Origin of the sequence: Massiliimalia timonensis, from assembly GCF_900186585.1 — a bacterium.
Taxonomy (GTDB): Bacteria; Bacillota; Clostridia; order Oscillospirales; family Ruminococcaceae; genus Massiliimalia; species Massiliimalia timonensis.
This window is the reverse complement of the sequence record NZ_FYDD01000003.1, coordinates 634,386-690,972: the sequence shown is the minus strand read 5'-3', so window position 1 is coordinate 690,972 and position 56,587 is coordinate 634,386. Positions and strand designations below refer to the sequence as shown.

Sequence of the window (56,587 nt, the reverse complement as noted above, 5' to 3'; positions counted from 1 at the left end):
AAGCAGAAGCTGGACGACGGAGCGGAATACTTGGGCCCGTATACCAGCTCATTCTCGGTCAAACAGTCGGTAGACGAGGTGAACAAGGTGTTTTCCCTTCCCGTCTGCGGAAAAAAGTTTCCAGAGGAGTTTAAAAAGACACGTCCCTGTTTAAACTACCACATCAAAAACTGTGCCGGGATCTGTTTAGGAAAAATTTCTCCGCCGGAATATCAGCAGATCGTCAAAGAGGCGGTAGCCTACCTGAAAAACGGAAGTTCCCGTTCTGTGGAGGCGCTGCAAAAACAGATGGAGGAAGCCGCGGAAAATCTGGAATTTGAAAAGGCTGCAAAGCTACGCGACCGGCTGCTGGCGATCCAGCGGCTGGGCCAGACCCAGAAAGTCCTTTTAAATTCTGAAAAGGATCAGGATTTTGTAGCGGTGGAGCATTCTGTCAGCACCGCATGCATCGCCGTGTTGAAATTCCGGGGCGGGCGGCTGCATGATAAAGACGACTTTATGTTTTACGATGTCTTTGACACGGAAGAACTGATGCTCCAATTCCTTTCCCAGTATTACACCAAGGGGGCGGATATCCCACGCTACCTCTCCCTTGCCGTTCCCCTGCCGGATACCGAACTGTATCAGGACTATTTTTCCGAGCTTGCCGGGCACAGGGTGTCCATCAACGTCCCGCAGAAAGGCGAGCAAAAACGCCTGATCGAAATGGCGCAGAGCAATGCGCTGGAACAGCTTTCCCTGCGCTTGAACAAAAAATCCCGCGAGATCATTGCCCAGCAGGAGCTTGGCAGGCTTCTGGGGCTGCCTAAAGAGCCGGAATATATTGAAAGTTATGACATTTCCAACATCGGAAATGATTATATGGTCGGCGGCATGGTGGTATTCCAAAATGCCAAGCCACTCAAATCCGCCTATAAAAAGTTTTCCATGAAGGAAAACGTGACTCAGGACGACTATGCCTGTATGCGGGAGATGATCACCCGCCGTTTCAAAAACTATCTGGACGAAACCGTGACAGACGAGGGCTTCAAACGCTTGCCTGATTTGATCCTGCTGGACGGAGGGAGCGGCCATGTAGGCGTAGTGGTACCGCTGCTGAAAGAACTTGGGATCAACGTCCCGGTATTCGGCATGGTCAAAGACTCCAAACATAAGACGCGCGCTATCGCCTCCACCGGCGGGGAGATCCAGCTTTACAGCAACAAAACCGCTTTCAAGCTCGTTACCCAAATTCAGGATGAAGTGCACCGTTTTTCTATCACCTATCAACGGCAAAAGCACAAGCAGAATACCTTTACCATGGGTTTGACATCGGTAAAAGGGATCGGGGAGAAAAAGGCGTTTGCCCTGTTAAAGGCTTTTAAGACCCAAAAGGCCATGCGGGCAGCAACCGTAGAGGAACTAAAAACCGCTGGGAAACTGACACAGGAAAGCGCCGAAGCCCTGTATCAGCATCTTCATTCCTGAAGCTGCCGTTTTTTATCTGTCAAAACGACGAAAATGACAGGAAAATGAAGCTGTAATTTCAAAATTTTATTTGTCGTATTTTAAATAACTTTTATTTTTAAAGTTATATTTATATTTTCATTATATAATTAAGTTTTTTGTTTATTTCCAAACCTTTATAAAGCGCCGCTTTGTAAAAAATATTAGAAATGAATGAGAGACTATTGACAGTTGCAAGTTTTCCCAGTAAAATAAAAAGTACATCACTTTAATGTGAAATTACCTTGAATTGGCAAAATTAATTTTGAGGAGTGTCGAGTATGTCTTATGTAGATGAAGTCATCGCACGCGTTGTAGAAAAAAACCCTGGCGAAGCAGAATTCCATCAGGCAGTCAAAGAAGTTTTGGAATCTTTGCGAGTTGTTGTGGAAGCAAATGAAGAAAAATTTAGAAAAGAAGCTTTGCTGGAAAGACTGGTAGAACCGGAACGTCAAATCAAATTCCGGGTGCCGTGGGTAGACGATAACGGTCAGGTTCAGGTCAATACCGGATACCGGGTACAGTTCAACAGCGCTATCGGCCCATACAAAGGCGGCTTGCGTTTTCATCCGTCTGTAAACTTCAGTATTATTAAATTTTTAGGGTTTGAACAGACCTTTAAAAACTCACTGACTGGTTTACCGATCGGCGGTGGTAAAGGCGGCTCGGACTTCGACCCAAGAGGAAAATCTGACCGTGAAGTAATGGCTTTCTGCCAGAGCTTTATGACAGAGCTTTACAAACATATCGGCCCTGACGTTGACGTTCCTGCGGGCGATATCGGCGTCGGCGCAAGAGAGATCGGTTATCTTTTCGGCCAGTACAAACGGATCAAAGGCGCATATGAAAACGGCGTTTTGACCGGAAAAGGCCTTTCCTACGGCGGAAGCCTGGTTCGTCCGGAAGCTACCGGCTTTGGTGCAGTTTATTTCTGCGACGAAATGCTGAAAACCCGCGGCGATTCTATTAAGGGCAAAACCTTTGTTGTTTCCGGCTTTGGTAACGTCGCATGGGGCGCTGTGTTAAAAATCAATGAATTGGGCGGCAAAGTGCTGACCATTTCCGGACCTGACGGTTACATCTACGATGAAGACGGCATTTCTACTGAAAAAGCTGCTTACATGCTCGAAATGAGAGCTTCCGGCAGAGATAAGGTTCAGGATTATGCTGATAAGTTTGGCGTTGCATTCTATGCGGGTGAAAAACCGTGGGGCGTAAAAGCTGACGTGATCATGCCGTGCGCTACCCAGAACGAAGTTACGCTGGAAGACAGCAAAAAAATTGTTGCAAACGGCGTAAAATACTATGTTGAGGTTTCCAACATGCCGACTACCGAAGACGCTATGGAATACCTGTTGGAAAACAATGTGGTCATCTGCCCAAGCAAGGCAGTAAACGCTGGCGGCGTTGCTACCTCCGCTTTGGAAATGTCCCAGAACAGCGAACGTTTAAGCTGGTCTTTTGAAGAAGTTGACGCAAAACTGAAAGAGATCATGGTCAACATCTTCCACAATCTGGATGACGCTGCAAAACGTTACGGCTTTGAAGGAAACTACATTGTCGGCGCAAACCTTGCAGGTTTTGAAAAAGTAAAAGACGCGATGATGGCTCAGGGCATCGTCTAATCAGTGAACATAATATAAAAAAGGACGGGTGAATATTCACTCGTCCTTTTTTGTTACGCCTTGTCTGCCTTTGAAAAAAATATTGTTGGCTCGGCAGCGCCTTTTCCCTGCCCTTGTTTCATTTTAATGCTTTGCAGACCACTTTTCATGACCAGCCTGCGCAAAAACGGCCGATACATAAACGGACACTTCAACATCTTCAAAAACAGCTTCATCCGTAGGCCCATGGTACCGACCCAATATCTCCGGTTTAAATTTCCGGACCCGCTGTTCAACACGCTGCTTAAACCCTTGGCGCTGACAAGGGCGCTGCTGATCCCTTCCAAAGAACTGGGACTGACAAAGCCTGCCGCCTCCCCGATCAGAAACACATTGTCCTCGCCGCAGCAAAATTCCCACGGTGCAAAGGGTCTTAAAACCAAACATGCCTCTGTTTTCAGCGGCTTTCCAAAACGAAAACCGATCTTTTCCAGCTTTTGTTTTTGGCGTTCAAACCGTTCTTTCGCATGCTTTGCCGGAAAAGCCCCCCCATAAATAAACTGCCGGTCTTTAGAAATGGACCATGCGCAGCAGTCTGTCGTTTCCGGGTCAAAAATACAGGAGTAAAACGGATTTTGATGGGTTTCTGTGAACCATTGCTGAATCGCAAGGTATTGACGGATTTTTTTATTCGGAAAAAATGTCCGCCGCACCAGGGAATTTGCCCCGTCTGCTCCAACAAGATACTTCGCATGGATCGTATCAATATCTCCGTTTTCCGAATAAGTCACCGCGAACCCACTCTTGTCCCGTTTTATCTGTTTGCAGACAGCATGGCTATGGATCTCTACCCCGCTAGGGATCAGCGACTCCAGCCATAAATCGAATTTATGCCGGTCCAAATTTATATAACATCGCTGATAATGCTGAATCAGCCTGCTTTTTAAGTCGATGGTCTTTACCGCAAAGATCTGCGGGTCTACTAAAAGCTCTTTGGGCAAGGGCAAATCAAAGCTTGCCAGAACTTTCTGTGCCTCTGACGAGATCAATCCCCCGCACGGCTTTTGAAAACCACCCTCTTCCCCGCATTTTTTGTCAATCGCTATCACACGGTATCGGGAATCCAAAAACCTTGCTAAGATAGAACCGGCAGGCCCCAGCCCGATGATCGCTACGTCATAAAATTCCATGTCTTATCCTCCAAGCCCTGTCACCGCTGCTTTTCAGGACATTTCCCCGTGCTGATAGTAATACAGCGTTAAATCCCGGTCGAATACGGCAATGATATAATTGTGGCCATATTCTTCATAGTAGTAAGGATTGTTCCCAATATAACAGCCGCCCAGCCAGCCGGAGCCGCTGTCCGTGTCTATCAGTTGATCGTCAAGGAAAAGCCATGCGCCGTCGTTAAGCAGTGGAATATCATGGTAGATCTGTTGTTTTTCTAACTGAAACCGGGCATATTCCCCCACCGGGCCTGTCTTCCAATCTTCGTCGTTTCGCACCGCGTTTAAAAACCGGGCAGATGTCCCTTCTGGAAAATGCAGTTCAGCGTAAACGTCAACAGACTCTTCCTCTTCATACACCTGAAGCGACATCTCCCCGTATTCTGGAAAGTCTATTTGCAGGGTTTCAGCAACCCAATCCGCCTGCTCCTGATAAACCGCCTGCGGATTTGCCAACGCCCCGTCTGCGGACAGGTCCCAGGAAAATCCGGTATCATACCGTTCCTCCCAGCCGATCGTGCCAAACACCATAAACATCAGCAGGAAAAAGAATTTTAAGAAGAGATTCATTTAATAATCTACCTCCTGAAATTCCAGAATATCCCCGGGCTGACATTCCAGCACCCGGCACAGCTGTTCCAAGGTGGAAAACCGGATCGCTTTCGCTTTCCCGTTTTTTAGGATAGAAAGGTTTGCCATGGTGATCCCCACCCTTTCAGAAAGCTCGGTCATGCTCATTTTCCGTTGCGCAAGGATCACATCAAGATTTACAGTAATCATCACAACCACCTCATATCGTCAGATCCTGGTCGTGTTTTAACTCCGACGCCTTTTGCACCAGCCGTGCCGCGACTGCTGAAGCCAGAGAAGCCGCAAACCCAACTAAAATCAAAAGCACAAAGATCAAAAGCATGATAGGTCTAACCGCATTCAGCAAAAACAAAACAACGGTCCCCACAGTACACAAAACGCTTTCCACCAAAGCTATTTTGCTGATGCGGCCAAGATTTACTGCATTTTTTTCACAGAAAGAATGATCCTTTGCGATCTCCCCGCAGATCTGCCACAAAAACCAAAAAGCGGTATACAGCAAAACACCGGAGAACCACACAAAGATCAGACAAGGCCAGTAAAGATATGCTCTAGCCGGGTCCATGCGCGCAATCTCTTTTCCGAAAACTGGGAATACCCAAAGAAAAAAAACAAGCCCAATCGCCCCAACAATCAACAACAAGGTTTTTAGCCATTTTACCAATTCTGCATGTTTCACAATATCATCTCCTTTGTGTTTAGTATAGGCAGATGAATATTGTTTGTCAATATAAATTTATCGTTTTTCGATAAATTTATATTTTATCAATAAAATGTTAATATTTGCTTGTAAGCTTCCAGCAGTTTATCAAACGAACAGGCGCAGTTTGCCGGGCTGGTAGACGGCAGGCAGACACTTTCTATTTCGGTATATTTTAGACAATATTTCCGGTACAAGGCCTCTGCCTTTTTCCCAGTTGTGAATATGGCCTGGATCGGGGCGGCTTTCAGGATAATATCCAAATCGTTGGGTATCTCCTCCCGGATACTGCTGTCCGACGCGCCTTTGATCACACATTCCGCCAGCACATCCCACAAAGCGATCTGATGCCGCAGGGCAAACTCCCGCTTTTGTGGAACAGAATCAGGAAACCTGTCCTGAAACAGTGCCGCCATCACCCGCCAGAAACGGTTTTGCGGATGGCAGTAATAAAATCCCAGCTCCCGCGATTTTGGTGAGGGGATTGTCCCCAAGACCAACACCTTGGAATTTTCATCAAATACCGGCCCAAATTCATGGATTACCTTTTCCATTTTTTCATTCCTTTCTTCCGCTTTGCCTCATGACTTGTTCACAGTTTTAGTATAGCATTTTTAATCCCGCCGTGCTATACTATAGCTGACTGATTTTATTGAAAAAGAGGTTTGTACCATGTCAAAACCGATTACCGTCACCAGTAATTCCCTGCGCGTGGATTTCCTGATCACGGGGGAAAACTGTCTTACCATGCAGGGATTTGCCCCTGTTTCCCGCGGGGAGGCCCCGGTTGTCTGCGCCTCGCCCTACCTTTCTCCCATTGAAATTTACTGCACCGGGGAAATGTCAGACCATTTTCACGGTTACAAGCATTATTCGGGTGGTACCTCTGCCCGTCTGCAATACGAAAGCAGGAGAGAAACCCAAAACGGCTGGGGAAAAAAGCTGGAGTTCACCCTTTCTTCCCCCGAAGGATTAGAGGTCGTCTATCACATCCAGTTTTTTAATGAAATAAATATCGTACGCACTTGGGCAGACCTGACAAACCGCGGCACACAGGACATTTCTCTGGAATATGTTTCCTCTTTCCGCTGCCCGTGCCTTTGCACCGGCGGAAAGCTTGCCTTCCCTTACAAGACCGAAGTCTACCTGCCGCAGAACAGCTGGTGCTGTGAAGCGCAGTGGAAAAAGTTTTCGATCGAGGAATTGGGGATCAGCCGGATGCTGGTCGACGGGTATAACAGCCAGCCCGGAGTTGGGACCTCCCGCTTCCATTACGGCAGCTACGGCTCTTGGTCATCGGCGGATTATCTTCCAATGGGGATGGCCGAGGATACCGAGTGCGGGGAGATCTATTACTGGCAGATCGAAAGCTCCTGCGGCTGGGAAGCGGAATATACAACAGTGGAACGCCATCAGCTTTCCCTCACTTTAAGCGGCCCTACCGAGAACGAAGGACACTGGCACAAATCGTTAAAGCCGGGCGATACCTTCCAGACCGTGACAGCATCCTGCGGCGTGACAACAGGCTCTGTCAGCGAAGCGGCAGCAGAGCTGACCAAATACCGCCGTGCTATCCGCCGCCCCAACGAGGATGACCGGAGGCTGAATCTGGTATTCAACGATTTTATGAACTGTCTGGACGGTGATCCAACCGAAGAAAAAGAACTCCCGATGATAGACCTTGCCGCCGATCTGGGCTGTGAGTACTACTGCATTGACGCCGGCTGGTACGACAAAGGCTATTGGTGGGACCGGGTCGGGGAATGGAAAGAATCTCCAGAGCGTTTCCCCCACGGGCTGAAACACACCTTGGATTACGTCCGGAAAAAGGGGATGAAACCCGGTCTTTGGATCGAGATCGAAGTTATGGGCACCGCCTGTGAGCTTGCCTCCCAGCTTCCGGATGATTGGTTCTTCCAGCGCGGCGGAAAGCGGCATATCGACAACAAGCGTTATCTGCTGGATTTCCGGAACCCGGCTGTCAGAAATTACGCCACCTCTGTCATAGACCGGCTGATCTTGGACTACGGTGTGGAATTTTTTAAGGTAGATTACAATGTCACCACCCTGTTTGGATCGGAATATCAAAGCGATTCCTGCGGGGATGCCCTGCTGGAGCATGTCCGTGCCTTATATGGCTGGTATGCGGCTCTTTACCGGAAATATCCGTTTTTGGTGATCGAAAACTGTGGAAGCGGCGGCATGAGGATGGACTACGGAATGCTCCAGGGGCAAAGCCTGCAATCCACCAGCGACCAAACCGATTACTGCTACAACGCATATATTGCCGCAAATGCCGCCAGCGCCGTCACACCGGAACAGGCTGGAATGTGGGTATACCCATATGAAGATGAAGAGGAACACGTCCTTTTTAACATGGTCAACGGCTTGTTGCTCCGGCCTTACATCAGCGGGAAGGTATGGGCATTGTCGCAGCCTTCCCTTGACCGCCTGCGAGAAGGGATCACGCTCTATAAGCGGCTCCGTCCCGAAATCGCAAAGGGCCTGCCCTTCTTCCCTTTGGGGTTTGCGGACATCCGTGACGCGGTGCTCTCCTACGGCCTGCGCTGCGGGAAGAAGTGTTACCTCTCCGTCTTTTTCACACGGCAGCAGGATGCTGAAATCCCGCTTCCTTTTGACCGGGAGCCGGTGTCTGTCAAGGTCATTTACCCAAAAGAAGAACTGTGCGCCTATCAATACCAGAACGGGACGTTAACGGTGCATACCGCTTCTTATCCTGCCGCAAGGCTCTTTGAGTTTACGCTTTAAAGATAGTTTTCCCCGGTGTGGGGCTTTCACTTCTGAAAACGATAGATAGTGGAGAATATACTTATGAAACGAGAATTAGGGATCGCAAGATGCGGCCTTGCGTGCTGCTTGTGCTCAGAAAATATAACATGCAAAGGGTGCGGCTCAAATGAATGCCCTGATCATGACAGATGCGAAAATAAAACATGCTCCATGGAAAAGGATCTCCCTGCCTGTTATATGTGTCAGGAAGATTGTAAAAAAGAGCTGTTAAACAAAATAAAACCGTATGCTTTCACTGTATTTGTAAAAAGATATGGAGTGGCTAAATTATTAGACTGCTTAGAAGAAAATGAGAAAAAAGGGATTGCATATCATCGAAATGGCATAAATGGCGACTACGATGAATTTGACGATGTAGAACGACTGATCCATTTTATTTTGACAGGTACTCGGTAGATCCCCTCTTTTGTAAAGGGGTTTGGGCCATTCCCAAACGTTTTTACCTGTAAAACCAATCCAAATCCATCAAATAATTCCCGTCATAGTGTACGGAAAGGAAACAAATGGCAATCAATAAATTTATGAAGCTTGCTTTAAAAGCGCTTTCTTATCCTGATATTGACATCCGTAAAACATACCAGCTCCAGCGGTCTCTCCAAAACCTAGCTGCACCGAAAGTTTCACCGCATAAGCAGGATTGGCAAGACCATATCGTCGTTTCTGAAGGCAGGAAAATATTGACCCGCATCTATTTTCCGCTCCAGCAAAAAGCGGAGGGGACACTTTTATTTTTCCATGGCGGCGGCTGGGTAACTGAAAACATCGACACATATCATAAGGTGTGCACGGCGCTGGCACAGGCTACCCGGCACAGGGTCGTGTCGGTAGATTACCGCCTTGCCCCGGAAAGCCCCTTTCCCAATGGGCTCGAAGATTGTTATGCCGTTGCGCAAAGGCTTTTTTTAACGCCAAAAAGCTTTGGCTTTGCGCCTGGAAAAATCACTTTGGTCGGCGACAGCGCCGGCGGGAACCTTGCCGCGGCGGTTTCGCTAAAAGCGCGGGATGAAGGTGTTTTTTCCGTGGAACGGCAAATATTAATTTATCCGGCAACTTATTATGATCACAGCGACGCCTCCCCTTTTCCCTCGGTCAAAGAAAATGGAAGCGACTATCTGCTGACTTCACGGCGCATCTGCGAGTATATCGACCTGTATAAACGCAATGACGACGACTTGGTAGATCCATATTTTTCCCCGCTGATGGCTGAAGATCTTTCCCATCAGCCTGACACCCTGCTCATCACCGCCGAATTTGACCCTTTACGTGATGAAGGCGAGGCCTATGCTTTGAAATTACAGGAAGCGGGAAACCATGTCACTCTTTACCGGATGAAAGACGCCCTGCACGGCTTTATGAGCCTTGGGATCGGATATGTGCATGTCCGGCGTGCCCACGATTTGATCAATACATTTTTAAATAGGAGCGAACAGCATGAATCAGTCAAGCCGCTGGCTTAAGCTGGATAATGCAGGAAAGATCTTCCCTGCTACCAGCAGTAAACATGAAACAGGGGTATTCCGTTTTTCCTGCGAATTGAACGAACCTGTTCAGGAATCCGTACTGCAAACTGCGTTGGAAAAGACCCTCGTTAAATTTCCGCATTTTCTCTATATCCTAAGAAACGGGCTGTTTTGGTACTATTTGGAACCAAGTGAGCTAAAACCGACGTGCCACGAAGAAAATACCGGGGTTTGCTCCCAACTGTTTTACCGCAATCAGCGGCACCTTTTATTTGACGTCAGCTACTATCACAACCGGATCAACCTGGAAACCTATCACGCGCTTGCGGATGGCACAGGCGTTATGCTCTTCTTAAAATATCTGGTGTGCTCCTATTTGTCTATCGTACATCCCGATACTGTCCGGGCAGACCTTGCAGACGAGATCACTCCTGTATCCATTTCCTCCAGCACCGAAGACAGCTTCAAAAAGTATTACAAAAAGGTAGCGAAGAAAAAGGGGAAAAAGCCCCGCGGCGTCTATCATCTTACCGGAACCCGAACAGAGAGATATACAGTTATCGAAGGGCTGCTGCCATGCAGCAAGGTATTGGCGCTGGCAAAGTCTTATCACGCCACCCTGACCGTCTTTCTCTGCGCAGTACTTATTTTGTCTATTCATCAAGAAATGCTCCTTTACAAGGAAAAAAAGCCGATCGTGATCACTGTTCCGGTCAATCTGCGGCAGTATTTTACCTCGGATACCCTGCGCAATTTCTTTGGAAATATCCGTGTGTCTTATCAGTTTGGGCATGGGCCGGACGATTTGCAGCAGATCATCCGTTCCTTAAGCGAATCCTTTTCCCGTGAATTGACCGAAGAACACCTCAGCGGCATTATCAGCGGGTATATGGCGGTAGAACGCAATCCGGCAGTCAAAGTGATTCCCTTGTCCGTCAAAAACTTTTTTCTCAAAATAGCAAGGCGCTCATCGGATACCGGGGAAACAATAGTCGTATCCAATATCGGAAAGACCGGCCTTCCCCAGCAGATCCTGCCTTATGTGCACCATATGTCGGTATTTGCCAGCACCACAAAGCTGCAAGCATGCATCTGTACCTGCGGAGATACGTTATCGGTAGGCTTCAGCTCCAGCTTTGAAGAAACAGATATTCAACGCAACTTTTTCCGTATCCTTGCCGATATGGGGATCGAACCAGTGATCCAAAGCAACAGCGCAGCAGATTAAAGGAGGATGTTATGTTATGTTATATTGTAAACCCTGCAAAGCAAAAATAGCGGGAGTTCATGAGCATTGCCCTCTTTGCGGAGGAAATCTTTCCGGCGAGCCGGAAAAGGAACGCAGCTATCCCATCATTGCCCCCAACCCTAACCGGATCAAGCGGATCATTCAGATCCTATCCATTTCGGCTATTGCCGGGGCAATTATCTGTGTGGCTATAAATGTTTTAGTACCTGCCGGGATCTGGTGGTCCTTGTTCGCGGTGCTTGGTTTGGCCTGTGGATGGCTTTGGGCTGTGGTTGGAATTTTAAAAAAGGCGAAGCTCTTGAATAACATCGTCTGGCAATGTGTGCTGATCTCTGCACTGGCTTTTTTGTGGGATGCCGTTACAGGATGGCACGGATGGTCTGCAGAGTTTGTATTCCCCTGCGTCTGTACCGGAGCGATGCTGGCGGTCATTATCCTTGCGACCGTGTTCCGCATGCCTGATAAGGAATACCTGATCCTTTTGATCGTATGCGCCGTGATCGGGATCATCCCATTGATTTTCTTATTTACCGGTATCTTAACGGTGATTCTTCCCTCGGTGATCTGCGTGGCCGTCAGCCTGATCATCATTTCAATTCAGTTGATTTTTAACTGGAAAGCCCTGTACCGGGAGGTTTCAAAAAAACTGCATCTATAGCGAAACAGCCGGGACCGCAAATGGTCCCGGCTATTTCGTTATTTTCTCCTGTTCAAGCATAGAAAAACAAACGGTCGTCATCAACTGTTCCTAGAAACAAAGCGCTCCTGAAAGCTTTTCCCCGTCAAGTAATATCCTGCAACAAAAACATATTTTAAGGGAATTTTAAGGATTTATGCCGCTTTTCTTGAAATTTCCATGCTAAACTATGAAATAAGAAAAAAGGATAGCCACATAATAAGGGGGATACTGATATGAAGATTCAAGAACGGATCATTGTGACCACAAGCTTACTGATCGTTTGCGGTTCCATGTTTTTTTCATGGTTTGGCGGTTCACGGGGAGTACAGGAGCTATCCGGTACCATCGTACTGCTTCATCCTGTCACGATCAGCTGTATCCTTGCCATTTTGATTGGGGTTTGGGCAGGCGGACCTAAGTATAGCTTTTTGCTGACCAACTTGGGATTTCTGGGAATTATCATGATGGAAGTGTTCTATTTCTTAGATTGGCATATCGGAACGATCAGCGGACGTTTCAGCATTACCGAAAGCTTCCAAATGGCATATCCTGAATTTTATGTTGGGCTAACGCTTACTACTGCGGCATACTTTTGCAATTTAATGATCCAAAAGCCGCGCAGCGCTTCATTCTTGTTCCGGCTGGACCGTGTATAAGTTCACATTTCTATATAAAGGAGAATTTTTTGATGTCCAAACAATCCTCCCTTTTGGGGCAAAAAAACTATTTTCAAAAACCCTTGGGCTTTTATACCTTGTTTTGGGTCTTTATGATCGGCTGCTTTTTAGGGGTGATTTTAGAAATCGCTTGGTTTTATATTACCCATCATTATTATGAAAACCGTTCCGGTTTGGTTTATGGCCCCTTTAACCTAGTCTACGGATTGGGGGTATTGGGAATGACAGCCTGCCTGTACTGGATCTCCAAAAAAAGCCTGATCCTTTTGTTTGCCGGAAGCTGTATTGTTGGATCTGTTTTTGAATTTTTATGTAGCTGGTTTCAGGAAACAATGTTCGGGACCGTTTCCTGGGATTACCGTGAGATCTCTTGGAACCTTGGCGGACGGATCCACCTGTCGCTGTCCCTGATATGGGGGCTTTTAGGGATTTTCTGGATGAAGGTGCTGTTTCCCCTCTGCCACAGCCTGCTGCAAAAGCTTCCGGAGATACTGGTCCGTCCCCTGACTGTGGGGATGATCGTGTTTATGATCATAAATATCGCTGTTTCAGCGGCGGCAATGTCACGGATGTCGGAGCGCCACCACGGAATCGCACCGGAAAATACTATAGAAGAATGGGTCGATTCCCATTTTCCAGACGAGCGAATGGAAAAAATCTTTACCAATGTTTTATTCGTCGAAGGAGAAGAACGGATCCCTCTGCAATCCATCACAAAATAGTTTTTATAAAAAGCTTCCCTTTATGGGAAGCTTTTTTACTTTACAAGAAACTTTAGAAAAATGACGAAATATTTCACAAAAATACCGGGAAAACAGCATGAAATTTCCCTCAAAATTAAATTCAAAAAGGTATTGCAGGTTAAGTAGGTGTGTGCTATGATAAAATTCGCATAAAGATGCTAGAAAAAAATAGAAAGGACAGTGCCCCATGACCAAGGATATGACCGTTGGGTCCCCATTTAAGCTGCTGTTAAAATTTTCTATTCCACTTATTTTCGGAAATATATTCCAGCAGTTTTATTCCACGGTAGACGCCATCATCGTAGGCCGTTTTCTGGGCAAGGAATCTCTGGCGGCAGTTGGTTCTACCGGCTCGATCTGCTTTTTGATTATCGGCTTTTGCTTGGGGCTGTGCAGTGGGTTCGCAATCCCTGTAGCACAATCGTTCGGTGCAAAGAATTTCGAGGATATGCGCCGCTACATTGGAAACACAGTCTGGCTTTCTATCGGCGCGTCTGTTTTATTTACCCTTGTTACCGTGGTGTTTTGCCGCGGGATCCTGCTGATCATGAGCACACCGGAAGATATTATAGAAGAAGCATATATTTACATCGTCATTATTTTTGCCGGGATCCCCGCGACCTTTTTATATAACATTATGGCAAGCCTTCTGCGTGCATTGGGCGACAGCCGTACTCCGGTAATTTTTCTGGTACTGGCTTCGGTCATCAATATCGCACTGGACCTGTTTTTGATCGTCGTGATCCCTATGGGGGTGGCTGGTGCAGCGATTGCGACCATAACCTCCCAGCTAGTTTCAGGGATTGCCTGTTTTATCTTTGTAGTCAAAAAGTTCCATATCCTGCACATCACCAAACAAGATCTGAAGATCCGGCCGGACATCATCAGGGACCTGTTGGGGATGGGGATTCCCATGGGGCTTCAGTCCTCTATTACAGCGCTTGGGGCGATCGTGCTCCAAGCTTCAGTCAACACATTAGGGTCTATCGCAGTCGCGGCTGTCACCGCCGCAAGTAGGCTGTCCGGCTTTTTCTCCACGGCGTTTGATGCGATCGGTATCGCAATGTCTACTTACGGCGGACAGAATATCGGCGCCCGCAAGGTGGAGCGCTTAAACCCCGGATTAAGAGCCGGCATGATCATCGGGAGCGTATACGCAGTTATTTCTCTGGTGGTGATTATCTTCTTTGGAAAGCCGATGACCACCCTGTTTGTAGAAGCGTCTGAGACCGAGATCATCGCAAAATCATATGAATACCTTGTTATCAGTGCGTTTTTCTTTATCCCGTTGGCAGCGGTGAACATTTTCCGCCTGCTGATCCAAGGGATCGGATACAGCAAAATGGCAATCTGTGCAGGGATCTGCGAAATGGTAGCGCGCGGCTTTATCGGCGTATTTCTGGTACCGGCGTTTGGATTTACAGCGGCATGCTACTCCAGCCCAATCGCTTGGGTCCTGGCAGATATGTTCCTTGTTCCCGCCTACTGTTATATCCGGCGGTACATATCCCAATGGGGTGTTAGATAGATGATGGAAACATAAAAAAATCCCCCGGAAAGAAGATTCTTTCCGGGGGATTTTTTATTTACTTATCCAAGGCAGACAGCGTTTTGAAGTCCTCTTTCAAATCGCAGTACAGTTTTTTGTATAGTTCATAATAGCCCATGTAAGCGTCGTGGTTTTCCTTAATTGGTTCCTGTGTTTTATTTTTCTTGATCAGCTTGTCACAGGCTTCCTCTACAGAAGGATACAGCCCGGCGCCAACGCCTGCCAGAATCGCCACGCCCAACGCAGGGCCTTCGTCAGCCTGAATGGTGCTGACCGGGATCCCGTACATATCAGCCAGCATTTGACGCCACAACGGGCTTCTTCCGCCGCCGCCGCAGGCCATCATATCATTGATGTTAACGCCCATATCACGGAACACGTCAACGCACTCCAACTGGGAATAAACAACGCCCTCCAGGACCGCACGGATCATATTGGAACGGTCGTGCATCGCAGACAGCCCAAAGAACACACCGCGGCAATCCGGGTCCGGATGCGGGGAGCGTTCGCCCATAAGATACGGCAGGTACAAAAGTCCACCGGCACCTGGTTTTACCTGTTCTGCCAATTTATCCATGATGATATACGGGTCGACGCCCTGTTTTTGTGCTTCCTCCACTTCCTGTTTGCAACAGGTGTCACGCAGCCATTTTAAGGACAGCCCAGCCCCTTGGGTACAGCTCATCACAGTCCACTTACCCGGGACAGAGGCGCAAAGGGTATGTACCCGCCCCTTCGGGTCGATCGAAACCTTATCAGAAACCGCGTATACTACCCCGGAAGTACCGATCGTAGTGAACGCTTTCCCTTCCCGGACGATCCCAGTACCGACAGCCGCAGCCGCATTGTCGCCTGCGCCGCCTACCACTACCGTACCCTCAGCTAGGCCGGTCAATTCAGCAGCCTTCGCATGGACTGTCCCGGTAACGTCTGGAGATTCATAGATTTTCGCAAGGAGAGATTTATCAATATGGAACGCTTCTAAAATCTCATCCGACCAGCAGCGGTTCGGAATATCCATCAGCTGCATTCCGGCGGCATCAGAAACTTCGGTCGCAAATTCGCCGGTCAGCATGTAGCGGACATAATCCTTCGGCAAAAGGATATGAGCGCATTTTTCATAAATTTCCGGTTCATTGTTCTGAACCCATAAAATTTTTGCGGCGGTAAATCCAGTCAGCGCCGGATTTGCGGTGATCTCGATCAGACGCTTTTCCCCAACCACACGGTTCATCTGCTCCACTTCTTTGGCAGTCCTCTGGTCGCACCAGATAATAGATCTTCTTAATACGTTTCCATCCTTGTCCAGCATGACCAGACCGTGCATCTGGCCGGAAATCCCAAGCCCTGCAATTTCTTTCGGGTCAACACCGCTTTCTGTCACAACATATTTGATCCCGTCCTTCGAGGCATTCCACCAGTCCAGCGGATCCTGTTCCGCCCAGCCGTTCTGCGGCTGGTAAAGCGGATATTCGATCGTTTTGGAGCAAACCGCGGTCCCATTTTCGTCAAACAGCACTGTCTTGGTTCCAGAGGTGCCAAGGTCGATTCCCAGTAAATACTTCATGGTCTTTCCTTCTTTCTGATGATTTTATAGTTTTTACCAATACTTTTCGTGATACTTTTATGAAACACTCTTTATAAGTATGATACAACGGACCAGCGGCCCTTGTCAATACCTGAAAACCGGTTTATCAAAGTCCACAAAAGAAAACTGCACGATTTCAAACAAAGCCTATCGGTCAAATCTGTTTAATAAACCGTTCTACAAATTGCAGCCCGGCGCCTACCGCCGTTGCTTCCAAACGGTAAGAACAGGCGCGTAAGTAACCCCCGTCGCGTTCAAAGGTGTTTTTCTGCGCCGCCGCTTCCACTACCTCTGCCAAAAAATCTTCGGCGTACGACCCCACATATCCACCCAAGATCACACTGCAGTCAAAGATCATCCGCAGGTTATTCACGGTAAGCACCAGCGCCTTTACATACTGGTCCCACACTTCCCGGCAGTGCTCGTCCCCGGCTTTCAGTTTATCAAAAAACAAGGCCACGCTTCCGTCTGCACATTCAGCCAGCCTTTGCGCCGAAAGATATGCGTCCGCGCACCCGCGCTGCCCACAATAACAAAGCTCTCCTTCCGGTACGATGGTCATGTGCCCAAACTCGGCACTGCGGCGGTCGTCACCGCCATACACCTTCCCGTCGATCAGGATCGCTCCCCCAACGGTAAAGTTTAAAGAAAGATAAGCTACGTTCCCGATCTGGGAATGGTTCCATGTTTCGGCAAAGCCCGCCGCGTTCGCATCGTTATACAAAAAGCAGGGGTAGGGCAAGGCCTGCTCAAAATCCGATAAGCGGCAGCTTGTTTCCCCTAAAGCCGGAGAGTAACTCATAGTCTGGTGATCCTGCGACACGATTGCCGGCACCGCAATCCCCACTCCCAATATCTGGGATGAGGATACCCCCGCACAGCCGATCACCTGCTCCACCAACTGCCCTAGCCGGTGAAAATAGGCCTCGGTTTTAGAAAAAGCACAGCGGATCCGCTTGTGGCTGAGTACGGTCCCCTTTAAATCTACCACAACTGCCGAAATATGGTTTTTAGTCAGATCCACCCCGATCGCGGCCCGTGCCCGAAACCGGCAGGAATAGGCGGCCGCTTTCCTTCCCCCGGTCGATTCCAGCATCCCCGCTTCTTCTACCAGTTCCTGCTCCATTAAATCCTTGAGATTTTGGGTTACAGTGGGCAGGCTCATATGCAAAGCATGGGCGATCTCCTGCTTGGACACCTGTTCCTTTCGGGAAATGTATTGATAAATCCGGTTGCGGTTTGCCCGGCGCACTTCCAAATTATTTACCGTTACCTGCGGCACGGTTTTTCCCTCCTCTCCAACAATCATGCTTCACAGTCCACCACGCAGCCCTGGTTTCCCAGCAATTCAGAGCCCTGCATCGGGCAGGGATTCCCGTGATCCTGATAGCAGCCCGCCAACTCTAAAAATACCTCTAATTCTTCTGTGAGATGTTTATTTTTATGAATGGCAGTACAAAACCTTCGTTTCCAGACACAGTCCTCTATCTTAACAACACACAGCTCGCCGCTTCTCAGCTCGTCCGCCACCAGCCGTGCCGAAAGCACCGAAAGCCCATGGTTGTGCAGCAGCGCCTGTTTGATGCTCCCCAAATTACTGCATTCCCAGCAAACGTGGACTGGCACTCCCTCCGCCTTCATTTTGCTTTCAAACAGCTCGCGGGTGCCGCTTCCCTCCTCTCGCAGGATAAACTGCTCCTCCGCTAGTTCTCTGAGCGAAACATGCCGTCTGTCTGCAAATGGGTGGAAACGGCTGCACACCAGCACCATGCAGTCGTCAATGACAGGCTTGGTGAGTATCTCTGTGCTTTTTATTTCTCCCTCCACTACCGCCACATCGAGCTGGTTCTGCAAAAGCTGGTTTTCGATCACACGGGTATTATCCACCCTGATGAATGTACGGATATTAGGAAACTCCTGCTTTAGCTGATCGGCCAGTTCACTGATGATGCAGTTTCCCACCGTAACGCTGGCGCCGATCCGTAGCTGCTTTTCTTCAGCCGCCTGCGCCATGATTTGATCCAGCCGGTCAAAAGAAGCAACGATATGCTGGGCATACCCTTTTAAGCGTTCTCCCGCTTCGGTCAGGTACAATGTTTTGGGATAACGTTCAAATAGTTTTACCCCATAATGTTTTTCCATCTCGGAAATGGTCTGGCTGACGGTTGGCTGGGATAGAAAAAGCTTTCCGGCTGCCACGCTCATATTTTTTTCTTCTGCAACCACTAAAAATACCTTCAAGTGTTTGATCGTCATGAAACTCCCCCATTTCCACTATTGGTTTTTCCAATACCTTTCATTCAATAATACTATTTTCTTCTTATTCTTGCAAGTGTTATAATAGTGTACGGAAAACAACGTTAATTTTTTGGAGGGTAAACTGATATGGCATGTACGTTAAAACCAGAGGAGATCAAATCAGTCAAAGCAATGGGCTTTTTGAATAACAAGGGGACGAACCGTTTTAACGGCAGGATCATTACCGTAAACGGAAAGATCACCGCCGAGCAAACTGCCTGTATTGCAAAAGCGGCGGAAAAATTCGGAAGCGGCGATGTCGCTTTTACTTCCCGCCTTACCGTGGAAGTTCCGGGAATCTCTTATGAAGACATTCCGGCTTTTCAGGAATTTATCGCGCAAGCCGGCCTAGTCACCGGCGGGACAGGCGCAAAGGTGCGCCCGGTCGTTTCCTGCAAAGGTACCACCTGCCAATACGGGCTCCAGGATACCTTTGCCTTGTCCGAAGAGATTCATCACCGGTTTTATGAAGGCTATCACCATGTATCCCTTCCGCACAAATTTAAGATCGCGGTGGGCGGCTGTCCGAATAACTGTGTAAAACCGGACCTGAACGACCTTGGGATCATTGGCCAGAGGATTCCGAATTTCCAGCAGGAATCCTGCAAGGGTTGTAAAAAATGTAAAATGGAAGAGGTATGTCCCGTTCATGCCGCAAAAGTGGTTGACGGTGTGCTGAAAATCGACAAATCCATCTGCAATAACTGCGGCCGGTGTATCGGGAACTGTTATTTCCACTGCAACGATGAGGGCATCTCCGGCTATAAAATTTATTTAGGCGGAAGATGGGGCAAGCAGGTGGCTCAGGGCCGGGCAATGAGCCAGATCTTCACCTCTAAGGAAGAAGTGCTGGACATTGTAGAAAAAGCAATTCTCCTGTTCCGGGAGCAAGGAAAACCGGGCGAACGTTTTTCAAACACGATTGAACGTTTGGGCTTTGAGCAGGTAGAAGCACAGCTTTTGGGCAATGAACTTCTTTGCCGTAAGCAGGAGATCTTATCCTCCAACTAACGTTTTGGAAGGCCGACACAGAACCCGAAAGGATACCGCTTTCGGGTTCTGTTATTTTTTGCCCGCGCCACTTAACGGGAGGGGAAAAATGTGGTATACTAAATTTTAAGAATAATTTCAACGGAATGAGGCTCGAAGATGAATATTTTAATGGCAGGGATCGACTTTCATAAAGCAGATGTGGCACAGCGGGAACCGTTTTCCCTTACTGCGGCTGCCCTTGCCCGCACCCTGCGTCAGATCCGCTGGCAGCCCGGCGTTGACGAGTGCCTGCTGATCTCTACCTGTAACCGCACCGAGCTGTGGGTCTGCGGAAATCAGACGGACGGTACGGCGCTTTCCCCGGTCAAACTATTGTGCGAAGCAAGAGGGCTTGACGAAACAGGATACCTTCCCTACTTTACCGTCCGTCAGGGAATGGATGCGGTCCGCTATCTCTGCGAGCTGGCCAGTGGGATACATTCCCAGATTTTTGGCGACGACCAGATCATCTCCCAAGTCAAAAACGCCCTTCATATCGCCCGGGAAGAGCACTGTGCCGGTACTGTGTTGGAGGTATTGTTCCGCACGGCGGTCACGGCTGCCAAAAAGGTAAAATCCTCTGTTTTATGTTCCGCAGTAGACCGTTCCGTTGCGGCGGCTGTCCTGCGTCTTTTACAGGAACAGCATATTTCTGTAGCCGGAAAGCCCTGCCTGGTGATCGGAAATGGCGAGATCGGGCGGCTCACAGCCGCTAACCTAGAACAGGCAGGCGGAAAAGTGACCATGACGCTGCGGCAGTACAAACACAGGGACACCGTGATCCCCGCCGGATGCAGTGTGATCCCTTATGAAGATCGGTATAAAAGATTAGGTGATTTTCAGATCGTGGTCAGCGCCACCACAAGCCCGCACCATACCCTGGTCGCAGAGCAGGTAAGGTCTGTTTTAAAGCAGGAAACCGTGTTTTTAGATCTTGCTCTCCCACGGGATATTGAACCGGAAGTCCGAACCCTTCCCCTTGCCGCCCTGTTTGATATGGACTGCTTTTCCAGCCTGACCCAGCAAGCGGAAGAACGCCAGCTTGCGGCTGTGCGCGCTGTGCTAACAGAATTTGAGGAAGAATTTGAAACGTGGTATTCCTTCCGGCAATATATCCCGGCTGTTCAGCAGATTTCCAAGCTGTCCGGAAAAGAAACTGCCGCGCGGCTGAAAAAAGAGCTTCGTTCCTATCCTTTGTCTGATTCCGAACAGGAGGTACTGCTCCGGAAAATACAGAATACCTCCGCGAAGGTAGTTTCCAATATTTTGTTTGGTTTGCGGGAGGAGTTGGGAGAAAACGCTTTAGAAGAATCATTCCGGGCACTTTCAGACAGCGCCAAACGCCTTCAAAAATAAACCTTTAGGAAGAAAGAGGTCACACCTATGCCAAAACGCACCATTCGGGTAGGCAGCCGGGACAGCCGGCTTGCTGTGGAGCAGACCATGCTCCTGCTCCGGGAAATCGAAAAAGCCCACCCCGAGCTTTCTATAGAACTGATTACCATGAAAACCACCGGCGATGTTATTTTAGACCGGCGCTTAGACCAGATCGGCGGAAAAGGGCTGTTTGTCAAAGAACTGGACGCCGCCTTGGCTGACGGCAGGATCGACCTGTCTATACATAGCCTAAAAGACCTGCCCATGGAAGAAACCCCTGATTACCCGCTTGTCGCGTATTCCCGCCGCGGCGATTCCCGCGATGTGCTGGTATTCCCGGAAAACGGCTCCGGCTCCGTGGAAAAGGTAGGTACGTCCAGCCTGAGGCGAATCCTACAGCTTCAAAAGCTTTTCCCTGACGCCAAGCATGAAATGGTACGCGGAAATGTTCTCACCAGGCTCAAAAAGCTGGATCACGGAGAGTATACCTCCCTGATCTTAGCCGCCAGCGGCTTAAATCGCCTAGGGCTGGGACAGCGGATCAGCCGGTATTTTTCCCCGGCTGAAATGATCCCCGCCGCCGGGCAGGGCGTGCTGGCAGTACAGGGACGGCGCGGAGAAGACTACAGCTTTTTAGATTGCGTCCACTCCCCTGTTTCGAAACTGACCTCTTTGGCTGAGCGGAGTTTTGTGCGCGCCTTGGACGGTGGCTGTTCCTCCCCGGTAGCGGCTTATGCCGAAGTGCACGGCGAAGAACTTGCCCTGACTGGTCTTTATTACCACGAAGAAGGCGGCGCGGTCACGACAGGCGCCCTGACAGGCGTTGTTTCGCAGGCAGAACAGCTGGGCGAGAAGCTGGCAAACAAACTACGGCAGGAGGCTTTATGATGAGGCAAGGAAAGGTATGGCTGGTGGGCGCTGGTCCGGGCGACCCGGGGCTTTTTACGATCAAAGGAAAATATTTGATCGAGCATGCGGATGTTGTCGTTTACGACCGTCTGGTAGGAGCCGGGATATTAAGTATGATCCCCCCTGCTGTTCAAACGATCAACGTTGGCAAAAACGCCGGATGCCATCCGGTCGGTCAAGAAGAGATCAATCAGATTTTACTGCGGGAAGCCCAGCAGGGCAAGCGGGTAGTACGGCTAAAGGGCGGCGACCCGTTTATTTTCGGCCGCGGAGGGGAAGAATTGGAATTGCTGGCAAAGCATGGGGTTCCCTTTGAAGTTGTCCCGGGAATCAGCGCTGCCGCCGCAGTACCCGCCTATGCCGGGATTCCTGTTACCCACCGGGAATACTGCTCTTCCCTGCATATCATCACAGCGCACCGAAAACGGGGCGATGATTCCCTGCCCGATTTTGAAACCCTTGTCAAGCTGCACGGAACACTCGTCTTTTTCATGGGGGTGTCCTCCCTGCCTGAGATATGCGCGGGGTTGATCCGTGCCGGCATGGCGGAGCAAACCCCTGCGGCAGTCATAGAAAACGGCACCACGGCTCGGCAACGGAACATCGTGTCCGACTTAAAGCGTCTTCCAGAACGGGCAGTACAGGCGGGCGTACAAAGCCCGGCGCTGATCCTTGTAGGCGAGGTATGCGGCTTATCCTCCCAATTTTCCTGGGCGGAATTCCGCCCGCTTCACGGATGCAGGGTGCTGGTCACCCGTCCGCGTGAGCGCGTTTCCTCCCTTGCCGAAAAGCTCTCGGCATTGGGGGCGGAGGTAGTACTGCTGCCCTCTATATCCACCAAGCTTTTGCTGGAGGGCAACGAAGCCTTGTCCAATGCGATCAAAAGCCTGCCCGGATACCGTTGGGTGGTGTTCACCTCGGCAGCTGGGGCAGAGGGATTTTTCAAAGGGCTTCGCCGGTTTGGGATCGACAGCCGGAACCTCCCCTTTTTGCAGTTTGCGGCGATCGGCCCGGCTACGGCGAAAGCGGTACTGCAGTTCGGCGGGATACTCTGCGATTACCTGCCGGAGGAATATACCGGCAAGGCCTTGGGCGAAGGGCTTGCCAAGGTTTGCAGGCCGGATGAAAAGCTGCTGATCCCCCGTTCTAAGATCGGGACAGATGAACTGCTGGAACCGTTACGTCAAGCTGGGCTTTCTTTTACCGACGTTCCTATCTATGATACCTTGTCCGAGCCATTGCCCAACATTCCTGTAACCCCGCAGGATATTTTCGCGTTTACCAGCGCCTCTACCGTACGCGGGGTCACAGAGAGGCTTTCCAAAGAACAATATCAGGGCATGACCGCCCTGTGCATCGGCGAACAGACTGCCCGCGAAGCGCAGGAGCACGGCATGAAGACGATTCAGGCGGAAAAAGCCACGATCGACAGCATGATAGAGGCCCTGCTCAAGACTTATCAAAAAGAAGAAAGGAACTGATCTCATGGACCAATTACAACGCCCCCGACGTCTGCGGTATGATCCCCGGTTAAGGAATATGGTACGGGAAACCAGAATGAACAAATCTTCCCTGATCTACCCGTTGTTTGTACAGGAAGGAAACAATATTACCCAGGAAATTTCTGCTATGCCGGGGCAGTTCCGTTATAGCGTGGATACCCTTCCCTACGAGCTGGAACGGGTCGCTAAGGCAGGCGTTTCCTCAGTCATGCTCTTCGGGATCCCAGAGAAAAAGGACGAGCTTGCTTCCGGCGCATGGGCAGAGGACGGCATCGTACAAAAAGCATTGAAAATGGCAAAGCAGGAGTTTCCAAACCTTTACTATATCACCGACGTCTGCCTGTGTGAATACACCTCGCACGGACACTGCGGAATGCTTTGCGGACACGAGGTGGACAACGACGCTACCCTTCCCGTTTTGGCAAAAACAGCGCTTTCCCACGTACAGGCAGGCTCCGATATGGTCGCTCCCTCCGATATGATGGACGGCAGGGTTTCGGCGATCCGCACCCTACTGGACAAAAACGGTTTCTCCTCTATCCCGATTTTATCTTATGCAGTGAAATATTCCTCCTCCTTTTACGGCCCGTTCCGGACAGCGGCAGACTCCGCACCCAGTTTTGGGGACCGGAAAAGCTATCAAATGGATTACCATAACAAAAAGGAAGCCATCAAAGAAGCCCGGCTGGATCTGGAGGAAGGAGCCGACCTGTTAATGGTAAAGCCGGCGCTTTCCTATTTGGATGTGATCCAAACCGTAGAACAGAAATTTGATGTTCCAGTCGCCGCCTACAGCGTCAGCGGAGAATACGCCATGATCAAGGCCGCCGCCCAAAAGGGGTGGATCGATGAGGCTTCCATTGTATGTGAGACCGCTGCTTCCATTTACCGGGCAGGAGCCGATATCCTGCTCACTTACTATGCCAAGGAGCTGGCGCAGTATATGGCCGAAGGCAGGCTGGGATAAGGAGAAGATGACCATGCAGAATCATTCAGAAACATTATTTGACCGTGCCGTGCAAAAGATCCCAGGCGGGGTAAACAGCCCGGTCCGGGCATTTCAGGCTGTCGGCGGCAGGCCGCGCTTTATGTCAAAGGCGACGCAGCAGCATATCTGGGATGTGGACGGCCGGCAGTATACAGACTATGTCGGCTCATGGGGGCCGATGATCTTAGGGCATAACCATCCAGTGATCCGGCAGGCAGCCGTCTATGCCGCCCAGTCCGGGCTTAGTTTTGGCGCGGCTACCCCGGCAGAAGTGGAAATGGCAGAGCTGATCTGCGGTTTAGTTCCCTCTGTCGAAATGGTGCGCATGGTAAACTCCGGCACCGAGGCTGTAATGTCAGCGCTTCGGGTCGCCAGAGGGTTCACCGGACGGGACAAGATCATCAAATTTGAGGGGTGTTATCACGGGCATTGCGACGCCATGCTGGTAAAGGCCGGGTCGGGCGTGATGACCGCCGGCGTACCAGACAGCGCCGGCGTGCCGGAAGGCTGTGCAAAAGACACGCTGACCGCCCGCTACAACGACCTTGAAAGTGTGAAAAAGTTATTTGCAGAATTTCCCCGCCAGATCGCCGCCGTTATTATCGAACCGGTTGCGGCAAACATGGGGGTCGTCACCCCGAAAGACAACTTTTTGCAGGATCTGCGGGAACTCTGCACCAAAGAAAACGCCTTATTGATCTTCGATGAGGTGATCACCGGCTTCCGGTTAGGGCTTTCCGGCGCGCAGGGGCTGTTTGGCGTTGCCCCGGACCTGACTACCTTTGGAAAAATCGTCGGGGCGGGAATGCCGGTCGGCGCGTATGGAGGCCGGAAAGAGATCATGGAAATGGTTTCCCCGGTGGGAGCCGTCTACCAGGCTGGGACTTTAAGCGGGAACCCTGTCGCTATGGCCGCCGGCCTTGCGCAGTTAAACCTGCTTGTGGAGCATCCAGAGGTATACGATCATCTGTTTGCCCTTGGAGAGCATCTCAGGAACGGCCTGAAGCAAATGATACAGTGTCACGACCTGCCCTGCACGGTGACCGGGGTCGGTTCCCTCGCCTGCCTGTTCTTTACCAAGGAAGCTGTAACCGACTACCAAACTGCAAAATCCTCGGATACTGCGGCGTTTGGAGCCTATTTCCGCCATATGCTGGAGCACGGGATCTATTTAGCACCCTCCCAGTTTGAAGCGGTCTTTTTATCCAACGCACACACCATGAAAGATATTGATTTCCTGCTGCACACAGCAGAAGAATTTTGGGATTAAACGAAAAAAGGAACTGCAACTTGCAGTTCCTTTTTTCTGTTTGTATTCTTAATTTTTACCGTACCGTAGGGATTTATAGGCGGTCGTTCCTAACTCCAGCGCTGTGCCGAAGACGATCAGCCCTAGAAATAGGTTGGAAAACGCTTCCTCCGTGATGTAGGGCAAAAGATCCGGTATATCGCATTTTTTCCGCAGCCAAGAAAAAAATTCCGGATTCCAAAACGGGATCATTTTCAGAACCACGAAGCTTAACATGACTTGGCACAAATTCGTGACTGCATTTACTGCCAGCACTGCTCCGCAGTATCTGCCTGTGACCAGCTTCACCACCTCATCCACAAGGCCGATCATCATGCTGGCCAAGATCAACGGAAGGATCACGTTCCAATGCTCCATGTCAAAGACAGGGATCATCGTCAGTTCTTTAGAATCCGAAAACAGGTACAGGCTGAACACCTGCGGCGCAAAGGTCAAAAGCATGCAAAACAGTACAATGAAAACTAAGCCTACTACTGTGTCTGATCTGCTGATGACTGCTTTCTTTTGGAGCAGCGGCGGGAGCTGGCTGGGGTTCCAAGGACTGGACTGGGAAGGCTCAAACTTTACATGGAGCCGTTCTAATATCACAAACAACAATGTCACTGCGCCAAAAGCCGCCAGTAAGCCGGAGGGCAGATATAACAGCTCCATAGCTGCCTCCTTTGCCTGTTTGGGGTCAAGGAAAAAATTGACGACCGCTGAAAAGATTACAGATAGCCCAACACAAAGTAAAACGATCCGCAAAACCCAAAGATAGTTGTCAAAATATTCCGGGCTAACCAGATACCGCCGGTCATCCCGGTATTTTTTTGCCAGTTCTTTGGGCGGGCCAAGCTTTAGTAGTACGCTTTCCACTGTCGCTTCTTCCCCGTCGGCAGAAAGCATTTCCTGAATCATTTCCTGCAATTCCAAGGCGATCTCAGCCCGCTGCCCCTTAGGGAGCCGGCGCACGACCTCCTGAATATACCGTTCCATGTAATGCTGACCGTCCATCTATTTATCCTCCCATAACAATTCTTCCATGGTTTTTGTCATTTGTCCCCATTGCTGTTTTAACGAAGCATAAACTGTATCGCCAAATTCAGTTCGCTGATAATATTTTCGCGGTTTCGTTTCACTGGTGTCCCACCTGCTGCACAAAAGCCCCTGCTTTTCAAGCCGCCTTAATAAAGGATATAGCGTACTAGGATCGATCGCAACCCCTTTTTGATTCAGTTTCTGCACCAAAGAATAGCCATATTCCAAATCCTTCAGTTGGCTGAGGACGCTTAAAATCAGCGTTCCTCTTCGCAGCTCCAGTACCAAGGCTGAAAGCAGCTCCCGTTCTTGCGCCATGTCATCACCTCAATCACATTATACTGTATGATATACACTATTGTCAATATAAAAATAATATTAAAATAACTCCACAGAAAAATTCCCATGGAGTTATTTTGGCTTGTTCTCAGGCGCGCAGTTTAAAGGTTTTCGGCGCATATTGATAGGCTAGAACACAGGCGATGATACAGTAAAGGATACTGAACGCCGTCACGCTGACCCCAAATACCAAGGTATCCAGCCTTACATTGATAAAGAGCCAGCACACCATATAGGTCCCCCAAGTTACGATCTGGTAGGTACTGCTTTTGATCTCCGTGTTGACGTTATAGGGCTGGAGCAGGTAATAACAAATCAGGTGGTGGACAGAAAAGAAAACGCTCATGGAAAGGATAGAAATAAATAAAACCGCGTAATTCAACACGTTTTCTGTCCCGCCGGAAAAAAATAAAATCAAAGGCAGGCCTGCCGCAATCACAAAAGCCGGCAAAAGATTGATTTTCACGATCTCGCGCAGGCGGATTGCAAACAGCCTTAAAATCGTTTCGGGCTTGCGATAAAAGGAATAGGACAGCATACTGTGGTCGCAGTTCATAAACATTGCCTGGGTAATAGCCGTACCGCGGTTGATCAAGTACATAATAAAGACAAAGTACGGCAGATAGCGCAGCATCAGCCCATTGATGACTTCCGCAGCCTTGGGTTCTATCTGAACAAGAGCCAACAAGCCTGCAACCACAAAGGCAGAGATTGCAGCTACCCGTTTCGCCGCACGCCATAACAGCTTTTGATGGCGTTTCACGAACAACTCATTAAAATACTCATACCCCTTTTTCTTGCTGGTGATCGAGGCATCTTGGATGATCATCTTTCTCGTCTGCTCTTCAGTGATCTTTTTTACATCTACATTGGTGCCGTTCTTTTTGTCAGCCAGAAGGATTTGATACATCTCCCGGTACTGTTGAAACCGGAAAATATAGCGCAGGCAAAATCCTCCTGCCAATATCACCAGAATTGCCAGAAGCAAAAACGCCAGGTTCGGCAGTACAAACCCAAAGTAAGGCGGCACATAAGCGGCTGCCAGCATGATCCCCGTAAGGCTCCAGATCACCTTGGCAGGCAGGTTTTCGTTCATTACCTTCTCATATTTTTCATATCGGTATAAGATATAAGCCGCTGAAATCAGTTTGACACCCGCCACAAAAAAGGGCATCAGCAAGCAGGTGATCAGCGGAACACCGGACAACAGCCCAAACAACAGTGTAAATGGCAAAAATCCTGCCACAACCTTCAGTATTGCATACAGGTAATTGGACAGTGTGTATTTTTTCGCATCCATCCGCATCAGGCAGATCGCATAGTATTTGTCATTGGTAGGGTCAAACATGTAGGTGTTCATCACCGCGCCAATGACCGTCAGGCAGGCAAAAATATGGGTAAATATATCCGGATCGTCCGCATCGTAAAGGGACAGCATGAAAAAAATCATGCATGCAATATAAAGGAATTTCCCCAAAAAAGCGGTCATCAGTTCCCACACGGCGCTGAGCATCATGGCAAAAATCTTGATCCCCAGATTTTTATATAAGGTATCTGGTAAGAAACGCTTTAAAATCGGGATTTGTTTGATGGAATAAATAATACTGTTGACCCGGTATGTATTTTTCAGCGAAAAGGAGATCCGAAACGAATTAAGCATGGCTTTCCTCCCGCAGAGTGTCAATAATTTTGTTTTTAAATTCCTCATTGTTCAAGTTTTCCTGATCCACCAGTTCCAGCTTGCCATGGTTGAGAATAACGATCTCATCACACAAATCTAAGGCCAATTCCATAATATGGGTGGAAAAAATAATGATTTGATCCTCTTTCAGGGTCTTTAAAAGCTGTTTCATTTCTTCTGCCACCACAACATCCAACGATGTTAACGGCTCGTCCAGCAACAGAATATGCGGTTTTGCGATAATATTCACCAACATCTGCATTTTATTTTTCATCCCGTGCGAATAATCTTTTAACAGCTTATCCCGGTCCTCTTCCGCCAGATTGATGATCTCGAAATACTCATCGATGCTTTTAAGATCTTGGATATTTTTCTGGTTGATATCAATAAAAAATTTTAAAAATTCTCTTCCCGTTAAAAATTCCGGAACGGTAGGGGTTGACAAAACGTACCCAATGTCATCCGCTGTCGTTTCTCGGCGCTGTCCGGCTTCGTCAATGTAAAAATCCCCGCCGTCTGTTTTAATATCGCGGTTCAGGCAGTTAAACAGGGTGGTTTTCCCCGCTCCGTTTCTGCCCAGAAGCCCGTAAATCTTCCCTTTCTGGAAACGGAATGTAATATCCCGAAGCACTTCCTTTTTTTCAAAATATTTGGATAACCCTTCAATTACTAATTCCATATTGTCCTCCTGTATCTTTTCTGACCATAGTATACTAAATCCCGCCCTGAAAAACTAGGGGGATTTCTTAATTTTTTCTTATTCTTTACAAAAAGGGATGGAAACCGTTTGGTTGCCATCCCTTTTTGTAAGTTGTCTTAAATATAAAAATCAAAATTCTTTTAATTCTATTGTAAATGTTGTGCCTGTAGTTCTAAATCTTTTAGCGAAATCCCCTTAGAATTCTTCCAAGCAGTACGTCCGTTGATACTATACCCCATAATAATACCAGCCGCAAGTGATGGGCTTGTAAAAATCCAATTCTGTGTAAATTCCAATTGTCCGTTTATAATTCCCCGGTCTATCAACTGTTGGCGTTTGTTTAAAATAGAGGGTGATAACGACGAAGCAACCTCCTTTGAAATTGTTGAGCCCTTTAACACTACAAACCCTTCTGCAGTAAGCTTTCCTTTTGCTTTAGTGCCTGTACGACCTTGTATACAAAATACTGGCTCACTTTTCTTTTTTAAAGTATCATCAATAGGAGTTTCCAATACCTTATGTCCTAAAACGCTTAAAATCAAACGCATATTATCAATAAACTCATCCATTTCAGCACGATCCATTTCAGATATAGAAGATTCTGTAGGAATATTAGAATTTAAAATTTCGTATCTATTGCTATTTTTTGCCAGTATGTATAAATGGTTCTCTAAGTACTTTATATGCGCCTTATTTAAATTATTATCTTTACTAATAAATATGACACATTCATTCCAAAATTCTTTTTCTACAACGTGCTTTTTAATACGATTTAAAACATTTTCTGCTTCGCCGATATAAACCTGTTGACTGTCTGTATCGTCATTTACCCCAAATAAAAAATATACGCCTGTATTATTTAAGTCTTTTCTATCATCACATTTGTTGATATAGGTGCGTGGAATTTTATAGGCTTTACCTGTCCAATTAGAAAGTTCACTTACCCATCGTCCAGTAGTAATCCCATCTATTAAAAATTGTCGAATAGTTTTCCCTCTTACCATTTAATCATCATTTCTCCTTTATCATTAGCACAACTACCTCTGTATGCTTTGTCCGCGGAAATAAATCAAACGGTCGGTATTTTTCCACCCGGTATCCGCGTTCCTCCAAATACTTGCAATCCCTTGCCGCAGTGGATGCGTTACAGGATACCATCACTACCCTCGACGGCTGAAAACGGACGATCGTATCCAGCACCTCCGGAGCACAGCCCTTGCGCGGCGGGTCAACGATCAGCGCATCCGGCTGCATACCCTCTGTTTCCAGTGTTTTTACCGCCTCTGAGCAGTCCGCACAGAGAAACCGGGTGTTCTCGAAGCCGTTTAAAGAAGCGTTCCTTTCGGCATTTTTCACTGCCTCTGGAATGATTTCAGCCCCGATCAACAGCTTTACCCGTTCAGCCGCAGACAGCCCAATCGTACCGATCCCACAGTATAAGTCCAATAAAGTTTCGTCCGGCCGCAACTGGGCATAGTCGATCGCCTGCTCATACAGCCTTTGTGCCTGATCATGGTTGACCTGATAAAATGCTTTGGGAGAAATTTCTACCGTCACGCCGCACATCGTGTCCGTAATGACCCCATCCCCATAGATGATCCTCTCTCCTTCTCCCAAAATCACATTAGTGCGGTGAGGATTGTGGTTTACCACAATCGTATGGATTTTGGGATGACGGGATGTTAAAAACTGAACGAAAGCCTCTTCTTTGGGCAGGTTCGGCGCTGTGGATACAATACATACCATAACTTGTCCGGTGGTTTTTGCATACCGCAGATACACATGCCGGAAAACCCCGGTATGTGCTTTTTCATCATATACTTTCAGCTTGTTTTTATTGATAAAACGCACTACATCTCTGGCTATTTCATTCATGAGCGGAGGCAGCAGCTTGCAGTTGTCACTTTTTACGATCCTGTGGCTCCGGCTGGCAAAAAAACCAGTCACTGCTTTTTTATCGCTGTTCAACCCTATTGGGAACTGCGCCTTGTTCCGGTAGGCACTGGCTTCCTTTCCGCCAACGATCTCTTCCGGTTGGAGTGTGATCCCGCCAAGACGGGCAAACGCATCCTGCACCTGCTGCTGTTTTAACCGGCATTCCGCTTCATAAGAGATATGGCGGTAACAACAGCCGCCGCACTGTTCAAAAACCGGACAATCGTTTTCGATTCGGTCCGGAGAGGGAGTCAAAATTTCTTCCACGATCCCGTATCCATAGTGCGCCAATACTTTGACTGCCTTAAATTTCACCCTGTCCCCAATCGCCGTATTGGGAATAAACACAGCAAATCCGTCGATCCGGGCTACCCCGTTTCCTTCTGAGGTCATTCCTATAATCACGGCCTCGTAACTGTTATTTTTTTGAATAGCTGCCATGCCGACGTTCCTTTCTTCTCTGTCCTTTGTTTTTTAAGTATACTATGTTTGCCGTATTTATGCAAGAAAGCTGTGCCGTATCATTTGAAATTCCCCCTTAACAAAAATCTATTTTTATCTTATAATAGAAAAAAGCACCAAAAAGGAGGGAGCCTATGGAATTTCATCGGATCGATCTGGAGCAATATCCGCGCAAGGAGCACTACTGGCATTACCGTCAGGCTGTTCCTTGTACTTATAGTATGACAGTTACGCTGGACATGACTCACATGCTCCAGAAAATCAAGGAAAAGGGGTTTCCTTTTTATCCTGTTATCATCTATGGGATCTCGCGCGTTGTCAACGCTCATCAGGAATTTCGTATGGCGCTGGACGAATTGGGACGCTTAGGGTATTACGATGTGGTACACCCAAATTACACGATTTTTCATCCAAAAACAGAAACCTTTTCTTCCCTTTGGACGCCATATCAGGAAAACCTGTCTGCTTTTCTCCGGCAATATCAGGAGAATCTGGTTCGGTACGGCGATCAGCCCACTGCCTTTTCCCCGATGCCGGATATTCCGAACCAATTCTTTATTTCCTGTATCCCGTGGGTCTCTTTCACAGAATTTCACCTGAATATACAGCATGGATATAATCATTTTGCACCGATTTTTACGATCGGAAAATATCAGCGTTCCGGGGAAAAGATCCTGCTGCCGCTTGCCGTTCAGGTCCATCACGCTGCTTGCGACGGCTTTCATACTGCCCGGCTGACAAACGAGCTTCAAGCGTGGGCCGACTATTTTTCACTGCCGGAATAGAAAGGAATACTATGAAACAAATCGTTACCAGAAATAATCTTATCTTTGGCGAAGGAATGCCCAAAATCTGTATCCCCCTCATGGGAAAGAACAAAGAGGAGCTTGCCAGGGAAATCGACTGCTTAAAAAATGCGGCCTTTGACCTTGTGGAGTGGCGGGTGGACTTTTTTGAAGAGGTTTCCCAAATTCCCAAAGTGTTAGAAACGCTTTCTTTTCTGCGGGAGCGTTTGGAGAACACCCCAATTTTATTTACGTTCCGCACCAAGCAGGAGGGCGGGCAGGCAGCTATCACCGCCCAGGAATACTGTGCGCTTAACTGCCGTGTCATCCGTACCGGACATGTTGATTTGGTGGATGCAGAATTGTTTATGGGAAACAATACCGTTTTGAAAATCATTGAAACAGCACACCAGTATGGCAAAATAGCTGTGGTATCAAATCATGACTTTCAAATGACCCCGCCAAAAGAAGAATTGTTACACCGGCTGGAATTGATGCGTACCTTAGGGGCAGACCTTCCTAAAATTGCGGTAATGCCCGCTTCTCCAAAAGACGTACTGGCGCTTTTAGAAGCTACCGAAACCTATACCACCCGTTACCAAAGCCCTGTTATCACCATGTCCATGGGAAAACTAGGGGCTGTTAGCCGGATATGCGGCGAAACCTTTGGCAGTGTTCTGACCTTTGGCACCGCACAGGAGGCTTCCGCGCCGGGACAGCTACCCTCCGTCCTTTTAAAAGAAATCCTAACACAGCTTCATCAATAATTTTTGATACCCAACACAGGAAAGGAGCGAACAAACGATGTTTACCCAAGCTATGATGCGTGCCGCCACCGGAGAAACCCCCGCAGATCTGGTCTTAAAAAATGCAGTGGTCCTCAATGTATTTACCAAGGAGCTCATCCGCGCCGATGTAGCGATCTGTCAGGACATCATTGTCGGACTGGGAGAGTATGAAGGCGTACAAGAATTGGACCTTACCGGAAAATTTATCGTCCCCGGGTTTATTGACGCCCATCTGCACATTGAATCCTCGATGCTCCTGCCCGAGCAGTTTGGCGCAGAAATTGCGCCATGGGGTACCACGACAGTACTTGCCGATCCTCATGAAATCGCCAACGTGGCAGGCTTAGATGGTATCCGATTTCTAATGCAAAACGCCAAAAAAGCCAGCTGTAATTTTCTGTTTATGCTCCCCTCCTGTGTTCCCGCCACGGGCTTCGATGACAGCGGCGCCAGATTAAACGCCCAAAATCTGCTTACCTTAAAAACAGATCCGCAGGTGCTGGGATTAGGCGAGATGATGAACTATCAGGGGGTGCTTGACTGCGACGCCGAAGTGATGGAAAAATTGATTCAATTCTCCGACAGGGTCATTGACGGCCACGCGCCTGGTATAAAGGGAAAAAGGTTGCAGGGATACCTGCTTGCGGGGATCCATACAGATCATGAATGCTCGGAGGAAGAAGAGGTGGTGGAAAAGCTCCGTTCCGGGATGGCGATTCTGGCACGGGAAGGCTCCGCCGCCAAAAACCTAGAAGCAGTGGTCAAGGCAGCGCTGAATCATCACCTTGATTTTGATCGGATCGCTTTTTGCACCGACGACCGCCATGTGGAGGACATCCGGCGGGAGGGGCACATGAACGTGCACATCCGCAAAGCGATCCAGCTGGGAGTCGACCCGATCACGGCATACTGCTGTGCCACCTGGAACCCTGCCCGTATTTACGGGTTATCTGCCACAGGTGCTGTGGCTCCGGGATATTTTGCTGACCTTGTCATTTTGAACAGCCTATTTGAAGTTGAAATCGACTCCGTTTTTTATCACGGCAAAAAGGTCGCCCGCACCTCCCCCATCCCTTCGGCTGTCCCGGAACAGTTGGGCGATACCGTCCACACCCAGCCGCTATCCCTCGGTCTGTTCCGTCTCCCCTGTAAAGCTGGGAAATACCCAGTCATTGAGTTGATCCCCCACCAAATCAACACCAAGCTTCGGTTTGAAGAACTGCCCCACGAAAATGGAGCATTTATCGCCGACAGCATCTACCAGAAAATCGCTGTTTTGGAACGGCACCGCGGCCTTTCCGTTTCTGGGATCGGAGTTGTAAAGGGATTTTCCCTGCAAGGCGCAATCGCTTCCACCGTTGCGCACGATTCGCACAACCTGATCGTGATCGGCAGTTCAGACGAAGAAATGCTTCTGGCCGCCCAGATCCTGATACAGCAGAAAGGCGGATATGCCGCAGTGCAGGGAAAGAATGTGCTGGCTCAGGTTCCGCTTCCAGTCTGCGGCCTGATGTCCGACCAAACGGCCGATTTTGTGCAGGAAAAAACTGCCCAGTTTATCCGGGCCGCACGGCAAATAGGAATCCCGGAAGGATTTGACCCGTTCCAAACACTGTCTTTCCTTTCCCTGCCAGTGATTCCGGAGGTAAGGATCACCAACCGCGGGATCTTCGACAGCCAAAGCTTTTCATACCTTCCGTTCCAGCCACAGCCGGAAAACACAGAACCACAGCCAAACAATGCAGACAGTACTTTGTCGTGACGTAAAGATATAAGGAGTCACAACAATGAACAACACGAAAAATTTTTCACAGATCCTATTGCACCGCGTCTTGCCAATCGTTTTGGGGATCATTGTGGGGTATTTTATTTATTCCTGCTTTCTTATGGAACGGCTGCCTTACTTTTCCACCTCCAAAGCTGAGTATTTTGTATCCATTCTTTGCCTGGCAGGCAGTATTGTTGGATGTACAGTCATTTTCGAGCTGATCATCAACCGGGCTATCAGCTATTTTTTATTTTTCCTCCTCTGTGTCTTGTATTTCGCGATGCTTCTAATTGTTCTTTTTATGCGTTATCCCCTGCCCGAGCGCGTCTTTGTTTTCAATCCCCTTACCGGGCTGTTCGATGCATTTTCCGGCCGGCAGATGCTGATCCAAAGCTTATTAAACCTGCTCGTTTTCATTCCCATCGGTTTTTTTGTAAAAAAACTGCCCTACCTCAAGCTACTTCTGTTTTCGGTTTGCCTGTCGCTTTTGATCGAAGTGATCCAGATAGTGTTCCGGCTTGGTTTCTTTGACAGCTTTGATATTCTGTTATATGTCATCGGAATCCATCTCGGTTACCTGATCTTTCAAAAATTAAAACTGCCGATCCAAAAAAGGAACATGCGCAGTTCCCCAAAATAAAAAACAGCCAGGAAAAAATCCTGGCTGTTTTTTATTGATCCCAGCTCAAAGAAATAACCGTTCCCACTCCAGGTCGGCTTTGAAGGGTTAACTGTGCTCCTAAATAGGCCGCACCATGTTTTACAATAGACAATCCAAGCCCCGTGCCGCCGATCTCTTTGGAATGGCTTTTATCCACCCGGTAAAACCGTTCAAACACCCTGCCCTGCTCTGCTGCCGGGATACCGATCCCCGTATCCTGTACAGAAACAAAGGGCTTTCCATCCTTTTGTTTGGCTATGACCGTCACCTTTCCCTGCGGGCGGTTATATTTGATCGCATTATCGCACAGGTTATACAGTACCTCCTCCAGAATAGGGCGCACCGCTTTCACAAAAACGGGCTCCCCTTCCACCGCCATGTTCACGCCGTTTTGACCGGCAGAAGCCTCCAGCCGTGCCGCTACCTGACCGGCCAAAGAAAACAAATCCACCTCTTCCGGCTCATAGGGCACAGAGCCCTCATCCAGTTGTGAAAGCTTGATGATGTCATTCACCAAAGAGATCAGCCTCTGGGATTCGGTAAAAATATTGCCGGAAAATTTTTCAATATCCTGCGGCTTTACAAAGCCTTGCTGCATGATCTCCGCAAAACCGGAAATGGAGGTCAGCGGCGTTTTCAGCTCGTGGGAGATGTTCGCCGTGAACTCCCTGCGTAAATCTTCCCGTTCCACCTGTTCAGTCACATCCAATAAAACCAGTACCGCACCGCTGATTTGATCGTGCCGCCACACAGGATTTGCAATCAGCCGGTAAATTTTTCCCTCCAGCGTCAGTTCCGTTTCCTGATGCTCTCCGGATAGGACACGGTCCACCGTGTTGCGAAACGGCGCGCTGTGATTGAGTTCCAATACGCTTTGCCCTTCTCCTGCACCGGGGCTTTGCAGGATCCTCATCGCACTGGAGTTATAAGAAAGCAGTTCTGTCTGCTGGTTAATTACCAAAAAGCCTTCCTGCATGTTTTCGGTGATCATGGAAAATTCTTTCTGTTTTTGTTTTGCCTCATTTAACTGCTTTTGAATTTGCCGGTTCTGGCGGCGTATCTTAACGAAAAATGGAGAAAGCTCATCATACCCCTCCAATTCGTCCGGACGCTCCAGATCCAATGCGTTGATCGGCTCCACAATCTTCTTTGCCGCACGGTCTGCAAAAACTGCGGACAAAATCAAAACTACCGCGAAAACGATTGCAATCGGCTGAAGGAGCCCAAACAGCAATCTCCAAACGGAGTATTGGGTCCCGGATACCCGCAAAATATTCCCATCCGAAAGCTGAAGCGCATAATAATAAGTTTGTTCCGACAAGGTACTAGATTGACGGCTGCTTTTCCCACTTCCGTTTTCCATGGCCTCCCGTACCTCTTCCCGGTCACGGTGGTTCTCCATTTGGGCAATGTCCGCAGTATTGTCATACAGCACCGTACCATCGGCCGCGATCAAGGTGATCCTCTTTTCATGGTCGTTGATCTGCGTCAGATAATCAGTTCCATTTTGTTCTACCCCTACAGAAAGGTACGCAGCTTCGCTTTTTAATTCTTTCTGGAACTGTCCGTTAAAGTACTGGTATAATACCCCCATGATGCAGACAAGGCTTGTTACTAAGACCAAGGCGGCAACCAGAACTACCGAACGAAAAATTCGTTTTACCACGTTGTTCAGCCCCCTATCTTATACCCAATGCCCCGCACCGTTTCAATCAGAGCGCCGCTTTTTCCCAGCTTTTGGCGCAAAGTCCGGATATGGACATCCACCGTCCGGCTTTCCCCGTCAAAGGCATAGCCCCAGATCTGGTCCAAAAGCTGAGCGCGGGTGAACACCATGCCTTCATGCTCCAGTAAGAGGCAGAGCAGCTCGAATTCTTTGAGCGTTAAAACCACCGGCCGGCCAGACACAGTGATCTGGTGTTTCTGCGGGCAGACATAAAGCTCCCCGATCCGGTATTCCTGCACGGAATCTGTTTCCCTGGTGCGCCGCAGCAACGCCCTGACCCGCGACAATAATTCCATCATCCGAAACGGCTTTGCCACATAATCGTCAGCGCCGCTGTCCAGCCCCAAGACCGTGTCATATTCGCTCCCCTTGGCAGTGAGCATCATCACCGGGATCCTTTGGGTAGCGGAAGTATTCCTCAGCTTTTTCAAAATACTCAGGCCGTCTTCTTCAGGAAGCATAATATCAAGCAAGATCAAATCCGGCAATTTTTGGGATATGGCCTCCCAAAACTCTGAGGGACGTTCAAATCCTTCCGCCTCTAATCCCTGAGTATGAAAGGTGTAAGTAACCAGTTCCCGGATATTGCCGTCATCTTCTACTAAGTAGATCATGAGCTTCCTCCTTTGCTTTCCACTAACGTTCAGCCAAATCAATTATGGCCCTTTTATCTGTCGCGTGCTGCAAATCTTTTGTAAAGCACGGTAAAATTCGTTCTAAGATCCATTTTCCCGGACATGTAACGACCCGTTTCCCCGTTATGATGCCCGCAAGCCTTCCGTGATAAAAACGGCGGCGCCGCTAGGCGGGAAAGAACCTCGTTCTGACAGCCGTTTTTCTGGGCGTTAAACGACCCGTTTAACGCTATTATACCATAAAACGATCTGGAATCCTATTTTTTATGTTCCCCGGTGATAGAATACTCTACCCATTCTGCAATATTCACCGCATGGTCCCCGATCCGTTCAAAATATTTTGCCGCCATCAACAGGTCTACCGGTAAAACCCCGTCGGTATCTTTTTGTGCGATCAGGTCGGTAATTTCTTCCTTCACCCGATCAAACAGCGCGTCTACCTCATCGTCTGTTTTCATAACATGCTGTGCCAGGGTCAAATCCTTTTTGACAAAGGCTTCGATGCTGTCCGTTACCATGCTTACAACGATCCGCGCCATATCTGCTAAATGCACCTTGCTTTTTGGCTGGCTTTGGGAGATAAACGGCGCGATTTCTGTAATATCGACCGCCTGATCCCCGATCCGCTCCATGTCGGAGATCATCTTTAAAGCGGAGGAAATATTCCGAAGATCCCTTGCGACCGGCTGCTGCTGCAATAGCAAACGCATGCAGATGCTTTCTATCTCATTTTCCTGTTGGTCGATCGCGATCTCCAGTTCTTTTACCTTGTCGTAAAAGTATTTGCCCGGCGTTTCCAAGCTCTTAGCTGAAAGAGAGATCGCCTCTTCACACAGGCTCCCCATTTTGATCAGTTCCACATGCAGTCTTTTTAATTGTTCTTCAAAGTGTATGCGCATTTTATTTGTTCCTCCCGTTTTGCGTTATATGCTTTCCCCACAAAATCTCCGGACAGACCTGCTGCCCGGAGATTTATCCTGTCCTCAGAGAGATTGGGAAGTTGCGTTCCAGATGTTTTGTTCAACCCGGTTTTCACCGGATAGAACCCTTGTTCTTTTACAAAGTTTTTGTATGTCTTTATCATAAGGGTACTAGGTAAAGTGCAAAATCCTGTTTTTGTTAAATCTATGTAAAATCAAAGGATAACTGAAATGACAAGCCCCCTCCGGTATTATCGGAGGGGGCTTGTCTGCTCTTTCCACTTTATCTAATAGATCCATATCCTCTAACTTTAGGCTGTGCGCCGCATCTGCTGTGCTTCATAATCACAGATGGTGCGGATCCTTTCATATCTGCGGCGAAGCCGTTTTTTTCTATGCAGCATTTTGACAACACGTGTTCCAAAAGCGCCTGCCCCCATCAAAGAACAGCCGATCAGGCATTGTACTGCTGTTTGACCAAAGGTAAAGCTATCCTGATCATATGCGCCAACTGCCCCCGCCAAAAAAATAAATCCTAAAAATGTAAGAAACATCATCACTTTTTTCATTTTTCTGCACCTCAATTACTGCAAATTCTCAAAAAGAACATTTGTTCTTTTTCTATATTATATGCTATGATTCCCCATTTGTCAAGCATTTTTTTAAATTTTTTCAATAATTTTCGGTGTCGCGTGGCAAGGCATTGCATTGCGGATCCACATCTCTTTGTCCGCTTTGGTACTGCAATAACCGCGGTCCTGTGTGATCACGACCTGCACTTCGCGGCTGTCTGGATCTTCTGTCAAATCCGCAGTGAAGCCGCCCATGCGAAGTTGCTCTGTGACCGCAGCTTTAGAAAAATCTGTATTGTGTACCTGAAACCTTTTTTTCATCTGCTGGATCTTGTCCAGCTTTGTTTGTTCATCGTCCTGGGGATCGATCGCCAAACCAAATAAATCTTCAAAATAAGATAGCCTTAGATTATCGGGAGAGTCCAGAAAGCAGTATTCCAATATCCTTTCTAGCTGTGTGCTCAGTTCCTCTAAAACCGAGGCATATGCTTTCATCTCCGCTTCCACCAAGCTGTTTCCCCGTAGCTTATAAAACCCGGTATCCTTTAAGAGCCGGCAAATCCGCTGAAAAGAACCCATGATACTCCTCCTTATCCCCGCTCCACTGTGACGCTCATATTACCCGGGGAAATGATCTGTCCCGCCGATACCTTTACTAATCCTGACGGCTGTACAAATGAAATAGACAGGATCCCGTCTACCTGTTCTGCAATATCATGCGCGATCGAATAGGGGTTAAATGCTTCTCCCACACCCAGCTCATACGTCTTTTGACGAAGATAGGAAATCACTTGACTTTGCTTCATACCGGTATTCTGGCTGTTTTTTGCATAAACGGTCACCTCTATATCCTGCTTCACAGGTATCGCCGCTTTTACCTGTACGTTGACATTTAACTCCTTTTCTGCTTTCAGGTCATCCTGAATCTGTTGGATGAGATCATCGTCTGTCATCCGGAAATAATCAGATACATAAAGATTCAGCACATTCCCGCTAGACTGGTATTCCGTTTTTGCCGACATCACCCGTTCATATCTCAATGCAAATTCCTGATAAAACTTGGCGTTTGCGCCATTCGATGGGTTAATGTAGGAATCCAGCAAACGCTTTCGGAAAGACTGATCCGATTCCTCTTCCATCCCGCCCGAAAAATTGTTCGGGTTCGTCACACTGCTCACCCCTGCAACCGTGCCTACCAAAGTATCAATCTTTCCTTTCAGGATATTTCCCTCCCCGCCTTTTTCCGAAGCGGCGGCAGGAATATCCGCAAAGGTAGCGCCCTTGGAAATCACGCCGTCTTCTGTGGTGGCATACATCACCCCGCCGGAGGAAGAGCTGGTGCAGAGCGTCCCGGCCGGAATCACAATGTCCTGCGCGGCGGCGCTGGAACGGGAAAAACGCAAAATCCCTGTTGCGGCTGTCGCTTTCTTTTTATACAAGTCCCGGCTCACGCCATGGCGTTCCAGATATTCCCCGGTTGCAGTCTGAGGGAACATTTGTTTTTCGCAGAAGCTAATCTGTTCGGAAAGATGGAATAATTCCCCGGCAATCACCTGCATCCGGATCCCTAAATCAGAATCATCATGTACTGGATATCCGCTTTCTTCCTCAAAAGTCTGCTTCAAATTGTTATAGATCAACTGATATGTCATTCTTCTTCCTTTCTACCAAAGCTGGTCATTGAGTTCAACGATCGCTTCCCTGCCGTTGACTACCAGGTAAACCGTTAGGTACAGGGTCTGTGTTTCCCGGTCCAGCGTTTTTTCAATGCCGGAAACAGTAACCTCCTCCAAATCGGCTAAAGCCTCTCGAACGGCCGCCAGCAAAGTAAATTCGTCTGTCTGGTTTAAATCCAGCTGAGCTAACCGGCTGCCCAGCTGCTGGTTGTAAGGAAAACCGCCCCGTTTCACGCTAAGGCGGAGCATCACCCGCTGAATTAGTTCCTTTAGCCCGGAAATCATTTCCGGATCGCCGTTTCTGCCCATCACCATGTCGCCGTTTGCAATCAAGTTATCCATTGTTTCGCTCCTTTCCTAGCGTTACAGCCACTCCACTTGGATCAATCACCATGCCGTTGAGTTCTGCGCATCCATCAGAACGCAGCTTTAAATATGCCCCGCTTTTTGCTTGGATCAAAATTTCTCCGCTTTCCAGCTCTCCTGCTTGCCGGGTCACCCCTAGAAGAACATATTTTCCATCCTGAGTCGGCAGCATCAGCACCTCGTCCTGTTCACAGGGGAGGCTGTATATCCCATACGGATGCACCGCCTGTGCCGCCTGCACATCGACCTGGGACGAGATCCCTAGGCCGTTTTTTTCGGAACGGAGCACTGTGCCAAAGCTGGCAAATTCCTCCGGCTGTTTTTCCCAAAACCGGTTCACCATCATTTTCCCTCCTTTTTAACGATTGATCAGCCCGCTCTTCTCCCAAAGGGTAATGGTCATCGTATTCCCGTCCGAGTCACTGCGCAGGCGTACCTTTGTCACATACAGATCATAATAGCTCCCGATCACGTCTTCAAAGCGCGCGCTGTCCCCGGCCCGAATATCATAAATTCCGGGTACCGTGACAGTAACTTCAAAAAAACCGGCCTGCTTATCCTCGTAATACTGCCGGGCACTGAGCGCCGGTTCTCCCTGCCACTCTGTTTCCGGGTGGTAGTACCGTTCCCTTACGATCTCAAACTGGTCCGCAGAGGCATTGTTCAGCACATATCCATAGGTCGCACCGTATTCCGCCTTTCCAGTTTTTACAGAAAGCTTAGAGATGATTTGATAATGATCATCCGTCAATTCCGCTGTTAAAAAAGGAATCCCATCTGCCCGTGAATTGGAAAACAGATGCTCCGTTTCCTGAAAGGGGTCGCAGGTGATATTTCCCATACGGTCAACATAGGGGGATCTGTGATAGGCCAACCGGCAAAACAGGGTCAAAAATTCCCAATGCGAGATCCCCTTTTTTGCCAAAATCTGCGGCAATACCGCCGCCTTTGGCAGCTTTGCCCCATTTGCTCCATAGGGAAGCGCATGGCTTTTGATCAACTGATCTGATGTCAGATTAAAATACCAGTATGGTTTTACCTCGTTGTCAAGCATCATGCAGGTTTTACGGCGGCATACAAAGCTGGTGTAGTTTCCCTTTTGGTCAATGACCCGCTTCTGAATATCTACGATCCCGTCAAAAATCTTCCGTCCGTTTAGTTCCATTGTAATGAATTTAAACCGCCCGTTTAAAACGTCCAGCACCGTGAACTGCAATTCATCCGCCGGGGTGAACCGGTCGCTTTCAAACGATAAGCTCACGATCTTTTGAAAGGTCACTTTTTGATCGTCGATCGCTGTACCTGTTATCCTTACATTTCCAGAACTTCTTACAGCCATACCATCGTCCCCTCTGAAAGCTCGCCGGAAACCTGTAAAGCCGGATTGCTTAACAACAATTCCTCCACCGTTTTCCCTGTTTTTACCGAAATCAGGCACAGGGTATCCCCGGAGCGGCTGATATAAAACGGCTCTTGGGCAGATAATTCCGTTTGATTTTTTCCGCAGTCCTCTAAAAAGGAAAACTCATAGCTTAAAATATTGGGGCCCGCCTTACCGGTCATCTCCAGCTTTTGAAAATAGGCGTAAAACGGCGCAAGGTTCGGCAGATATAACAACCCGCTTTCCTCCTGTATAAACACCTGGTAAAGCCGCGTATATTCTTCCATCACATTTTCTCCGATCAGTTCGCCCCTCCCTGTTACAAGGATAGGTTCCACACCAATCGGCTGGATCACTGCGCGGGGATACACTGTTCCAGTGATCATCGGTGGCTGGAATGCTTTTAGTATCTTCCCGCGGGAAATTTGAAACTGCCCGGGATTCACCGCAAAGGTATAATCCTTAAACTGAAACTGTGTCGCCATATGTTCCTCCTGTCAGTCCAGCGCCCGGACGCTGCGCCGCCTGCGGTATTCGGTTTTTTCTTCGATCTCCTCCAAGCTGATCCCCTCTCCAAACGCAACGGTATCGTATTCTCCGTCAATCGTTTTTATTTTTTCATGCTCCTGCTGGGGATCGGCCATCGGTATTTCCGGTTCCTGACTGCTTTCTCTCTGCTGTATCAGCCGGAAAAGTGCTTTTTCAAAAATCTTCATTCCTCTACCTCTGCTGCTTCAAAAATGGTCTGGCCAGAGCCATCCTTAGAAAAGGCGGTGCTATATGTGTCAAAAATATTGGCCAGCTCTGAAAGAGATAGGGTTTTTAACACCTCATCCGGAGAAGCGAATCGTTTCTTTTCTCCAGTGTAAATGCTTTCAAACCCTAAAACCGCGTTCTCACACATGGCACGCAGCAGTTCCTTGTCCAGATCAAAGGGCCAATCAGCCTGCTGCATGGCTTCGCACCTGCCAAGACTTACAATCACCTGCTCGCAGGAAAGCTCCCGCATCTCATAATACTGCCCGCCAAGCTGAATGAAAGTCGTTCTCATCTTTCCCCTCCTCACAGCACCAAGCGCTTGCGCGCTACTGCCTGCATCGTTTCGATGCACGGAGAATTTAACCCCAATGTTTCCCCGATACTGCTCCACTCGCATCCAGAATAAACGATTCGGGTATCCGGTTTGGCGATCACAATGGTAAAATCACTGAGCCCGTAAAAGTCAAGGTCATTCAGCCCTTTCACCGGTACGATCTTTTTTAATTCCAGTGTGTGGGTCAGCTTCCCACCTACCGTTGCAACTGGATTTTCGCTCCCAAACGCCTCAATGCTCCGGGTCTCCCGCACAGTCTTCACCGTACAGCTCTGCACCACTGCCAGCTTTTTGCCGTCTATTTCGATCGTAATGTCCTTGCTGGTGGGGATCGTAACACCTGTCATCTTATATCTCCCCCTTCTAAACTGTGATCTGCGCAGTCAGATAAATACTGCTGATCCCCTGTGCCACAGTAAACCCGATTTCTACTATACAAACAGATGCGTCATCTGGGTCTAAGGTGATCCGCGGCATATCATATCCGCTTAAAAGCCCGGCGTCTACAAAATCCTCCAACCTGCTCACCGTCAGTGATAAAATAGAGTTCAGTCCCACCAGACTGTTCTGAGTCAAATCAAGCTTCTGACGCAGTGTTTCCTGAAGCTGCGGCAGCACCGTATCGACCGTTAAGATGACCCCTAAATTACGATAAGACGTTTCCGGTTCCCCTGCCTCGTCATGGGTACGGGTAGTCACCCCGCGGATCAAGGTAACACTTCCCCCACTGGTTTCCAGCACGCACACACCGCTGCGCAGATATGTTTCCACCTCTTCTTCCTCCGGTTCTTCTGTCAGCACGCAGTTTTGAGAATAAGCGGCGCCGTTGAAGCTTCCTGGCTCTCCGTTCCGGTCAGAGATCAAAGCGGTCAACCCAATTGCTGAAAAATCTTCTGTAAATCTATTTTTCTTTACAGGTGGATACGTGACGCAGATCCGCTCACAATTTAGTTCTTGCGCCAACTCATCGGGCGGTGTGTCCGGGATCGTAGGCAAAACCGCAAGCTTTTCCCCGCTTTCTCTGAGTTTCTCCCTTATCTTTTGATAGACAGGCAGGCTTTTCCGGTCGGTTGTCAGCAGATAGGCTCTGCTTTGGAAAAGGCTGTCAACTGCTCCTAAATAAGCCTCGTCGGTGTCTTCTGTCACTCCAACGGCATAAATAGTCGGGGCTGTTGCCTCGTAAACCGCTCCAATTAGCTGCATCATTGGATTATCCAAAGCTTCTTCCCCAAAGATCCGCTGCGCCTGGCTCAATGAAGTGATCGTTTGGATCCCTTCCACTGCATGTTTTACCCGCGCCGCTATCCCAATACTTTGTCCCCGGTTTTTGGAAAAGACCGGGGTAATGGTGTAGTCAGTATAAATCCCGGGGCGCATACTATTGGCCATATGTATCACCATGCCTTTTTTAAAAGGCTTCCTTTCTTTATAAAATCTCATCGGAATATCAAGGGCCGCAAATAATATCCCTGTTAGCCTTCCTATTTTTTGGTCTGAACTACAATATCCCGAATTGGCTGGAAAATCTCCTGCCTTGTTAAAATAATCTTTGTTTTAGCGCTCGCCGTTAAAACAAAGCACTGCATTGCCTGTGAAAATTCCACTTCCCCGCAGAGGATCTCGGAAAAATCATAATCCGGCTGCCCCAAAAGATAATTGCACAGCCGCAAAAACAGCGTCGTTTCAGACAGGCAGGAAAAGGCCGGCAGCCCAAACTGGAACCGAAACGTCACCTCTGCCAGCCGGCCGTAAACCTCGGTGCTCCCATCTTCCTGTACCGCGGTTCCCCAATAATCCGAACAGCTGTCCGACCGCGCAAAAATCTTTTGGATATTCATTGCTAAAAACGGTTGTTCCACCGCCTTGTAGACCTGTTCTTTCCGAAACCCATCTAAAATCTGCATTTCCGGAAAAATTCCCGCAAGCTCCTTTAGCAAGCCCTCTTTGAACAAGCTTAATGACTCAGCACGGATCATACGCCACCTCCTCGTTCAAATAGGCACGCAGATATAACGGCTTGTCGGCATAGTAATACCAATCGGCGCCGATCACATGGAACACCTTCCTGTTCAACCGGATAGACTTTCCTTTTTGGATCACTCCGCTTTCATTCAGGCTCATCAAAACATATTCGCATTTCATCCGGTAACCTGCTGGGAAAAAAATTTTTTCTTCCCGTTCCGCCTCCCAGTACCGAACCGGAGACAGAACCCCAAAGGTTTCCTTTTTCCCTTCTAGATCTGTAATTTTGGAGCCGTACCGTTCCAAAAAGTCCCGGATCAATTTATAATCGACCATATCGCGTCCCCTTACATCATGCCGAATAGGAACACATCGTCCCGCAACAGGCCTTTTGCCATCACTGTCAATTCATCCTTCAGCCTCTTTGCCGCCTGGATCTGTTTTGTGTTATCCATTGTCACTGTCAGGTCCAGCGCATTAATGCTGCCCGTAGTCATATTGGTCATGACTATATACCGGTAATAGGCAGTGGCGGCTGCCAACTGTTGTAAAAGCGGACAATGTTCTTCCCAGCACACCCCCGGTTTTAATTTTTTTTCGATTTCTTCTGTGCACAGCCGGATCATCTCTGTATACTGTGCGATCTCCTCTTCCGAAAGCTTTGACATGATTCGGAATCGGTCTGTCACCTCCAAAAAATCAACCACAAAGCTATTCCCCCTTTCATGGCGGGAGTGTATACTCCCGCCATGCTTTCACACTAGTTTAAATCCATTGCACGGACTGCATCCGGGAAAATTTTTGCAAACCCGTAAGTCGCGGTAATGGCCGCGCGCTCCAGCTGACGATCGATCAGCTTGTCGTATTCGATCCCCACGTCGCCTACTGTGACCATTTCCAGTGCGCTTCTCTTGTCCAAAGCGATCAGCTTCCCAGCCGGCACAGCAATACTTTTGTACAGGTTGGCTCCCATCGGCGTGCTCAGTTTCCCAGTGCCCTGAAAATTTAATCCCGTTGCCGGGTCTTTCAATTCCTCTAACGCCAGTAGCTTCATCATAGCCTGAGTGTCTACCAGCATCGTGTTCATTTCATGCTCGTCAAATTCTCCCCACAAGTTGATCAAATCTTGGTAGGTCAGGCTTTCTCCTGCTAATTCTACCTCTTTGGCGGGATTTTCATTTCCGTCACCGTTTAACAGGACGTTGACTGCATCCTCCAGCTGGGAACGGGCGATCCGGTTCCCGATCTGTTTTAGGGTCACTGTGAACAAATCCAGCCTCTGGAAACGGATCGCTTCATAAGAAGCCACCAACAGCCTGCCGCGTTTATAAAGCTTTACCAGGTTTTCCTGCGTCTTTACTGTGGTTGCAGGGATCGTGCTCCCCTCCGCGACCGGCTTTAATTCTTCATCATCCCGGGAAGAAGTAATGGAACGGTAATCCAAAGAATCAATGTAAGTTTTTGCCGCAATGATCTGTTCCAAAATGTTGCTGTCGTTCAGCCCGGATACAACGGCGCGCTTCACATATTCCGGAAACAATGCGGAAGAGGTTGCGGTGCTGAAAAATTTTTCCACCATATCCGACCTCCCGCCGGATACTTTAATGTCAAACCGCTTTAACTGGCGTTCAAATGCGTCCAATCCCTCCAGCTGGGTCCCGCGGTAATTTTCGCTGGGGTCCATTTCCTCCAAAACCTTGGTAAAAGACTTCCCGCTTACCGCATACATTCCTTTTTCCAAACGGATATTATCATAATATGCCATTGATTTTTCCCCCTTCTTATAACAAAACCATCGCGGTTTCTGCTGCAGTGTCCACTGAAACGACTAAATGATAAGCCCCGGCAGTACCCAAAGCGATTTTATTGTCCGCAGCCGCTTTTAACTGGCGATAGCCCACCTTTAAGGCGCTGTCGGCACAAGCTACGGTTACGCCGCCTCTTACCTGAACTCCTGCGTAGATCCCGTTTTTGCTGACGCATACGCCAATAATTTCCTCGTCTGCTGCCGCGGCTTGAACCGTGCTGTTTTCTTTGAGAGAAACCAAGTCCCCTACTAAAACATTCCCACTTGTCCGAAATGTTGCTGTTACATCCCCAATTTGATTATAGTTCATCTCTGTTTCCTTTCCGGCATTCCCTGCCTTTAAATTTTAAAGTCCTTTTGGAAAAAGCATTCTGTCCCTGCAGCACTCTGAAGCTGAGGCGTTCCACCGGGATTTTTACACACTGCTTCAAACTCGGAAAGCTCCTGATCGGACATCTTTTCCACCACTGCTTGTATCGTCCCTACTCCTAATTGCGGGTACTGCAACAGGAAAACACCCTTTACCTGCTCCTGCCTGCGCCTGCGGAATTCTTTCCCAAGCTTTGCTTCCTGCTTTAACCGGTTTACATATCCTGTCAGCTTTTGTGCTTCCAGCCTATTCAGCACAAGTTCTTTTTCTGTCAGCTTTAATAGCTTCAATACCTCTTCCGGCTCCCGGCAGACGGTATTCTCTGCCTCCTGCGGCTGTTCCTCTGTCCGGAAAGCGCCGTAGCGTTTGGTGACTCCAGCGTTTTTTTGCGCCGGCACCGCTACAAAGGACCATTCATAAGCATCTGTCGGCTCGCTTAAGACCGCACAGCATACCCGATGATTGTATATTTCACCCTTTTGGTGCTCACAGCTGCGGCCGCGCAGATCTGTCCCACAAATTGAGCAGGTGACTGAATCCACACTGCATCCTACGCTGACCTCTTTTTTGATCCCTGCGTCGATCTCCAGGATCAGGTCTGCGGTCTTTTCACTGCGCACCATATAAGCCCTTGCTAAAAGATAGGTATACGGTTCTCCATTTTGGGTCGCTGTTCCCTCTTTCACGCAAACCTTTGTGTCATAAATCCGCGCCGTCTGGTTTTCCCCTTTGGGATCATGGTTAAAGATCCCTGTTTTTCCTAAAAACAATTCTGCAAGCTTGTGAAGCGCTGGTACGCTGAAAGCTTCGCCATCCCGGTCGATCTCGTTGTCGCACAAGATCACATTGAAGCAATAAAGCTCCTTTTCCTCCAATTCCCGGCGGGTATACCGGTTGATCTTTTGCAGGTCTTCCTTCGCCGGAACGGCAGATTTTAAAATCGTTCCCTGTCTGATATCATGCACCTCCCTGTTTCAACGTTTGCTGGATTTGTTCCGCCTGTGCCCGGTAAAGCCCGGCATGCGCCTGTTCTACCTCATCCTTGAGATTGATCGTATCCCAAGTCACGGAAAGCTCTTGTTCCGATCCGTTTAACCGCAGCATAGCAGTACAAATTTTTAAGATCACCGGCGTTAATAGACGGCGGTAATACTCCAGCTCTGTGGTTAAAATATCTGTTTGCTGCTGACTCATCCGTTCTGTTGTGGACCATGAAAGCCCCAATAAAAACGGCGGTATCCCCATTTTGGCGATCACCTGTTCCAGCATGTGGCGCACCGGGATATTGGTGTCGATCACCTGGTTGTCAGCCCCTATCACCTTGATATTTACATCCCCGACGGTGATAAAATCGCGCACCTGCCCGTCCGCGCTTTGGCGCATCCCCTCCGCCCATTCCCGGGCGATCATCTGGGCGCGTTCCTTGGCATAAGCGCGGTCCACCATGTCCCCAGCCGGCTTGTAGGTCACCGCATACCGGATATTTCCTACCCGTTCAAAATTCTGCCCGATCGAATGGTAGATCTTAAACAGGATCGAGGTCACAAACGGCAGCCCCCGAAGGATCGATTCCCCCGTCAGCCGGCCAGCCTTAGGGTTCAGCGCAGTAAACAGCACCAGTTCTTTGCGGGTGATCTTGTGGGCTTGTCCCATTTCATCAGATACATAAAAATCCAACTCCATTGGGTCGCTGCTCTCCCTAATCTCAATTTTGGAAATGTCCGCATTGTATAGGGCGCTCAAGCCAGTGTTCCACGGGTTCAAAATCATTTCTCCGGCTGCATTCCCATATGTCAGCAAGCTGTCCAGGTAACAAGCAATAAAGCTTTCCAATCCCATGCTTCTGCCCCCAACGTTCACCTCTCGGATAAATTGGTCCAGCAAAGACTGCGTCCTTTTGTCCCTGCATTCCACATGAAACCCGCCGACCAGCCGGATCGTCTTGTAAATGGCCGCGTCAATAATCGGGACCCCCTCCCGGATCGCTTCGTAAAGCCGAAGCTCCGGGGCGGACAGCGGCGTGTAGGAATCCAGCATAGAAAAGGGCTGGTTTGTCCCCCTCGCCGCAGAGGAAAAGGAAACCGGTTCCTCTTTTGACGGATTTGCTTTTCGTTTCCATCTTTTCATGTTCTTCACACTCCTTTCTGTTTGTTGATGGACGGTCACCGTTCTGCTAGGGCCAGAAAGAAGAAGGGCTCCTCCTGACGATGCAGTACCGTGCTGACAAAATACCGTATATCATCCATCGCATGATCATATTCCTTTTTTGGGGCGTCACGGCTTCTTTGACTTTCCCAAGCATACATGGAAAATTCGCGGATCGTGTCCTGACAGGATAGATGGAACTTGATTTTCCCCTCACGCAGCGCGTCAGATACCCTACGTATCCCGCTTAGCACATCATTGTCAGCTTTTTTTACCAAAAATTTTTCATGCCTGCGGATACATTCTAAAAAGCTTGCCGCCGATGGGTCTACGATCACCGCCTTAACAGGAAGCTCCCCCGCCAGCTCACATAAAGCTTCATAGTGTTCTTCATCCGTTTTCAGCCGCTGATTTTTCCGCGCGTCATAATAATATTCCCTCAGCCGTTCCCAACAGCCGTTATCATTTCCCCAAAGCCCCATAGAGGTAGGGTTCACCGTCCCATAATCACAGGAGATGTAGTATTCGGAATAGGTGTGGTATTGCTCGAATAAATGACGTTCGTGGGAAAACATCGGATAAACAAGCCCGTTAGCGCTTACCCACTTTCCCTCTACAAAACGCTGGTAAAAGGCGCCGGAATAAAGCGCTTCATATCGTTTTCGTATCCTTGGGGAAAGTGCGGGGTTGTCCTCCATCGTAAAATGAAGATACAGCGCGTTTTTGGGCTTTGCCTGTAAAATCCATTCCCGGTAAAACCAGTGATACGGATGCTCCGGATTGCAGTTAAACCAAAACCGGGACCCTTCTACCGAGCATCTTGCCAAAGCCTGTTCCACAAAGCTGCGCGGCATCAGCGCCGCTTCATCCAGCAGTACCCCTGCAAGGGTGATTCCCTGGATCAATGTCGCTGAGCCTTCATCCTTTCCCCCAAACAGGTAAAACCGGTTCGTCCTGCCCCGGCAGGAAATATCCACATAATTCTGGGATAGCTTTTCACAACAGGAAAATCCAAATTGCCTCAGTGCCGGAAGAAGCGGGGCTATCACGTTTCTCCTAAGGGATAAGATCGTTTTTGCACAAAAGGCAAAAGCAGTATTCTGAAAGGAGGCATGTGCCCATAACACAAAGGAAAGCGACATGCAAAAGGTTTTTCCGCTTCGCACAGCCCCATCGCAGATCACGGCGTCATACTGCCTGTCTGGACTGTTATGACACCACCAAGTCATCAACCGCAGCTGCTTTTCGGAAAAAGGCTTAATCTCCATCTTCTTTCAGATGTTTCCCCAGGCTTTGGGCGCCCAGTTCCAGCGCACGGTAAAGGGCAGCCGTTCCCTCCTGTTCACTTTCCATCTCCTCAAGTTCCAAAAGCTTTTCCAATGCCTGGAAACGGTCGGCAAAACGAATTTCCATTGTCCCGTTCTTTTGACGTTTGATCTCCCGGACAGAAAATAGATCTAAATTTTCCCAATCTGATATTTCGCCGTCAAACATCAGCTTTACCCCATCACGGACAGAACCAAACGCAAGCCGTTTTAACCCGGAGATCACATCATTGTATAATTGCTGTTTGTGATATTCCCGGTCAAACTGCCTGCAAAGCCGTCTTATCTCCTCTCGCTGGAGCAGTCGAGCGGCAATGCTTTCGGACAGTCGCGGTGAATACCCCGCCTTCACAGCTGCTTCCCGACCATTGCGGTAATGATGGAAATAATAGCAAAACAAGGTCTCTTTTATCGTAGTTTTCTTATTCTCTGTCTGTTCCGTGTCATCTTCCCCCTCCATCAATCTGTTTAGAAGCCTGTAAAACACTTCCGACCTTACCCGCAAATATGAAAAAAGTTGCACAGTAACGTACAACTTTTTTCAGCAAATCATAAAACCGTAATATTATACAAAATCAAAAGAATAAATATGTAAAATATTACAATTTTTGATATGATTCTGTCATATAAAAAAACAGAGGTACAGCTAGCTGTACCTCTGTTTTAAAATAATAAAAATTGATAAAATCCGCTTTTCAGCTAAATCATCCCAATGCCACATCTAAGATCATCATCACTAAAAAGCCTGCCATTACGCCAAGCGTCCCGGTATTGGAATGTTCTCCTAAATGTGCTTCGGGAATCAGCTCCTCCACTACGACATACATCATCGTTCCGGCCGCAAAGCTCAAAAGCCACGGCATCAGCGGCTGGATATTTCCGGCGATCATCACTACCAAAATCCCGAAAATCGGCTCTACAATGCCGGATGCGCTGCCATATAAAAACGACTTCCAAGCGGAAAGTCCTTCCTGGCGAAGCGGCAATGAAATGGCCGCCCCCTCCGGAAAATTCTGGATCCCAATCCCAAGCGCCAGCGCAAACGCCGCGGTGTATGCAGCGCTTTCCCCCTGGTGCTGTGCCGCCAGCGCGAACGATAACCCAACCGCCATCCCTTCCGGAATATTGTGCAGGGTCACTGCCAATACCAATAACGTCGTCCTTTTCCAAGAGGAAGCCTTTCCCTCCGCCTCAGCAGCACCCGGATGGAGATGCGGCAGCAGGGAGTCCATCAGCATCAGAAAAGCGACCCCTAAAATAAATCCTCCTGCCGCTGGGATCATTCCCGGCATTCCATTGGCTTCTGCTTCTTCAATAGCCGGGATCAGCAAACTCCAAACTGAAGCCGCTATCATTACCCCAGCTGCAAAGCCTAAAAAGATCCGCTGAATCTTTTCACTGATCGCGTTGCGGAAGAAAAACACAATAGACGAGCCTGCTGTCGTCATCAAAAATGTAAAGCCTGTCCCAATTGCCGCCCAAATGACCGGCTGTGTCATAGCTCCACCTCCCTATTTGATTTCAATACGAAAAAGCAGTACAGCGCAAGCCGTACTGCTTTTCAACATTTCACGCTTAATCGGCAAGATACGATTTCACCATGGCCTGCAGCAATTCATCACGGTCAACATGACGAATCAGGCTTCTTGCATTGTTATGTGTTGTAATGTATGTCGGATCTTCAGACAGGATATAACCCACAATCTGATTTACCGGGTTGTATCCCTTCTGGCTTAAGGCATCATAAACGGTAGTCAGGATACGTTTCATTTCATTTTCCTTTTCATCCTTTACCGAAAATGTCATAGTTTTGTCCATCATCTTTGGTTTCCCCTCCTGATAATCTATTTTACCGCGCAAATTGCTGTTGTTAATACAATATGATGAATTATTTTTATTATACCTCATTTTGTCAAAAAAACAAGAGATTTCTTTTTTTATTCACAAAAACCTTTGTTTTCCCATCTAAAAAGAAGCAAGTATGATTTTCTGTTTCTTTCACATACTATCAATGGGAAATGCCATTTCCCAATTTTATTTGAGAAAAGAGGTAATCATCATGGCAAATTGTAATTGTAAACCAAACCAGTCTATCCATTGTTCTGTTTCTCAGTGCGAATACCACTGTCAGGACAAGAACTACTGTTCTTTAGATTGCATCACCGTCGGCACCCACGAAGCAAACCCGACCATGGTCCAATGTACAGACTGCGAATCCTTCTGCTTAAAAAAATAACCCTTCTCGTAAAGATCCCCTGCCATTTGGCAGGGGATCTTTACATTACTGGCGCAGGGAAACGCCAATTTTATCCAATGCTTTTAATACACGTTTTACAGCGCCGTCAGCTTCTTCGTCAGTCAGGGTCCCCTGATCGGAACGCATCACAATCGAATAGGATACTGATTTTTTATCCTTCTCTACCTGCGCGCCTCTGTAAACGTCAAACAATTCCACCTTTTCCAAGATCTTTCCAACAGCCCCTTTGATTGCCCGTTCGATCTGCACGATCGGAAGCTCGTCATCGCAGATCAAACTCAGGTCGCGGGAGGTCGCCGGATATTTTGGCAATGGGCGGTAAGTTTTTTCACTGTCGGAAATCTCAAACAATGCGTTAACGTCTAATTTCGCAACGTACACTTTGGCTCCGACATCATAATTCTGGCACACCCTTGGAGAAATCTCTCCCAAAACACCGATCTTGCCGCCGTCCTTTGATAGCACCGCGCAGCGTCCCGGGTGGAAAGTCGGATCGTCCGTGCATGGATCAACATCCACCTCTGCCGTCCCGATCCGATCCAGAACAGTTTCTACCATCCCTTTTAAAGTATAGAAATCCGCGTCGTTGCCATATAGGCCAATGGTAAGCATCGGATTTTCGTCAGGCAAATCTTTATCTTCAGCCGGGATGTATTCCATCCCGATCTCATAAGCCCACAGATATGGGTTGCGGTTGTTGTAGTTTCTGGATACGATCTCCATCATGGAAGGGATCGTGGTCGTCCGCATAATGCTTGTATCCTCACCCAGCGGATTCATGATCGTCACCGAATCGCGCAGCTCGCTGTCGGCCGGCAGCAGGATATTGTCATAATATTTCGGGCTGATAAAGGAATAAGTCATGATCTCATAACAACCCAATGACAGCATGGTTTCATTGATGGTACGCTCAAATTTCTGCCGGGGCGTAATCACTCCGCGTGCAGTCCCGGTCGGTGCAGTCGTCGGGATCTTGTTGTATCCGTAAATGCGGGCAATCTCTTCCGCTATGTCCGCTTTATGCTCAATGTCGATTCTGAAATATGGCACCACAATTTGATCGCCGTCCATGGTAAAGCCTAAAGCCTCCAGCGTTTTGACCATTTCATCGCGGCTTAGGCTGATCCCTAAGAAGCGGTTGATCCAATCCGGTTCCAGTTTTACGGTCTTCGGAGTCTTGTCAGAATGATCTACATCGATCACCCCGTCAACTACGGTGCCGGCGCCCAGCATCTCTACCAGTTCACAGGCACGTTCCACACACTCCATGGTGCTCAGCGGGGAGATCCCCTTTTCATACCGTGCCGAGGCGTCTGTTCTCATTCCCAGTTTTTTCGCGGTACGGCGCACGCTGTTTCCTAAGAAATTGGCAGATTCAAAGACAACGGTTTTGGTGTCTTCCATAATTCCGCTGTATTCTCCGCCCATTACGCCGGCAACAGCAACTGGTTTTTCCGCGTCCGAAATGATCAGCATGTCCTCGGTAAAGGTGCGGTCCACGCCGTCCAGAGTCATCATCGTTTCCCCGTTTTTCGCACGGCGGACTACGATCTCGTTCCCAGCTACATAGCGTAGGTCAAACGCATGCATCGGCTGACCGTATTCCAGCATAACATAGTTTGTAATATCCACTAAATTGTTGATCGGACGCACACCGCTCGCCCGCAGACGTTCCCGCATCCACAGCGGGGATGGCTCAATTTTGACATCCTTTACAATTTTAGCGGTGTATCTTGGGCAAAGGTCGGTCGCTTCTACTGCCACTTTTAGATAATTTTTGATGTCGTCCCCGTCGTTGCTTCCCTTTACCTGCGGGGTATGCAGCCTAAGCGGCACGTCAAACGTCGCGGCTGTTTCCCGCGCTAGACCAATCACAGAAAGGCAGTCCGGCCGGTTGGAGGTGATCTCAAATTCTACACTCGTATCGTTGAGAGCGATCGCGCTCTGAATATCCTGCCCTACTTCACAGTTCTCTTCGATCAGGAATATCCCGTCTTCGATCGCATACGGGAAATCGTTCACCGTCAGGCCCAATTCCCCTAAGGAGCAGAGCATCCCTTCGCTAAGAACGCCGCGCAGCTTGCCTTTTTTGATTTTTTTGCCGCCCGGCAGCACAGCGCCGTCCAGACAAACTGGGACCAGCGCGCCCACGGTAACATTGGTCGCCCCGGTGACGATCTGTACCGGGCTTGCCTGCCCTACCTCGACCTGGCAGATGACCAGCTTGTCAGCGTCCGGGTGCTTGTCAATGGAAAGCACCTTTCCCACTACCACATTCTCAATTTCAGATCCTTCTATTTCATATCCCTCTACCTTAGAGCCGGACATGGTCAGGGCCTCTGCGTATTCTCTGGGGGTTGCGGTAATATCTACATAATCAGATAACCATTTCATAGATAAATTCATGGTTCATTCTCTCCTTCTCTTGCTGTGTGATCT

The 56,587-nt window shown here is 48.5% G+C and carries 61 protein-coding genes (1 of these 61 running past the window's edge); 21 read left to right on the top strand and 40 right to left on the bottom strand.

Annotated features, from left to right (window positions below; genetic code table 11):
* Both uvrC and gdhA read left to right on the top strand, forming a co-directional pair.
* Positions 1-1,467 carry the 3' portion of an excinuclease ABC subunit UvrC gene (gene uvrC, locus CIB36_RS05380; RefSeq protein ID WP_093988511.1) on the top strand. Its footprint begins 360 nt before the window's first position, so 1,467 of the gene's 1,827 nt are visible here — the last part of the coding sequence; its start codon lies off the left edge, out of view; it ends in the stop codon at positions 1,465-1,467.
* A gap of 299 nt (positions 1,468-1,766) precedes the next feature.
* Positions 1,767-3,110, top strand: coding sequence for an NADP-specific glutamate dehydrogenase (gene gdhA / locus CIB36_RS05375; protein ID WP_093988510.1), 1,344 nt, complete (start codon positions 1,767-1,769; stop codon positions 3,108-3,110).
* A 53-nt stretch (positions 3,111-3,163) separates the two neighbouring features.
* Here gdhA and CIB36_RS05370 read toward each other — a convergent pair whose 3' ends face one another.
* The 5 genes from CIB36_RS05370 to CIB36_RS05350 form a co-directional block, all read right to left on the bottom strand.
* Positions 3,164-4,279: an FAD-binding protein gene (locus CIB36_RS05370; RefSeq protein ID WP_093988509.1), complete on the bottom strand. Its 1,116-nt coding sequence runs from the start codon at positions 4,277-4,279 to the stop codon at positions 3,164-3,166.
* Positions 4,280-4,312: 33 nt separating this feature from the next.
* Positions 4,313-4,885, bottom strand: a complete 573-nt coding sequence (locus CIB36_RS05365; protein ID WP_093988508.1) for a hypothetical protein — start codon at positions 4,883-4,885, stop codon at positions 4,313-4,315.
* A complete protein-coding gene (locus CIB36_RS05360) occupies positions 4,886-5,095 on the bottom strand; it encodes a helix-turn-helix domain-containing protein (protein ID WP_207726066.1) in 210 nt (69 codons plus the stop codon). It lies immediately after the preceding gene.
* A gap of 10 nt (positions 5,096-5,105) precedes the next feature.
* On the bottom strand, positions 5,106-5,585 hold the full coding sequence (locus CIB36_RS05355) for a DUF2975 domain-containing protein (protein WP_093988506.1): 480 nt from the start codon (positions 5,583-5,585) through the stop codon (positions 5,106-5,108).
* Positions 5,586-5,671: 86 nt separating this feature from the next.
* Positions 5,672-6,160, bottom strand: coding sequence for a DNA-deoxyinosine glycosylase (locus CIB36_RS05350; protein ID WP_093988505.1), 489 nt, complete (start codon positions 6,158-6,160; stop codon positions 5,672-5,674).
* A gap of 118 nt (positions 6,161-6,278) precedes the next feature.
* On the opposite strand from CIB36_RS05350, the gene CIB36_RS05345 reads away from it, so the two are divergent.
* From CIB36_RS05345 to CIB36_RS05310, 8 genes are all read left to right on the top strand, one after another.
* Positions 6,279-8,375 (top strand): glycoside hydrolase family 36 protein, encoded by a 2,097-nt coding sequence (locus CIB36_RS05345; RefSeq protein ID WP_093988504.1) that lies wholly within the window; start codon positions 6,279-6,281, stop codon positions 8,373-8,375.
* A 63-nt stretch (positions 8,376-8,438) separates the two neighbouring features.
* Positions 8,439-8,813 carry a hypothetical protein gene (locus CIB36_RS05340; protein ID WP_093988503.1) on the top strand — a complete coding sequence of 125 codons (375 nt, stop codon included), beginning with the start codon at positions 8,439-8,441 and terminating at the stop codon, positions 8,811-8,813.
* Between the two features lie 107 nt (positions 8,814-8,920).
* Complete coding sequence (locus CIB36_RS05335; RefSeq protein WP_093988502.1) at positions 8,921-9,874, top strand: alpha/beta hydrolase; 954 nt, start codon at positions 8,921-8,923, stop codon at positions 9,872-9,874.
* Positions 9,849-11,105: a hypothetical protein gene (locus tag CIB36_RS05330; RefSeq protein ID WP_093988501.1), complete on the top strand. Its 1,257-nt coding sequence runs from the start codon at positions 9,849-9,851 to the stop codon at positions 11,103-11,105. The genes CIB36_RS05335 and CIB36_RS05330 overlap by 26 nt, the downstream gene beginning before the upstream one ends.
* Before the next feature lie 16 nt (positions 11,106-11,121).
* Entirely contained in the window at positions 11,122-11,784 is a 663-nt protein-coding gene (locus CIB36_RS05325; protein WP_093988500.1) for a DUF6320 domain-containing protein, read from the top strand.
* A 254-nt stretch (positions 11,785-12,038) separates the two neighbouring features.
* The gene (locus CIB36_RS05320; protein ID WP_093988499.1) at positions 12,039-12,461 is read left to right on the top strand and encodes a hypothetical protein; all 423 of its coding nucleotides are present in this window, start codon (positions 12,039-12,041) and stop codon (positions 12,459-12,461) included.
* 32 nt (positions 12,462-12,493) lie between these two features.
* Positions 12,494-13,204: a putative ABC transporter permease gene (locus CIB36_RS05315; protein ID WP_093988498.1), complete on the top strand. Its 711-nt coding sequence runs from the start codon at positions 12,494-12,496 to the stop codon at positions 13,202-13,204.
* 208 nt (positions 13,205-13,412) lie between these two features.
* Positions 13,413-14,753 carry an MATE family efflux transporter gene (locus CIB36_RS05310; RefSeq protein WP_093988497.1) on the top strand — a complete coding sequence of 447 codons (1,341 nt, stop codon included), beginning with the start codon at positions 13,413-13,415 and terminating at the stop codon, positions 14,751-14,753.
* A gap of 58 nt (positions 14,754-14,811) precedes the next feature.
* On the opposite strand, the gene xylB is transcribed toward CIB36_RS05310, so the two are convergent.
* From xylB to CIB36_RS05295, 3 genes are all read right to left on the bottom strand, one after another.
* Positions 14,812-16,341, bottom strand: a complete 1,530-nt coding sequence (gene xylB, locus CIB36_RS05305; protein ID WP_093988496.1) for a xylulokinase — start codon at positions 16,339-16,341, stop codon at positions 14,812-14,814.
* A 175-nt stretch (positions 16,342-16,516) separates the two neighbouring features.
* The gene (locus CIB36_RS05300) at positions 16,517-17,671 is read right to left on the bottom strand and encodes an ROK family transcriptional regulator (RefSeq protein ID WP_093988495.1); all 1,155 of its coding nucleotides are present in this window, start codon (positions 17,669-17,671) and stop codon (positions 16,517-16,519) included.
* Complete coding sequence (locus CIB36_RS05295) at positions 17,668-18,618, bottom strand: LysR family transcriptional regulator (RefSeq protein WP_093988494.1); 951 nt, start codon at positions 18,616-18,618, stop codon at positions 17,668-17,670. The genes CIB36_RS05300 and CIB36_RS05295 overlap by 4 nt, the downstream gene beginning before the upstream one ends.
* A 129-nt stretch (positions 18,619-18,747) precedes the next feature.
* Between CIB36_RS05295 and CIB36_RS05290 the strand changes: the two genes are divergently transcribed.
* From CIB36_RS05290 to hemL, 6 genes are all read left to right on the top strand, one after another.
* Positions 18,748-19,671 (top strand): (4Fe-4S)-binding protein, encoded by a 924-nt coding sequence (locus tag CIB36_RS05290; RefSeq protein WP_093988493.1) that lies wholly within the window; start codon positions 18,748-18,750, stop codon positions 19,669-19,671.
* 138 nt (positions 19,672-19,809) lie between these two features.
* Positions 19,810-21,048 carry a glutamyl-tRNA reductase gene (gene hemA / locus CIB36_RS05285; protein WP_093988492.1) on the top strand — a complete coding sequence of 413 codons (1,239 nt, stop codon included), beginning with the start codon at positions 19,810-19,812 and terminating at the stop codon, positions 21,046-21,048.
* A 27-nt stretch (positions 21,049-21,075) separates the two neighbouring features.
* Entirely contained in the window at positions 21,076-21,957 is an 882-nt protein-coding gene (gene hemC / locus CIB36_RS05280; protein ID WP_093988491.1) for a hydroxymethylbilane synthase, read from the top strand.
* On the top strand, positions 21,957-23,459 hold the full coding sequence (gene cobA, locus CIB36_RS05275) for a uroporphyrinogen-III C-methyltransferase (protein WP_093988490.1): 1,503 nt from the start codon (positions 21,957-21,959) through the stop codon (positions 23,457-23,459). The genes hemC and cobA overlap by 1 nt, the downstream gene beginning before the upstream one ends.
* A gap of 4 nt (positions 23,460-23,463) precedes the next feature.
* Complete coding sequence (hemB, locus tag CIB36_RS05270; RefSeq protein WP_093988489.1) at positions 23,464-24,447, top strand: porphobilinogen synthase; 984 nt, start codon at positions 23,464-23,466, stop codon at positions 24,445-24,447.
* A gap of 13 nt (positions 24,448-24,460) precedes the next feature.
* Positions 24,461-25,738 carry a glutamate-1-semialdehyde 2,1-aminomutase gene (gene hemL, locus CIB36_RS05265; protein WP_093988488.1) on the top strand — a complete coding sequence of 426 codons (1,278 nt, stop codon included), beginning with the start codon at positions 24,461-24,463 and terminating at the stop codon, positions 25,736-25,738.
* A 48-nt stretch (positions 25,739-25,786) separates the two neighbouring features.
* Here the strand turns inward: hemL and CIB36_RS05260 are convergent, their stop codons facing one another.
* The 6 genes from CIB36_RS05260 to rlmD all read right to left on the bottom strand — a co-directional run bounded on the left by CIB36_RS05260 (position 25,787) and on the right by rlmD (position 31,890).
* A complete protein-coding gene (locus tag CIB36_RS05260; protein WP_093988487.1) occupies positions 25,787-26,770 on the bottom strand; it encodes an HAAS signaling domain-containing protein in 984 nt (327 codons plus the stop codon).
* Entirely contained in the window at positions 26,771-27,112 is a 342-nt protein-coding gene (locus CIB36_RS05255) for a PadR family transcriptional regulator (RefSeq protein ID WP_093988486.1), read from the bottom strand.
* A gap of 109 nt (positions 27,113-27,221) precedes the next feature.
* Entirely contained in the window at positions 27,222-28,793 is a 1,572-nt protein-coding gene (locus tag CIB36_RS05250) for a hypothetical protein (protein ID WP_093988485.1), read from the bottom strand.
* A complete protein-coding gene (locus CIB36_RS05245) occupies positions 28,786-29,493 on the bottom strand; it encodes an ABC transporter ATP-binding protein (protein WP_093988484.1) in 708 nt (235 codons plus the stop codon). The genes CIB36_RS05250 and CIB36_RS05245 overlap by 8 nt, the downstream gene beginning before the upstream one ends.
* A 167-nt stretch (positions 29,494-29,660) precedes the next feature.
* Positions 29,661-30,518, bottom strand: a complete 858-nt coding sequence (locus CIB36_RS05240; protein WP_093988483.1) for a GIY-YIG nuclease family protein — start codon at positions 30,516-30,518, stop codon at positions 29,661-29,663.
* A gap of 7 nt (positions 30,519-30,525) precedes the next feature.
* Positions 30,526-31,890 carry a 23S rRNA (uracil(1939)-C(5))-methyltransferase RlmD gene (rlmD, locus tag CIB36_RS05235; protein ID WP_093988482.1) on the bottom strand — a complete coding sequence of 455 codons (1,365 nt, stop codon included), beginning with the start codon at positions 31,888-31,890 and terminating at the stop codon, positions 30,526-30,528.
* Positions 31,891-32,045: 155 nt separating this feature from the next.
* On the opposite strand from rlmD, the gene catA reads away from it, so the two are divergent.
* Genes catA through CIB36_RS05215 form a run of 4 tightly spaced genes read left to right on the top strand, consistent with a single transcriptional unit; the run spans position 32,046 to position 35,892 of the window.
* Positions 32,046-32,696 carry a type A chloramphenicol O-acetyltransferase gene (gene catA, locus CIB36_RS05230; RefSeq protein ID WP_093988481.1) on the top strand — a complete coding sequence of 217 codons (651 nt, stop codon included), beginning with the start codon at positions 32,046-32,048 and terminating at the stop codon, positions 32,694-32,696.
* Between the two features lie 11 nt (positions 32,697-32,707).
* Positions 32,708-33,463 carry a type I 3-dehydroquinate dehydratase gene (gene aroD / locus CIB36_RS05225; RefSeq protein WP_093988480.1) on the top strand — a complete coding sequence of 252 codons (756 nt, stop codon included), beginning with the start codon at positions 32,708-32,710 and terminating at the stop codon, positions 33,461-33,463.
* A 37-nt stretch (positions 33,464-33,500) separates the two neighbouring features.
* A complete protein-coding gene (ade, locus tag CIB36_RS05220; protein WP_093988479.1) occupies positions 33,501-35,246 on the top strand; it encodes an adenine deaminase in 1,746 nt (581 codons plus the stop codon).
* A 25-nt stretch (positions 35,247-35,271) separates the two neighbouring features.
* On the top strand, positions 35,272-35,892 hold the full coding sequence (locus CIB36_RS05215; protein WP_093988478.1) for a VanZ family protein: 621 nt from the start codon (positions 35,272-35,274) through the stop codon (positions 35,890-35,892).
* A gap of 31 nt (positions 35,893-35,923) precedes the next feature.
* On the opposite strand, the gene CIB36_RS05210 is transcribed toward CIB36_RS05215, so the two are convergent.
* The 25 genes from CIB36_RS05210 to CIB36_RS05085 all read right to left on the bottom strand — a co-directional run bounded on the left by CIB36_RS05210 (position 35,924) and on the right by CIB36_RS05085 (position 53,712).
* Complete coding sequence (locus tag CIB36_RS05210; protein WP_093988477.1) at positions 35,924-37,579, bottom strand: sensor histidine kinase; 1,656 nt, start codon at positions 37,577-37,579, stop codon at positions 35,924-35,926.
* A 5-nt stretch (positions 37,580-37,584) separates the two neighbouring features.
* Positions 37,585-38,253: a winged helix-turn-helix domain-containing protein gene (locus CIB36_RS05205; RefSeq protein WP_093988476.1), complete on the bottom strand. Its 669-nt coding sequence runs from the start codon at positions 38,251-38,253 to the stop codon at positions 37,585-37,587.
* Positions 38,254-38,531: 278 nt separating this feature from the next.
* Entirely contained in the window at positions 38,532-39,173 is a 642-nt protein-coding gene (gene phoU, locus CIB36_RS05200) for a phosphate signaling complex protein PhoU (RefSeq protein ID WP_093988475.1), read from the bottom strand.
* Between the two features lie 332 nt (positions 39,174-39,505).
* Entirely contained in the window at positions 39,506-39,763 is a 258-nt protein-coding gene (locus CIB36_RS05190; RefSeq protein ID WP_093988473.1) for a hypothetical protein, read from the bottom strand.
* A 93-nt stretch (positions 39,764-39,856) separates the two neighbouring features.
* Positions 39,857-40,345 (bottom strand): hypothetical protein, encoded by a 489-nt coding sequence (locus CIB36_RS05185; RefSeq protein ID WP_093988472.1) that lies wholly within the window; start codon positions 40,343-40,345, stop codon positions 39,857-39,859.
* A gap of 11 nt (positions 40,346-40,356) precedes the next feature.
* A complete protein-coding gene (locus CIB36_RS05180; protein ID WP_093988471.1) occupies positions 40,357-41,418 on the bottom strand; it encodes a baseplate J/gp47 family protein in 1,062 nt (353 codons plus the stop codon).
* Between the two features lie 12 nt (positions 41,419-41,430).
* Complete coding sequence (locus CIB36_RS05175; RefSeq protein WP_093988470.1) at positions 41,431-41,784, bottom strand: hypothetical protein; 354 nt, start codon at positions 41,782-41,784, stop codon at positions 41,431-41,433.
* Positions 41,777-42,151, bottom strand: coding sequence for a hypothetical protein (locus tag CIB36_RS05170; RefSeq protein ID WP_154824559.1), 375 nt, complete (start codon positions 42,149-42,151; stop codon positions 41,777-41,779). Before CIB36_RS05170 ends, CIB36_RS05175 begins: the two co-directional genes overlap by 8 nt.
* Positions 42,152-42,166: 15 nt before the next feature.
* On the bottom strand, positions 42,167-43,147 hold the full coding sequence (locus CIB36_RS05165) for a hypothetical protein (protein ID WP_093988468.1): 981 nt from the start codon (positions 43,145-43,147) through the stop codon (positions 42,167-42,169).
* Entirely contained in the window at positions 43,138-43,674 is a 537-nt protein-coding gene (locus CIB36_RS05160; protein WP_093988467.1) for a hypothetical protein, read from the bottom strand. Before CIB36_RS05160 ends, CIB36_RS05165 begins: the two co-directional genes overlap by 10 nt.
* Before the next feature lie 12 nt (positions 43,675-43,686).
* Positions 43,687-43,905, bottom strand: a complete 219-nt coding sequence (locus CIB36_RS05155; protein WP_093988466.1) for a hypothetical protein — start codon at positions 43,903-43,905, stop codon at positions 43,687-43,689.
* Entirely contained in the window at positions 43,902-44,240 is a 339-nt protein-coding gene (locus tag CIB36_RS05150) for a hypothetical protein (protein ID WP_093988465.1), read from the bottom strand. Before CIB36_RS05150 ends, CIB36_RS05155 begins: the two co-directional genes overlap by 4 nt.
* 11 nt (positions 44,241-44,251) lie before the next feature.
* Positions 44,252-44,629, bottom strand: coding sequence for a hypothetical protein (locus CIB36_RS05145; protein WP_093988464.1), 378 nt, complete (start codon positions 44,627-44,629; stop codon positions 44,252-44,254).
* Positions 44,630-44,645: 16 nt separating this feature from the next.
* Entirely contained in the window at positions 44,646-45,671 is a 1,026-nt protein-coding gene (locus CIB36_RS05140; RefSeq protein ID WP_158662581.1) for a phage tail sheath C-terminal domain-containing protein, read from the bottom strand.
* Between the two features lie 92 nt (positions 45,672-45,763).
* Positions 45,764-46,258, bottom strand: coding sequence for a hypothetical protein (locus tag CIB36_RS05135; protein ID WP_093988462.1), 495 nt, complete (start codon positions 46,256-46,258; stop codon positions 45,764-45,766).
* Positions 46,245-46,580: a hypothetical protein gene (locus tag CIB36_RS05130; protein ID WP_093988461.1), complete on the bottom strand. Its 336-nt coding sequence runs from the start codon at positions 46,578-46,580 to the stop codon at positions 46,245-46,247. The genes CIB36_RS05135 and CIB36_RS05130 overlap by 14 nt, the downstream gene beginning before the upstream one ends.
* An 11-nt stretch (positions 46,581-46,591) precedes the next feature.
* Complete coding sequence (locus CIB36_RS05125; protein WP_093988460.1) at positions 46,592-46,951, bottom strand: hypothetical protein; 360 nt, start codon at positions 46,949-46,951, stop codon at positions 46,592-46,594.
* A 53-nt stretch (positions 46,952-47,004) separates the two neighbouring features.
* Positions 47,005-48,009: a phage major capsid protein gene (locus tag CIB36_RS05120; protein WP_093988459.1), complete on the bottom strand. Its 1,005-nt coding sequence runs from the start codon at positions 48,007-48,009 to the stop codon at positions 47,005-47,007.
* 16 nt (positions 48,010-48,025) lie between these two features.
* Positions 48,026-48,361, bottom strand: coding sequence for a hypothetical protein (locus tag CIB36_RS05115; protein ID WP_093988458.1), 336 nt, complete (start codon positions 48,359-48,361; stop codon positions 48,026-48,028).
* 29 nt (positions 48,362-48,390) lie between these two features.
* Positions 48,391-49,386: a hypothetical protein gene (locus CIB36_RS05110; RefSeq protein WP_093988457.1), complete on the bottom strand. Its 996-nt coding sequence runs from the start codon at positions 49,384-49,386 to the stop codon at positions 48,391-48,393.
* The gene (locus CIB36_RS05105) at positions 49,379-50,548 is read right to left on the bottom strand and encodes a phage portal protein (protein WP_093988456.1); all 1,170 of its coding nucleotides are present in this window, start codon (positions 50,546-50,548) and stop codon (positions 49,379-49,381) included. Before CIB36_RS05105 ends, CIB36_RS05110 begins: the two co-directional genes overlap by 8 nt.
* 35 nt (positions 50,549-50,583) lie before the next feature.
* Positions 50,584-51,834 (bottom strand): PBSX family phage terminase large subunit, encoded by a 1,251-nt coding sequence (locus CIB36_RS05100; RefSeq protein WP_093988455.1) that lies wholly within the window; start codon positions 51,832-51,834, stop codon positions 50,584-50,586.
* The gene (locus CIB36_RS05095) at positions 51,824-52,378 is read right to left on the bottom strand and encodes a terminase small subunit (RefSeq protein ID WP_229408196.1); all 555 of its coding nucleotides are present in this window, start codon (positions 52,376-52,378) and stop codon (positions 51,824-51,826) included. Before CIB36_RS05095 ends, CIB36_RS05100 begins: the two co-directional genes overlap by 11 nt.
* Before the next feature lie 217 nt (positions 52,379-52,595).
* On the bottom strand, positions 52,596-53,390 hold the full coding sequence (locus CIB36_RS05090) for a ZIP family metal transporter (protein WP_093988453.1): 795 nt from the start codon (positions 53,388-53,390) through the stop codon (positions 52,596-52,598).
* A 76-nt stretch (positions 53,391-53,466) separates the two neighbouring features.
* Positions 53,467-53,712, bottom strand: coding sequence for an IreB family regulatory phosphoprotein (locus CIB36_RS05085; protein WP_093988452.1), 246 nt, complete (start codon positions 53,710-53,712; stop codon positions 53,467-53,469).
* Between the two features lie 238 nt (positions 53,713-53,950).
* On the opposite strand from CIB36_RS05085, the gene CIB36_RS05080 reads away from it, so the two are divergent.
* The gene (locus CIB36_RS05080; protein WP_093988451.1) at positions 53,951-54,127 is read left to right on the top strand and encodes a DUF1540 domain-containing protein; all 177 of its coding nucleotides are present in this window, start codon (positions 53,951-53,953) and stop codon (positions 54,125-54,127) included.
* 45 nt (positions 54,128-54,172) lie between these two features.
* Here CIB36_RS05080 and pheT read toward each other — a convergent pair whose 3' ends face one another.
* Positions 54,173-56,554 carry a phenylalanine--tRNA ligase subunit beta gene (pheT, locus tag CIB36_RS05075; protein WP_093988450.1) on the bottom strand — a complete coding sequence of 794 codons (2,382 nt, stop codon included), beginning with the start codon at positions 56,552-56,554 and terminating at the stop codon, positions 54,173-54,175.
* Positions 56,555-56,587 lie beyond the last annotated feature (33 nt).

Excerpts from the sequence above, each read along its gene's own strand:
- CIB36_RS05205 (WP_093988476.1), bottom strand. The coding sequence starts at position 38,253 with ATGATCTACTTAGTAGAAGATGACGGCAATATCCGGGAACTGGTTACT.
- CIB36_RS05325 (WP_093988500.1), top strand. The coding sequence starts at position 11,122 with ATGTTATATTGTAAACCCTGCAAAGCAAAAATAGCGGGAGTTCATGAG.
- CIB36_RS05250 (WP_093988485.1), bottom strand. The coding sequence starts at position 28,793 with ATGCTTAATTCGTTTCGGATCTCCTTTTCGCTGAAAAATACATACCGG.
- CIB36_RS05340 (WP_093988503.1), top strand. The coding sequence starts at position 8,439 with ATGAAACGAGAATTAGGGATCGCAAGATGCGGCCTTGCGTGCTGCTTG.
- CIB36_RS05245 (WP_093988484.1), bottom strand. The coding sequence starts at position 29,493 with ATGGAATTAGTAATTGAAGGGTTATCCAAATATTTTGAAAAAAAGGAA.
- catA (WP_093988481.1), top strand. The coding sequence starts at position 32,046 with ATGGAATTTCATCGGATCGATCTGGAGCAATATCCGCGCAAGGAGCAC.
- CIB36_RS05255 (WP_093988486.1), bottom strand. The coding sequence starts at position 27,112 with ATGGCGCAAGAACGGGAGCTGCTTTCAGCCTTGGTACTGGAGCTGCGA.
- CIB36_RS05135 (WP_093988462.1), bottom strand. The coding sequence starts at position 46,258 with ATGATCCGTGCTGAGTCATTAAGCTTGTTCAAAGAGGGCTTGCTAAAG.
- CIB36_RS05290 (WP_093988493.1), top strand. The coding sequence starts at position 18,748 with ATGGCATGTACGTTAAAACCAGAGGAGATCAAATCAGTCAAAGCAATG.
- CIB36_RS05315 (WP_093988498.1), top strand. The coding sequence starts at position 12,494 with ATGTCCAAACAATCCTCCCTTTTGGGGCAAAAAAACTATTTTCAAAAA.
- rlmD (WP_093988482.1), bottom strand. The coding sequence starts at position 31,890 with ATGGCAGCTATTCAAAAAAATAACAGTTACGAGGCCGTGATTATAGGA.
- CIB36_RS05180 (WP_093988471.1), bottom strand. The coding sequence starts at position 41,418 with ATGACATATCAGTTGATCTATAACAATTTGAAGCAGACTTTTGAGGAA.
- phoU (WP_093988475.1), bottom strand. The coding sequence starts at position 39,173 with ATGCGCATACACTTTGAAGAACAATTAAAAAGACTGCATGTGGAACTG.
- CIB36_RS05175 (WP_093988470.1), bottom strand. The coding sequence starts at position 41,784 with ATGGATAACTTGATTGCAAACGGCGACATGGTGATGGGCAGAAACGGC.
- gdhA (WP_093988510.1), top strand. The coding sequence starts at position 1,767 with ATGTCTTATGTAGATGAAGTCATCGCACGCGTTGTAGAAAAAAACCCT.
- CIB36_RS05090 (WP_093988453.1), bottom strand. The coding sequence starts at position 53,390 with ATGACACAGCCGGTCATTTGGGCGGCAATTGGGACAGGCTTTACATTT.
- CIB36_RS05330 (WP_093988501.1), top strand. The coding sequence starts at position 9,849 with ATGAATCAGTCAAGCCGCTGGCTTAAGCTGGATAATGCAGGAAAGATC.
- CIB36_RS05300 (WP_093988495.1), bottom strand. The coding sequence starts at position 17,671 with ATGATTGTTGGAGAGGAGGGAAAAACCGTGCCGCAGGTAACGGTAAAT.
- hemL (WP_093988488.1), top strand. The coding sequence starts at position 24,461 with ATGCAGAATCATTCAGAAACATTATTTGACCGTGCCGTGCAAAAGATC.
- xylB (WP_093988496.1), bottom strand. The coding sequence starts at position 16,341 with ATGAAGTATTTACTGGGAATCGACCTTGGCACCTCTGGAACCAAGACA.
- CIB36_RS05360 (WP_207726066.1), bottom strand. The coding sequence starts at position 5,095 with ATGATTACTGTAAATCTTGATGTGATCCTTGCGCAACGGAAAATGAGC.
- aroD (WP_093988480.1), top strand. The coding sequence starts at position 32,708 with ATGAAACAAATCGTTACCAGAAATAATCTTATCTTTGGCGAAGGAATG.
- CIB36_RS05295 (WP_093988494.1), bottom strand. The coding sequence starts at position 18,618 with ATGACGATCAAACACTTGAAGGTATTTTTAGTGGTTGCAGAAGAAAAA.
- CIB36_RS05215 (WP_093988478.1), top strand. The coding sequence starts at position 35,272 with ATGAACAACACGAAAAATTTTTCACAGATCCTATTGCACCGCGTCTTG.
- CIB36_RS05115 (WP_093988458.1), bottom strand. The coding sequence starts at position 48,361 with ATGAACTATAATCAAATTGGGGATGTAACAGCAACATTTCGGACAAGT.
- cobA (WP_093988490.1), top strand. The coding sequence starts at position 21,957 with ATGAGGCAAGGAAAGGTATGGCTGGTGGGCGCTGGTCCGGGCGACCCG.
- CIB36_RS05185 (WP_093988472.1), bottom strand. The coding sequence starts at position 40,345 with ATGGGTTCTTTTCAGCGGATTTGCCGGCTCTTAAAGGATACCGGGTTT.
- CIB36_RS05370 (WP_093988509.1), bottom strand. The coding sequence starts at position 4,279 with ATGGAATTTTATGACGTAGCGATCATCGGGCTGGGGCCTGCCGGTTCT.
- CIB36_RS05345 (WP_093988504.1), top strand. The coding sequence starts at position 6,279 with ATGTCAAAACCGATTACCGTCACCAGTAATTCCCTGCGCGTGGATTTC.
- CIB36_RS05320 (WP_093988499.1), top strand. The coding sequence starts at position 12,039 with ATGAAGATTCAAGAACGGATCATTGTGACCACAAGCTTACTGATCGTT.
- ade (WP_093988479.1), top strand. The coding sequence starts at position 33,501 with ATGTTTACCCAAGCTATGATGCGTGCCGCCACCGGAGAAACCCCCGCA.
- hemA (WP_093988492.1), top strand. The coding sequence starts at position 19,810 with ATGAATATTTTAATGGCAGGGATCGACTTTCATAAAGCAGATGTGGCA.
- CIB36_RS05140 (WP_158662581.1), bottom strand. The coding sequence starts at position 45,671 with ATGGCCAATAGTATGCGCCCCGGGATTTATACTGACTACACCATTACC.
- CIB36_RS05165 (WP_093988468.1), bottom strand. The coding sequence starts at position 43,147 with ATGGCTGTAAGAAGTTCTGGAAATGTAAGGATAACAGGTACAGCGATC.
- CIB36_RS05160 (WP_093988467.1), bottom strand. The coding sequence starts at position 43,674 with ATGGCGACACAGTTTCAGTTTAAGGATTATACCTTTGCGGTGAATCCC.
- CIB36_RS05310 (WP_093988497.1), top strand. The coding sequence starts at position 13,413 with ATGACCAAGGATATGACCGTTGGGTCCCCATTTAAGCTGCTGTTAAAA.
- CIB36_RS05120 (WP_093988459.1), bottom strand. The coding sequence starts at position 48,009 with ATGGCATATTATGATAATATCCGTTTGGAAAAAGGAATGTATGCGGTA.
- CIB36_RS05085 (WP_093988452.1), bottom strand. The coding sequence starts at position 53,712 with ATGATGGACAAAACTATGACATTTTCGGTAAAGGATGAAAAGGAAAAT.
- pheT (WP_093988450.1), bottom strand. The coding sequence starts at position 56,554 with ATGAATTTATCTATGAAATGGTTATCTGATTATGTAGATATTACCGCA.
- CIB36_RS05260 (WP_093988487.1), bottom strand. The coding sequence starts at position 26,770 with ATGGACGGTCAGCATTACATGGAACGGTATATTCAGGAGGTCGTGCGC.
- hemB (WP_093988489.1), top strand. The coding sequence starts at position 23,464 with ATGGACCAATTACAACGCCCCCGACGTCTGCGGTATGATCCCCGGTTA.
- CIB36_RS05145 (WP_093988464.1), bottom strand. The coding sequence starts at position 44,629 with ATGACAGGTGTTACGATCCCCACCAGCAAGGACATTACGATCGAAATA.
- CIB36_RS05350 (WP_093988505.1), bottom strand. The coding sequence starts at position 6,160 with ATGGAAAAGGTAATCCATGAATTTGGGCCGGTATTTGATGAAAATTCC.
- CIB36_RS05190 (WP_093988473.1), bottom strand. The coding sequence starts at position 39,763 with ATGAAAAAAGTGATGATGTTTCTTACATTTTTAGGATTTATTTTTTTG.
- CIB36_RS05080 (WP_093988451.1), top strand. The coding sequence starts at position 53,951 with ATGGCAAATTGTAATTGTAAACCAAACCAGTCTATCCATTGTTCTGTT.
- CIB36_RS05130 (WP_093988461.1), bottom strand. The coding sequence starts at position 46,580 with ATGGTCGATTATAAATTGATCCGGGACTTTTTGGAACGGTACGGCTCC.
- CIB36_RS05240 (WP_093988483.1), bottom strand. The coding sequence starts at position 30,518 with ATGGTAAGAGGGAAAACTATTCGACAATTTTTAATAGATGGGATTACT.
- CIB36_RS05170 (WP_154824559.1), bottom strand. The coding sequence starts at position 42,151 with ATGGTGAACCGGTTTTGGGAAAAACAGCCGGAGGAATTTGCCAGCTTT.
- CIB36_RS05105 (WP_093988456.1), bottom strand. The coding sequence starts at position 50,548 with ATGAAAAGATGGAAACGAAAAGCAAATCCGTCAAAAGAGGAACCGGTT.
- CIB36_RS05335 (WP_093988502.1), top strand. The coding sequence starts at position 8,921 with ATGGCAATCAATAAATTTATGAAGCTTGCTTTAAAAGCGCTTTCTTAT.
- CIB36_RS05365 (WP_093988508.1), bottom strand. The coding sequence starts at position 4,885 with ATGAATCTCTTCTTAAAATTCTTTTTCCTGCTGATGTTTATGGTGTTT.
- CIB36_RS05100 (WP_093988455.1), bottom strand. The coding sequence starts at position 51,834 with ATGGAGATTAAGCCTTTTTCCGAAAAGCAGCTGCGGTTGATGACTTGG.
- hemC (WP_093988491.1), top strand. The coding sequence starts at position 21,076 with ATGCCAAAACGCACCATTCGGGTAGGCAGCCGGGACAGCCGGCTTGCT.
- CIB36_RS05155 (WP_093988466.1), bottom strand. The coding sequence starts at position 43,905 with ATGAAGATTTTTGAAAAAGCACTTTTCCGGCTGATACAGCAGAGAGAA.
- CIB36_RS05150 (WP_093988465.1), bottom strand. The coding sequence starts at position 44,240 with ATGAGAACGACTTTCATTCAGCTTGGCGGGCAGTATTATGAGATGCGG.